Raw genomic sequence first — 56,144 nt, forward strand, 5'->3', positions numbered from 1 at the left:
GCCGGGGCTTTCTTCTCAAGTACCGTCACTCTCCTAGCAGTTACTCTAGAAGACGTTCTTCCTTGGCAACAGAGCTTTACGATCCGAAAACCTTCATCACTCACGCGGCGTTGCTCCGTCAGGCTTTCGCCCATTGCGGAAGATTCCCTACTGCTGCCTCCCGTAGGAGTCTGGGCCGTGTCTCAGTCCCAGTGTGGCCGTTCACCCTCTCAGGTCGGCTACGCATCGTCGCCTTGGTGGGCCGTTACCCCACCAACTAGCTAATGCGCCGCAGGCCCATCCCCAAGTGACAGATTGCTCCGTCTTTCATTATTCCACAATGCTGTGAAATAAATTATCCGGTATTAGCTACCGTTTCCGGTAGTTATCCCAGTCTTGAGGGCAGGTTGCCTACGTGTTACTCACCCGTCCGCCGCTAACCATCAGGAGTGCAAGCACTCCATCAAGTCCGCTCGACTTGCATGTATTAGGCACGCCGCCAGCGTTCGTCCTGAGCCAGGATCAAACTCTCCAATAAGGATCGGAAGGAATCTCATACCCGAAGGTGATGAGGTGTTCCATCCTATGTTTGACTTGCTCATTTCTTAACTGACGAGAATTTGTTCAATTCTCTATTTCAACGTCCCACCAAAGTGGTTCGTTTTACTCACTCGTTGTTCAGTTTTCAAAGATCAATCTGTGTTTCTTGTTTGTCATCCGCATCTCAGCGGCGACTTTTATAATATATCATACTTCCTATCAACTTTGCAAGTACTTTTTTTAAAAAGTTTTTTGAAGTTGGTTTTGAAGTTTGATGGCCGCCGGTTGGCGGCATCACCTTTGAAAAGGAAGCGAAAATTAATTTACCATATACTTAGCCGGTTAGTCAACACTTTTTTGTAAAATTAATGTTTGATTTGCGGAAACTTCCCGTTACGTGCATATTTGGAGAGTTCCTTCTGCGGTGCAAACCGGGCATACATGCGGAACACCGTTTTATATCGGTTAGCAATAGCCTGCCTGATGTTTTGGTCCAATCGTTGGTCGCTCAAATCCAGCAGCATCTCATCCAGTTCTTTTCGCAGTACATAATCAAGCTCTTTGCACTCTTTTTCATTGAATAGCATTCCCAGCATGATAGGACCTCCTTGTATAGTTAAGTGAACATGTAACGTCACTTCAATCGGATTAAAGCTGCTCTTGCCTATGTATTGGTGATTAACCGTATTGGCGGGATCTCTAAACCGAATGAATGCTGTCTGCACATTATGATGAACGTCCTGTCCACGCAGCTCTCTCTTTACTCTGCTAAGCTGCTTTATTAGGTATGCACAATTTCAGGGAAAATTATGACATCAGCCACAACGTAATTGTACTTTCGATCACTGCCGCAATGAGCAGCAGCACGACAACCCATAAGGATGCAGTACCCAGCTTGCGCCAAAACCCGCGCCACTCCGCGCCTATCCCGCTTCTGCGCTCCCCTGTTGCCACAATACTTCTCAATACCAGCCCGCCAAAAGCCAGGCCATACCCGCAGGCAATCACAATGACCGGTATCTCAATGATCCCATGTGGCAGCAGCCCTTTCACAATCAGATCAAACAGACTCTCTCCGCTCTCCCCCACAACCTTCAGCAAGAAACCTATCACCATGCCATTAATGACCAGGAAGAAGAACGGTATTACGCCGAGCAGCAAGCCTGAGAACATGACCAGCACGCTCTTAATGCTGTTGTTAAGAAAGATAAAGACAAAGAAATTCCATTCGGGATGATCGGAGGAACCGAGCTGCTGGCTAATCTCCCCTAATCCTTGAAGCTGACCTAGAAGGAATTGCTCGAACCCCTCTGAACTTGCTCCCGCCACGATTCCGGCGATAAATAAGACCGCTGCCAAGAGCAATGCCTTCCGGATCGATCTTAAATCTCTGAGAAAAATGCTAAAACGTAACATTCGCTACCTCCTAAATTGGTATAACTCGCAAGTACGAGCATATGTTGAAAGTAAACAAGCTATTGCACACTGAAGGGAGAGGGGCGCACGTATTATGAATTCTTTTTATGTATTCAACGGCAGAAAGATTAAGCGGTTTTTCTTCGTCCTTGCCGCGGCGATCTTTGCAATCGGCGTTATTTATGTGGAGAGTGACAACATCTCGGTCTTCTCCGAGAACAACCCGTCAGCGATTTACAGCGTGTCTACGGATAAGAAACAGATCGCTTTAACGTTTGACATCAGCTGGGGCGAAAAACGCGCAGAGCCTATTTTACAGGCCTTAAAAGACAATGGAGTTCAAAAAGCAACCTTCTTCCTGTCTGCGCCATGGAGCAAAACACATCCCGATATCGTGAATGCCATTAAGGAAAGCGGATATGAAATCGGGAGCCACGGCTTCAAGCACGATAATTACAGCACGCTCACCGATGAGGAAATACGCAAGCAGATTTCTTCGGCACATACTATTTTAACCGCAATGACCGGACAAGAACCCAAATTAATACGAATGCCTAACGGGGATTTTGACAAAAGAGTGCTCGGCATAGCCCAGAGCCTTAACTACACGGTGATCCAGTGGGATACCGACTCCAGGGACTGGAAGAATATCGGCGTCGACAAAATTGTGGACCGCGTCGTCTCCAAAGCACATCCGGGAGACATCGTGCTGATGCATGCCAGCGACTCCGTGAAGCAAACACATGAAGCTCTCCCTCTCATCATCAAGGAACTGCGTAATAAAGGCTACGAGTTCGTTACGGTAACAGATCTGCTTCAACAGGGCAGCGCCCAAGGCACCGAGGTTCGTGATCACGCTTCATTGCAGAAGAGCATCGAGGATGCAGGCGGACTTTAAACGCTCGAGAGGAACCCTGTAATTGAATCCTGTAATTGAATAATGTTTAACAAAAAAAGAGCTAAGGTGTTAGCTCTTTTTTTCGTCTTGTGTAACTTTATGAAGCGTCAGAATTTGGTATGCATTACAGATTAGCAATGGTACCACCATAAAGATCGTGGCGTTGCTGACTCCAATTTGCAGTACACCGATAATCTCCACAATGGAAATCGCCATCATGAAGAAGAGGGTCGGAATCCATGCATTAGCATTCGTGCTCTTCACTTTGAGATAAGCAACAACAACGGCAATAACCAAAATGGAAATACCTAAAATCAAATCCTGCTGCAGGCTAGTGGATCCGCCGACAAAGGTACGGAAGAACATTAGCTCCAGCAATGCTAGAACAGCCAACACAATCTGAATGTACTGCCAAGTCTTTCGGCGGAATATGCCTATCCCCATATAATTTAAAGTCAGGTACGCAAAAAAGCCCATCTGGGAGTATACGCTCACCAGTGCCCCGGAGCCCAACAAAATCAGCGGGTATATCAATAAATCGGCCATTCCCGTAAATTCGATCGCGCCATTAAACAACTGCAGGATCAAACCTACAATTAATGCCGCCACTGCCCCGACGAGCAGCGTTTTCAAAAACAATTTAGACCACTTTCGTAAGCTCAACTAACTTCCACCCCCACAGATCATTATTTTACCAACGTTCACAATAAAAAACCATTCTGAATCCGACATATTTCTGCAAATCCATCACATACTATGCGAAGAACCGTAAGAAAAACATCGATCGAGCGTACTTCACCAGAGGACCTACCTATAATGCTGCGGATGTTTTTCTTGCGATTATCGAATTTGTTCGGCTTCGCTTATAAATTCAAAGATCTTAAAAAGGAGGACAACGGTAATGAAGTGGCCGTTATTTCGTTTATGTATTATCGTCTTCGTTGCTGCCGTGGTGCTTACCGCTTGTGGTGCAGAACAAAGCTCGTCCCCGCAGCTCGGATATAAAGAAATCAAGTCCATGGTGGTCGACATTCTGAAAACCGACGAAGGTAAAAAAGCGGTAGAGGAAGCGCTGGGCGGTGGATCTGGCGGTTCCTCCGGAAGCGGCGGATCCATGGGGATGCGGATGATGTCCGCCCAGTCCGGGGATCAAATTCGCATGGCCGTTAAGGATACACTGGTATCGGAGGAATATAAGAAGGAAATTGAGAAGATTATGACCGATCCGCAATTCGCGGGTGATTTTGCCAAAGCCATCAATTCCGAGAGCAAGCAGCTGCATATGCAGCTCATCAAAGACCCAACCTATCAAAAAGCGATTCAAGATATGTTAAAATCTCCGGACGTGATGAAATCGTTTCTTGAACTGACCAATACCCCGGATTATCGCAAACAGTCCATGACCGTGATGCAGGAAGCTATGCAGAACCCGCTGTTCCGCATGGAGGTGCTGGAACTGCTTAAAACGGTTGTAAAAGACGAACTTCAGCCTAAAGTGGAGAAGAAAAAAGAAGGACAAGGACAAGAAGAGCAAGGCGGCGGCGGTGGTGAAGGTGGCGGTGAAGGCGGCGGTGAAGGAGAAGAAGGCGGCGGTGAAGGCGGCGGCAGTTAAGCAGCACTTCCCCATCTCTCCCATAAACATTAACAGGCTCCCTAACTAGGGAGCCTGTTTCATTATATGCTTATTGACCATCTAGATGGATTCCTCAAGCTTGCCTGCAATCCTTGCGGCGATTTCATCGTAGATCCCTGCGCTCTCGGTACCTGCCTTATACACCGACGGGGAGAAGTCCGGCTCTGAAGGGTGGTTATCCGGCGCTCCCAACGGAAGCTGCGCGAGCAGCTCGGTATGAAGCGTTTCTGCAAGCTTCCCTCCGCCTCCACGACCAAATACATAATCCTTCTCCCCGCCATGGGAGCAGACATAATAAGACATGTTCTCGACGACGCCTAAGATTTCATGATCGGTCTGCAGGGCCATGGCACCCGCTCTGGCAGCTACAAACGCCGCCGTAGCATGCGGGGTGGTTACGATGATCTCTTTGCTCTGCGGAATCATCTGATGCACGTCCAGCGCCACGTCCCCTGTCCCTGGCGGCAGGTCCAGCAGCATGTAGTCCAAATCCCCCCAAGCGACATCCGTGAAAAATTGACGCAGCATTTTGCCAAGCATCGGTCCGCGCCAAATCACCGGACTATTCTCGCGGATGAAGAAGCCCATGGACATCACCTTGACACCAAAACGCTCAACCGGATGGATGACACCCTCCTCGGTTACGGACGGCCCCTCTTCAATGCCCATCATATCCGGTACGCTGAAGCCATAAATATCGGCATCAATCAAGCCTACCTTCTTGCCTTGCCGAGCCAAAGCTGCAGCTAAATTCACCGTAACGGTGGATTTACCCACGCCGCCTTTGCCGCTTGCAATCGCAATGAAATGAACGCCGGATTGCTCGCTAAGAAGCATATTCTGCTCCATGCCGGCGGCATGTCCTTTTGTCAGCTTCTCGCGATCGTTATCTTCCTCCCGGGCTGCTCCGCTAACGGCATTGTCCAGAGGGCGCATGCGGATATGTATATCCTCTGCCCCCATAGCTTCAAGAATTTCTCTGATCTGCGCCTCCAAGGAAGCGCGTACATCTTCACTGCTGTAAGTCACGGATAATCGGACCGTGCGTTCCTTCACAACAATATCTCGAATACGCTGGAGCTCCATTAAGCTCTTCCCGGTTTCGGGATCGCGTAAAGGCTGGAGTATCTCCTGTACCGTTTCTCTAGTCAGCATATAAGCACCTCTGCTCTATGTAATGGAATAGACAATGTTTCGATATTCCTGTCCATTATACCATTACTCTGCAGCTTGTGACGACTCGCTGGCGGACTCTCCGGACGTATATCGCAAAATGCCATTATACACAGAGGCTGCGACCTTTCTCTGGTATTTCTCATCACGCAGCAATTCGGATTCCTCCGGATGGGACAAGAAACCGACCTCTACCAAGGCAGAAGGCATGCGCAGGGCTTGAAGCAAAAATATCTTATCATCCGTTTTGGCCAAACGCTGCGTATTCTCCAGGTTATGCCGTATTTCTGCCTGAATCAATTCAGCGAGTTTTTGACTTTCCCCGTTATTTGGAGGGAAAAAGGTCTGCGCCCCTCTCCACCGATTGGACGGAATGCTGTTCAGATGCATGCTGATAAACAGATCCGCCTTACTCTCCTCGATCATCCGAACGCGTTGCTTGAGGTCTTCCGTTTTACGCTTGGAATACCCCTTTGTGCTTTCTGCAGCCAGGTCATAGTCTCCTTCTCTTGTCATAATGACGAGTGCGCCTGCCTGCTGTAAATAATCACGCAAATACAAGGTGATGGCCAGGTTTACATCCTTCTCGATGACGCCTTGTCGGCTTACCGCCCCGCCATCTGGCCCGCCATGTCCTGCATCAAGGGCAATGACTTTGCCGGCAAGCGGCAAACTCCAGGTATTCGACGTTTTGGCAGAGGGGATTTCGTATGTTACAACGACAATGAGCAGTGCCAGCAGCGCAGCTCCAATCAGGGTTTGCTTGACTCTCTTTAGCGATATCCATACCGTAACCTTGTCCGATCTCCGCCTGGACATAACAAAACCACCTCGTCCCATGAGTTGTTCTACTCCATCATATGGGACAAGGTGGCTATTTATGCCTTGGTTAGACCGTAATCTGCTCTTTCATGCCTTCGATTAACACTTGCGCGACTTCAGGGCGCGTAAATTCCGGTGGCGGGCACTGTCCTTCGCGAAGCAAGCCACGAACCTTCGTTCCCGACAAGGTCAGATGAGCCTCCTTAGGATGAGGGCATGTTTTGCTTGAAGCCATGTTTCCGCAAGTGGTGCAGAAGAAGCTGTGCTCAAAGAACAGCGGGGTAATACCCAACTCTTCTGCAGTGAAATTCTTGAAAATTTCCTGAGCCTCATACGTGCCGTAATAGTCACCGACTCCTGCGTGATCCCGGCCAACGATAAAATGGGTACAGCCATAGTTTTTACGGACCATTGCATGGAATATAGCTTCTCTAGGCCCCGCATAACGCATGGCAGCCGGAAATACGCCCAGGAAGGTGCGATCCGCTGGATAGTAGTTCTCCAGCAAGGTCAGATAGCTCTTCATTCGCACATTGGCAGGAACGTCATCCGATTTGGTCTCTCCTACAAGCGGATTGAGGAATAGTGCGTCTACGATTTCCATGGCACTCTTCTGAATGTATTCATGTGCACGGTGAACCGGATTACGTGTCTGAAAGCCTACAACTGTATTCCAGCCCTTCGCTTTGAACTGTTCCCGGGTCTCTGCCGGATCAAAATAAAACTCGCCAAACCGTTCCGGCTGCGGACGATTCAGCACTTGGATCGGCCCGCCTACATAGATTGAAGGACGTTCGAAAAGTTTCTTCACGCCGGGATGCTCCGGATCATCCGTCTTAAATACTTGAACAGCCTCAGCTTGCTGATCCACCTGATAGACGCTCTCTACATCGATAACGCCGTAGACGACCCCATCTTCTTCGCCTACAAGGGCCGCCTTCTCGCCGACGGCAAGTTTAGCCGCTGTATCCTCATCAACAGCCAGGGTAACCGGTATGCTCCAGACCGTACCGTCCGCTAAACGCATAGAGGAAACCACAGACTTGTAATCCTGCTCGTTCAAAAATCCTTGCAGTGGCGAAAATGCCCCGACCCCGATCAAATCCAGATCCGAGATGCTCCAAGCGTTTACGGGGATCTTATGAAGAGTGTCGACCTGTTTCAATAAATCTTCACGCTCTGCTCCTTGGGCTACCCGCTGTACCAGCGTACCGCCATGAGGGAGTATGGCTGTCATGAATAATTCCTCCTTCTTATGCTGTAACTGTACGATCCTAAGTACATCATGATTCGTTTATTTATGAAGTCCGCATTCCGTCTTCTCATGACCTGACCAGCGTCCAGCACGTGGGTCTTCTCCTGGCATGACCTGTCGTGTGCAATATTCGCAGCCAATGCTCGGATAATTCTGATCATGCAGCGGGTTGTAGATGATCTCATTAGTTCGGATATAGTTCCACACATCCTCGCTAGTCCATGCCGCGATCGGATTGAACTTCACCAAACCGAACTTGGTATCATATTCAATCTTCTTCGAATTCGCCCGGGTAGGGGCTTGATCTCTTCGTATCCCTGTAATCCAAGCCTCATACTGAGACAGAATCCGGGTCAATGGCTCTACCTTTCGGATGTTGCAGCACTCATTCGGGCTGACGCTCCATAATGATTCACCATACTGTGCCGCTTGCTCTTCCGGCGTAATGAGCGGAGAGACCCGCACGAATTCCAGGCCATAACGTTCGGCCATACGATCCCGCGTTTCGTACGTTTCCTTGAAGTGAAAATCGGTATCCAGATAAAAAATATCCGTCGACGGGCTAATCTTTTGAATCATGTCCACCAATACCACATCTTCTGCTCCAAAGCTGCAAGCAAACGTTATATTGGGAAATGTCTTGATCGCATATGCGATGACTTCCTCAGCCGATGCATGCTCAAGCTCTTCTGCTTGCACTCGAATCAAATCCTCTTTCTCCAGCAAATTCATGATTGGATGCCTCCCCCGATATTAATCCCGATAATCCTACTGAAATAATATGAATTAAATACAGTATAAAACATTCCTAATAAATGTCAACATCAAATCGTTACCATGATAAACGAAAAAACCCTTCCTGCATAAGCAGAAAGGGTCTTCTTTCTCTTCGATTTCCAAACATTTTGACAAATACCAATCTTAGTCTGTTGTTGCCACCGATACCTCTTTAGCTCTAGTACCAGCACTGGCACTCTTCCCTTCCGAGTCGTCGGATTTGGGAGCGGATGCCTGATTCGTCGTTCGCAGCGGAATCTCCTTTAAGAAGAACACAAGCAGCAGCGCGACTACGAGGACTAACGTACCTGTGAGGAACACCATGGACAATGTATCTCCAAGTGCATCGCGGATACTGTCGATCATTTGCGCGAACAAAGGCTGTACATCGGCAGGAAGACTTGCCTGCGTTTGTTCGATCAGCGGTTTATTCATCAGTGTCTGCGGATTAGCGAAGGACAACATCTGCTGTGCCAGCTGTGGATCCACCGTGCTAAAATCCGGTGCATTCGTCGACTGAAGTGCTTCCTTCAAATTCTTCGTCAGATTATTCGACATAACCGTTCCCATAACCGCGATCCCGATTGTGCCGCCGAGATTACGGAACAACTGGGATGATGCCGTTGCTACACCGAGTTCATTGTGGGGTACCGCATTCTGCGTAGCCAGCGAGAATACCGGCATACCCAAACCAAGACCGATACCAAAAATAATGGTACTAACTACCGTAAGCCAAATGTTGTCCATGAACACCATAATGCCCATACCGACCATCATAATGGGAACTCCAAGAAGTGCGTACCGTTTGTACTTACCGCTTTTAGCGATGAGTTGACCTGCTATAGCACTCGTACCCATCATGAAAATCGACATCGGGATGGTTACATAACCGGCATAGGTTGGTGAGATGCCAAGCACACCTTGAACATAGAAGGAAATATAAATCATGGCACCCATCAGACCAAAGTTCATAAAAAATCCAATCAGATTAGAAACCGTAACGACACTATTTTTGAACAAACTAAGTGGCAATACCGGCTCCTTCGCCTTCATCTCTACCAAGATAAAGATAAAAGCCGATACGACTGAAGCTGCGATGAGACCAATAATCTGCGGTGATCCCCAAGCATATTCCGTACCAGCCCAAGAAAAGGCCAGCAGTAAAGGAACGATGGACGTTGTAAGGAATAAGGAACCCAAATAGTCAATGGACTGGCCAGGCTTGCGTTCAACCTTCGGAAACAACGTCCAAATCATGATAAAGGCTACTACACCCAGCGGCAGGAAGATCCAGAATAACCAACGCCATTCGATGTTATCGACCAGATATCCGCCAAGTGTAGGGCCAAGTACACTGGAAAAACCGAATACCGCGGTCATCAGACCCATCCATTTGCCACGTTCGCGCGGTGGAAATAAGTCCCCGACCGACATAAATGCGGTTGATTGAATAATACCGGCACCTATACCTTGAATACCGCGATAAATAATGAATTGATACACGTCTGTTGATGTACCCGTCAGGAAAGCCCCTAACATAAAAAATAATATACCTATCAAAATAAACGGCTTACGCCCGAACATGTCGGACAGCTTACCTACCAATATCGTTGCGATCGTTGATGTTAACAAATAAATATTGATGGTCCATGTATAATAATCCATGCCATCAAGAATGGCGATAATCCGCGGCATTGCGGTGCTCGTTATCGTCTGGTTAATGGCTGCGAAGAACATCGCAGCCATGATCGCAATCATAATTGAAACTTTACGTTTAAGCGTTAAATGCTCCATGCTCCACCTCTACCCGTTGTTGTGATTGTCTTTATCTATGTTTGACAGCATCAAGGAGAAGATTCTTCTCAAATGCTGAATGTCTTCCTCAGAGAGAAAATTGAAAAACCCCTGAATCATTTCCTTCTGATCCTTCTTCACTTTCCTAATTACATCTAGACCCGGTTCCAAGAGTGTGATGTTGACAACTCTCCGGTCATCCTCTGCACGCTCTTTTTGCAAGTATCCTTCCGCAACCAATTTATCCGTTAGACCGGTTATAGCCGGCGGTGTTAAAGACAAAGCTTCGGCAAGCTCCGATACCTTCAGTGGCCCTCGCAGCTTTAATACATACAGCACCTGAAATTGTGGAAAGCTTAAGTTGTACTTCCCGGCGCTCGACTTGTTCCATTCCTGATGAATGTTCTTCAGCAGTGCCCGGAACATCGACGACACCTTGAAAATCTCTTCATTGCGATCCAACCATATCCCCCCCTTCTCTGGTCCGAAAATTACTTATTTAATTAATGATTAAATATTAATTATTTAAGTACTTAATTAATTCGCAATTAATAATATATCTCTATTTACATATCAAGTCAAGTGATTAACGATGTAAGATCATCCCTATCTACATCCATCTATTCGCAGGTTGTGCACATCATGTGAACAACCGGTTCTAGATTTGGCCAACGAAATCGGAGTGAATTGTCCATCCTGTGAATATCTTTGTGGACAACCGCTTTCTCTAAACATAAAAAAGCCCTTGACCATAATGGCCAAGGGCTTGGTAAGTCGCAAATATTAACGTTTGGAGAACTGAGGCGCGCGACGAGCTGCTTTAAGACCGTATTTCTTACGCTCTTTCATACGAGGGTCGCGAGTCAGGAATCCAGCTCTTTTCAGAGAAGGACGGAATTCTGGATCTGCTTTCAGAAGAGCACGGGAGATACCGTGACGGATTGCTCCAGCTTGACCGGAGATGCCGCCACCGTGAGCGATGACAAGCACGTCATATTTGCCCAGTGTTTCTGTCAGATTCAAAGGTTGTTTAACGATCAGCTTGAGTGTTTCCAAACCGAAGTATTCATTAATATCACGTTTATTGATGACAATGCGTCCTTCACCCGGTACGAGGCGTACACGTGCTACCGAGTGTTTACGACGACCTGTCCCATAGTATTGTACTTGTGCCATGAAACTGTCCTCCTTTATAATTAACCGCGAAGTTCGTAAGCTTCTGGTTTTTGTGCTTCATGTGGATGTGCAGTGCCTGCATATGCTTTCAGTCTCAGCTTCATTTTCTCGCCCATGCGAGTTTTAGGAAGCATGCCGTGAACCGCGCTTTCGATTACACGCTCTGGGTATTTCGCAATCAGGTCTTGAGCTGTAGTTACTTTCAATCCACCTGGATGCAGGGAGTGACGATAGTATTTTTTGTTCTCCATCTTTTTGCCAGTGAGGTGGATTTTCTCGGCGTTGATAACAACCACGAAATCCCCTGTGTCAACATGTGGAGTGAATTGAGGCTTATGTTTGCCGCGGATCAGAGCCGCAACTTCACTTGCCAAACGGCCAAGCGTCTTGCCTTCGGCATCAACGATGTACCATTTGCGCTCAACTTCATTTGGCTTCGCCATATAGGTGGTACGCATGTATAGTTCCTCCTTGTATTCGTCCGAAAATCATCATTAATTTTCATTATTTATCTTCATTCATGTTTAAAGCATTGTCATGGTGTTGCAGTCTTGCATTCGGCATTTTCTTAACCGGGGCTGTGGGAGAGCCGTTAAGAAAACACAACTTATATAATACAGGATTACGCCCACTTCCGCAAGTGTTTTTTGGTTTTCCACCTTACACCATGCGTGTAATTCAAACAAGTGGCCCATCACATCCAGAAGTGATTTCTTCTTCTTTATGTGATCGCCTTATCCGTGGTCTGATATCGACGGGCATTGGGTTAGTCCTTTCCGGCGATATCATACTCCACTTCCCATAACATCAGGCCCTTGCCCATGGCTGTCGGGCCGGCTGCTGCCCGGTTTTTGGCTTCCAATATGACCAACATGTCATCCGGATGGCGCTTGCCTTCTCCTACCTCAATCAACGTCCCCATAATGATCCGAACCATATGCTGCAGAAACCCGTTCCCGGATACGTACGTATGAATGACTCCTTGATCTCTCGTGCCGGGACGGCACATAGACGTATCCTTCTCGATCCAGGCATCAAAAATAGTACGAACGTGAGACGGCTTCGTTGACTTCCGTGACGCAAACGTTGTATAGTCATGCGTTCCGATCAGATGAGAAAGTCCCTGCTCCATGGCTGCGATATCCAGTTTCCCATGATGATGGATCTGGTACCGCCGATTGAATAGATCCGGATATTGGTTAGCATTGATGGTAAAACGATAGGTTTTGCGTTTCGCTGCGTGCCGGGAATGGAATTCCATGGGTACCTCCATCGCATCCGAAACCACGATATCTTCCGGCAGCCAGGTGTTTAATGCCATACACCAACGCTCAACGGGAATTGGAGAAGCTGTGTAGAAATTGAATACTTGGGCACGAGCATGCACCCCAGCATCTGTCCGGCCTGAAGCCGTAATCTTGAGCTGTTCACCAGACAAACGGCGGATCGCTTCCTCCAAATAGTCCTGAATCGTGTGGCCACCGGGCTGGGTCTGAAAGCCGTTATAATCGGTACCATCGTAACTGACCTTCATCAGAAGATTACGCATTGCTGACCTCCTGAGTATAGCGGAAGTTTCTTTCGCTTATAGAATGTCATCAGCTTCGCTGATAACTTATACATTCTACATCCATCAAAAAAAGAGCCCCATAGGAGCTCCTTTTCATCATGTTAAGCCGAACCCTTCGAGTCAGCCACATGACTAGAAGGTCCCCGTTATTGTTGCCCATGGAGTAGTCGAGACGAGTCGAACCAGATGATCGACTATATCTCGCACCACTTCCCGTTCATGGCTCCAAGAATAAACATCTACAGAGCCGGGCATACATAACTACAGTCACTTCAATGGAACAAAGCTATATTACGCGCGATCTACCAGTTCCAAGTAAACCATTGGAGCTGCGTCACCACGACGAGGTCCCAGTTTCAGGATACGAGTGTATCCGCCTGGACGCTCTACGTAGCGAGGAGCGATTTCGGAGAACAATTTTTGGATTGCATCTTGTTCACCGTCTACTGTTTCACGACGCACGAATGCAGCTACTTGACGACGAGCGTGAAGATCACCTTTTTTTGCTTTTGTGATCAACTTCTCAGCGATCGAACGAACTTCTTTCGCTTTGGCTTCAGTCGTTTGAATGCGCTCATATAAGAAAAGGTCGGTTACCAGGTCACGGAACAACGCTTTACGCGCACTGGAATCGCGGCCCAACTTTTGGTATGCCATGTGTTTTTCCCTCCTTTGCTAAGCTAAGCCGAATCTATGCTATTCTTCCGTACGAAGTCCCAGGCCCAACTCCTCAAGCTTCTCTTGTACTTCCTCCAAGGATTTGCGTCCGAGGTTCCGGACTTTCATCATATCCTCTTCGGTTTTCGTGGTCAGCTCTTGTACCGTATTAATACCGGCACGTTTCAAGCAGTTGTAGGAACGAACGGAAAGATCCAGCTCTTCGATCGTCATTTCAAGCACTTTTTCTTTCTTGTCTTCTTCTTTCTCAACCATGATCTCAGCATCCTTCGCTTCGTCGGTCAGACCTACGAAGAGGAACAGATGCTCAGTCAAGATTTTCGCGCCGAGACTAACAGCTTCTTCCGGGCGGATGCTGCCATCCGTCCAAATTTCAAGCGTCAGTTTATCGTAGTTGGTTACTTGACCAACACGCGTATTTTCCACACCGTAGTTAACACGGCTAATCGGAGTATAGATCGAATCGACGGGAATGACGCCGATAGGCTGGTCATCGCGTTTGTTCCGATCCGCCTGGACATAGCCACGACCGCGACTGGCAAAAATACGCATATGAAGTCTTGCACCAGGGCCGAGCGTTGCAATATGAAGATCTGGGTTCAGAATCTCCACATCACTATCCGCACGGATGTCACCAGCAGTAACAACCCCTTCACCCTCCGCATCAATCTCGAACACTTTCTCTTCATCGGAATGAATTTTCAGAGACAAAGCTTTCAGGTTCAGGATGACCTCGGTCACGTCTTCCATGACACCCGGAATCGTGGAAAATTCATGCAGCACGCCATCGATTTGAATCGATGTGACTGCAGCTCCCGGTAGTGAGGATAACAAGATGCGGCGAAGCGAGTTCCCCAGCGTCGTGCCATACCCTCTCTCCAGAGGCTCAACTACGAATTTCCCATAGGTTCCATCTTCATTGACATCAACGGTCTCAATTTTCGGCTTTTCGATTTCAATCACGCAAGTACCCCTCCTTCAAACGTCGCTCCTATATGAAACTGTCATCTTATCCAGTAATCCATGTAGTAGTATGCCTAAACAACCATTATTAGCAGATTGCAACGGATTTATACCACATTAACAGGATGACTTCATTATACGCGACGACGTTTTGGTGGGCGGCATCCGTTATGTGGAATTGGTGTAACGTCTTTGATCAGGTTGACTTCGAGACCTGCTGCTTGCAGAGAACGAATTGCTGCTTCACGACCAGCACCAGGACCTTTAACCATTACTTCCACCGCTTTCATACCGTGTTCCATAGCCGCTTTGGCAGCTGTTTCAGCAGCCATTTGCGCAGCGAACGGGGTCGACTTACGGGAACCTTTAAATCCAAGGCCGCCGGAGCTTGCCCAAGAAATCGCGTTTCCGTGAGGATCCGTAATCGTTACGATTGTATTGTTGAATGTGGAGCGGATATGAGCCACGCCACTTTCAATATTTTTGCGGTCACGACGTTTAGTACGTACGACTTTTTTTGGTTTAGCCATTGTCTATTATCCCCCTTTCTTATTTCTTCTTGTTCGCTACGGTACGACGAGGACCTTTACGTGTACGAGCATTCGTTTTAGTACGTTGACCACGAACAGGCAATCCACGACGGTGACGAATACCGCGGTAGCAGCCGATCTCCGTGAGACGTTTAATATTTAAGGAAATTTCACGACGCAGGTCACCTTCTACCTTAACCATACCATCGATCGTTTCGCGCAATTTGCTGACTTCATCTTCTGTCAAATCACGGACACGAGTGTCTGCATTGATTCCAGTTTCTTTCAGTACTTTCTGGGAAGTCGTTTTACCGATTCCGAAAATGTAAGTCAAGGCGATCTCAACGCGTTTGTCACGTGGCAAATCCACACCAGCTATACGAGCCATTTTACGCTACACCCCCTTCTTTAACCTTGTTTTTGTTTGTGTTTCGGATTTTCACAGATAACCATTACGTTCCCTTTGCGGCGAATGACTTTGCATTTTTCGCAAATAGGCTTTACAGAAGGTCTTACCTTCATGCTAATTACCTCCTCCAAGTTTTACGTTGTAAAACCAGCTTCGAAACTAAAGTAGTTTGTTACCGCTGCTGAGTTTTACGTCAGTAAAACCGCTTCGCAGCTTTCCTTAATTCCCCAGGGGAACCTTGAATCTATTTACGGTACGTGATACGACCTTTGGTTAAATCATACGGCGAGAGTTGAACAACCACTTTGTCTCCTGTAAGGATACGGATAAAGTGCATCCGCAGCTTTCCGGAAACATGAGCGAGAATTTGATGACCATTCTCCAGCTCGACTTTAAAGGTAGCATTCGGCAACGGCTCAATGACCGTTCCTTCGACTTCAATGACATCTTCTTTAGCCACAGTTAGTCTCCTTTCTGATCTGCCTTGGATTTATCGGATACAAACCGGTCCAGTGCGAAACGCAGTTTACCGTTTGTAACCCGACCGCTTTCTTGCAAACTGTTTACCACTTCACTGCTAATGTAGGATTGAGGTTCAAGATGAAGAACATTCTTCTTCTTGGCCCCGTCAAACTTGCGTTTGTCCCCATCCGCGATCCACACGAACCTGCTGTCCTCAATCGAAACGATAACGGCATACTGTCCGGCATCTCTGCCTTTTAGTATCTTAACAATCTGACCGGGCTGAAGCGTGATTTCATTATTCATGTTATCACCCTATTCCGGCAGCTTCGTTAAAATTTCCATGCCATCCGGCGTGACTGCTACCGTATGCTCGAAGTGAGCACATAGTGAGCCGTCTACCGTTACAACCGTCCAGTTGTCTTCCAGCGTCTTGACGTTCCGCTTACCCGCATTGACCATCGGCTCAATCGCGAGCACCATGCCCGGTTTGAGTCTTGGTCCGCGGTCAGGGATGCCATAGTTCGGAATTTGCGGATCCTCATGCAGATCGGTACCCACACCATGACCAACGTATTCCCGGACGACAGAGAAACCTGCATCCTCGATATGACGCTGTATGGCATGAGAGATTGTAAACAAGCGGACATCGGGTTTGATTAGCGCAAGTCCAGCATAGAGCGATCCTTCCGTTACGTCCAGCAGACGCTGGGCCTCTTCGGAAATCTCTCCTACAGCGTAGGTCCATGCCGAGTCACCATGGTAACCCTGGTACTGTGCACCGATATCAAACGTAACGATATCGCCCTCGATTAATTTGCGTTTGCCTGGAAATCCATGCACCAATTCTTCGTTGACTGATGCGCAAATGCTGGAAGGAAATCCGTTGTAGCCTTTAAAAGATGGCACAGCGCCTTGGCTTCGAATGAACTTGTCGGCCATAAGGTCAAGTTCCCCGGTCGTAATGCCCGGTTCTACATGAGCGGCAAGGAGTTTGTGGCATTCCGCCACGATCCTTCCTGCTTCTCTCATCAAGCTCAGTTCCGTTTCGGATTTACAAATGATCATTATACTTAACCTCTCAGTATAGACGCAATTTGTGTTGAAACCGCGTCGATTTCCTGATCACCATCGATTTGACGCAAAAGACCTTTGTTCTCATAAAACGTGAGGAGTGGTGCTGTTTTGTTGATATATTCGTCTAAACGAATGCCGACGCTCTCTTCGTTATCATCGGAGCGCTGGTACAATTCGCCGCCGCATTTATCACAAATGCCTTCCTGTTTAGGAGGATTAAAGATCACATGATAAGTCGAACCACAGTTTTTGCAAATCCGGCGGCCGGTAAGGCGAGCCAGAAGCTTTTCCCGATCAACTTTCAGGTTGATGACGTGATCGAGACCAGTATTCAAGCGGGCGAGAATGTCATCCAGCGCTTCCGCTTGCGAAAGGGTTCTTGGAAAACCGTCCAATAAAAAACCTTTTTCGCAATCGGACTGCTGCAGACGCTCTTCCACAATACCAATCGTTACGTCATCCGGTACCAGCAGACCCTGATCCATGAATTCCTTCGCTTTAATCCCGATGGGAGTTCCTTGTTTGATCGCGAGACGAAATGCATCGCCCGTTGAAATATGAGGAATACCGAATTCATTCACGATGTTTTCTGCTTGCGTCCCTTTTCCTGCCCCAGGAGGACCCATGAATAAGATGTTCACCTTACGTCACTCCCTCCCCTTGATTGACTAGCAAGAACAACACAATAGGCGCCGGGAAGCGATACAGACCACTCGCCGGAACCTATCGCCTATTTATTGATAAAACCTTTGTAATGACGTTTGATCAGTTGGCTTTCGATCTGCTTCATCGTATCCAGTGCAACACCGACCACGATCAAGAGGGACGTACCACCAATCTGAACCGTACGCGGAAGACCTGCAAGTGATCCAAAGAACACCGGAAGTACGGAGATCACGGCCAGGAACAGAGCTCCTGTCATGGTCAGACGGGTCATAACCCGGGTCAGATACTTCTCGGTAGCTTTACCAGGACGAATGCCCGGTACATAGCCGCCGTTCTTCTTCATATTATCAGCCATTTGGTTCGGATTCATCTGCACGAAAGTGTAGAAGAACGTGAAACCAATGATCATGAGTACATACAGTACCATTCCAAGCGGGCTGTCATAAGCCAGATTCGCCGTAACCCATTTCGCCCAATTCTGGTGTCCCCAGAAGCTAGCGAGGATAACCGGGAACTGCAGCAGTGACATCGCAAAGATTACCGGAATAACGCCTGCTCCGTTAATCTTGAGTGGAATGTGTGTATTCTGTCCGCCGTACATTTTGTTTCCTACAACACGCTTCGCGTATTGAACCGGAATTTTACGGATACCTTGCTGAATGAATACAACACCGGTAATGATCAGAACCAAAATCAGTAGGATGATGACACCCTTCAGAATGTTCATGAACACTTGACCATCCTGAATGAAGTTCGATTCGATCGTAGTCCGAATGTGCATCGGGATACCAGCAGCGATACCTGCAAAGATAATGATCGAAATACCGTTACCGATTCCGCGTTCCGTAATCTGTTCGCCGAGCCACATCAGGAATGATGTACCTGCGGTAAGCACGATCGCAATAACAACAAAATCGATAAACGTTGCTCCAGGAACCATATCCATGCCATACATACGGTTAAACCCGATGGACATTGCGAATGCCTGGATCAAACCCAATATTACCGTACCATAACGAGTAATTTGAGCCAACTGTTTCTTCCCGTGTTCCCCTTGTTTGTTCCATTCCGCAAACTTTGGAATGACGTCCATCGACAACAACTGTACGATAATGGACGCAGTAATATATGGAAATATCGAAAGGGCGAAGATCGAAAACTGCGATAGTGCGCCCCCCGAGAACGTGTTAAGAAGACCGAACAACTCATTGCCTGCCTGATTCGTCTGGGTAAAAACATCTTTGTTAACACCGGGAACCGGAACAAAGGATCCAATACGGAAGATGATCAGAACGAATAAGGTGAACAAAATACGCTTGCGAAGGTCATCCACACGCCATATATTTTTCAGGGTCTTAAACATTAGATCACCTCGGTTTTACCGCCGGCAGCCTCGATCTTCTCTACCGCAGATTGAGAAAACTTATTAGCTTTTACAGTCAAAGAAACGGTAACTTCACCGTTGCCAAGAATTTTGATTCCGCTCTTTGTATTGTTAACAATACCGCTCTCAACCAAAACTTCTGGAGTCACTTCAGTACCTGCTGCAAAGCTGTTAAGTTCTTCGATGTTCACAATCGCGTACTCTTTCCGAGTTGGGTTTACGAAACCGCGCTTCGGAAGACGACGATACAATGGGTTCTGTCCACCTTCGAAGCCTGGACGTACACCACCGCCGGAACGAGAGTTTTGTCCTTTGTGACCGCGACCCGACGTTTTACCCGTACCGCTACTAGTACCGCGTCCAACGCGCTTGCGCTCTTTGCGGGATCCAGGTGCTGGGCTCAGCTCATGTAACTTCATCGTTCGTTGCACCTCCTTAATATGTCCGGGAATAAACTGCCCGGGATTAACCTTCGATTTCTTTAACAGAAACCAGGTGATTTACTTTCTTAATCATTCCGCGAATTGCAGCATTGTCGCTTTGAACCACGGAATGGTTGATTTTGCGAAGTCCGAGTGTTTTCACGGTTGCACGCTGATCCTCTGGACGACCAATCACGCTGCGTACGAGGGTGATTTCAAGTTTAGCCATGAGATTCCCTCCTTAACCCAACAGCTCTTCGACGGATTTGCCGCGAAGCTTGGCAACATCTTCAACACGCTTCAGGCGGGACAACCCTTCCAAAGTCGCATTGACCATGTTCATGGAGTTCGAAGAACCTAGAGATTTTGTCAAAATGTCGCCTACGCCAGCCAGTTCAAGTACTGCACGAACCGGTCCGCCAGCGATAACCCCAGTACCTTCAGATGCCGGCTTCAACAATACTCGGCCTGCTCCGAAGTGACCTGTTACGAGGTGAGGAATAGTTGTTCCAACAAGTGGAATGTGAATCAGGTTTTTCTTAGCATCTTCAATACCTTTGCGGATTGCATCCGGTACTTCGCCTGCTTTACCGATACCTGCTCCTACCCAACCTTTGCCATCACCGACAACTACCAGTGCACTAAAGCTAAAGCGACGTCCGCCTTTTACAACTTTAGCAACGCGGTTAATGTTTACTACTCTTTCAGTCAGTTCTAAAGTGTTAGGATCTACACGCAAGTCGTTTACCTCCTTTTGAAAATATCTTAGAATTCAAGGCCTGCCTCGCGAGCTGCCTCTGCAAGTGCTTGAATACGTCCATGATACAAGTATCCACCACGATCGAATACGATCACTTTGTAACCTTTGTCTGCAGCACGTTTTGCAACGAGTTCGCCGACTTTACGAGCGGATTCAACGCTTCCGCCGTTCTTGATGTCGTTAGCCAGTTCTTTATCCAGCGTAGAAGCTGATGCCAAAGTCACGCCAGCCACGTCGTCGATCAATTGAGCATAGATGTGTTTCGAAGAACGGAACACGTTCAGACGTGGACGTTCTGCTGTGCCTTGGATTTTCTTGCGGACACGCAGGTGTCTTTTCAGACGAGCTTTGTTCTTGTCTTGTTTCGTGATCATGCTTCCATTTCCTCCCTTCAGTTTTGCCTTAAGAGCTTCACTTTTAGACGCATCGGGTAAGTATGGGAGAAGAAGTAAGTTATCCACCAGGTAAATCCCCGGTCAGCTAACTTATTTCTTCTTACCAGCTTTACCTTCTTTACGGATAATGCGTTCACCTTCGTATTTAATACCTTTACCTTTGTATGGCTCAGGCTCACGTACGGAACGAATCTTAGCAGCGTATGCACCTACGCGCTCTTTATCGATACCACGAACCGTGATTTTTGTGTTTGCCGGTACGTCGAACTCGATACCTGGCTCCGGTGTAATTTCAACTGGGTGGGAGTAACCCACGTTCAGAACGATTTTATCTCCGGATTTGCTTGCACGGTATCCGACACCTACCAACTCAAGGTTTTTCGAGAATCCTTCAGTTACACCGTTGACCATATTCGAGACAACGCTGCGGGTCGTGCCGTGAAGAGAGCGATGTGTTTTGTTGTCGGAAGGACGAACAACATTGATCTCGTTGTTTTCTACTGTAATTTGCATGTCTTTATGCAGTTCACGAGTCAAGGTACCTTTAGGTCCTTTAACAGTGATTACAGTGTTATCCAGTGTGACTTCCACACCGTTTGGAATAGCAATTGGTTTACGACCAATACGGGACATTCATTACACCTCCTATCTTGTGACGTTGATTACCATACGTAGCAGAGAACTTCTCCGCCAGCTTTGGATTGACGAGCTTCTTTGTCGGTCATAACTCCCTTAGACGTGGAGATGATCGCAATACCCAAACCACCAAGTACGCGAGGTACTTCGTTGCTCTTCGTGTAAACGCGAAGACCTGGTTTGCTGATTCTTTTCAGACCTGTGATTACACGTTCGTTGTTGGAACCATATTTCAGGAATACACGAATGATCCCTTGTTTATTGTCTTCCACAAACTCTGCATCACGGATGAAGCCTTCACGCTTCAAAATGTCAGCGATTTGTTTTTTAATCGTCGAAGCAGGCATTTCTACTGTTTCGTGGCGAACCGTGTTCGCGTTACGAATACGAGTTAGCATATCTGCAATTGGATCGGACATAGTCATGTAGGATAAACCTCCTTCCCGTTTATAAACTTCTTACCAGCTTGCTTTTTTCACGCCAGGAATCTGGCCTTTATAAGCTAATTCACGGAAACAAATTCTGCAAATTTTAAACTTCTGCAGTACCGAATGTGGGCGACCACAACGTTCACAACGGGTATATGCCCGTACTTTGTATTTCGGTGTACGTTGTTGTTTAACTTTCATCGAAGTTTTTGCCACTTAGCCTGACACCTCCTAAATAGTTTCGGAGAAAAGGACAACCGTCTTATTTCGCGAAAGGCATGCCCAGTTGAGCAAGCAGTTCACGGGATTCTTCGTCGGTTTTAGCAGTCGTTACGATAACGATGTCCATACCGCGAACTTTATCCACTTTGTCATACTCAATTTCAGGGAAAATGAGTTGCTCTTTCAGACCGAGCGTATAGTTACCGCGTCCGTCAAATGCTTTGGTGGACACGCCTTGAAAGTCACGTACACGTGGAAGTGTAACGTTGAACAGCTTGTCGAGGAAGTAGTACATACGCTCACCGCGCAGTGTTACCTTCACACCGATAGGCATGTTCTCACGCAGTTTGAATCCCGCGATGGATTTCTTCGCACGGGTGATAACCGGTTTTTGACCAGCAATCAGCTGCATGTCGTTCACAGCGGAATCAAGCACCTTCGAGTTAGCTACAGCGTCACCTACACCCATGTTGATGACAACCTTCTCGATTTTTGGTACCTGCATTACTGTCTTATAGCTAAACTTCTGCATCAGAGCAGGAGTTACTTCGTTCAAAAAACGTTCTTTCATTCTTGCTGCCATGATTCAAGGACCTCCTTTCTAAACCGTCTTATTTATCGATAACTTCTCCGGATCTTTTTGCTACGCGAACTTTTTTACCGTTGTCCAGTACTTTGTAACCGATACGGGTTACTTTTCCGCTCTTCGGATCAACGTGCATAACGTTCGATACATGGATCGGAGCTTCCTTCTCGATGATACCGCCTTGTGGGTTCATTTGGTTTGGCTTCTGGTGCTTCTTGATCATGTTCACACCTTCAACCAAAACACGATTTTCACGAGGGTACGCTGCGATGACACGGCCTTTTTTGCCTTTGTCTTTACCGCTGATGACGATAACTGTATCATCTTTTTTCACGTGCAGTTTGTTGCTATGGGATTCCAGAACTTTTTTCACTTTAGGCATTCGTTACACCTCCTATGACTAGCCAGTTCAACTATTTATCGGGTTCCCGAAAAGTTACGTCACTTTTCGGGGTGTTATTAGATTACTTCCGGAGCCAAGGAAACGATTTTCATGTAGTCTCTTTCGCGAAGTTCGCGAGCAACTGGTCCGAAAATACGAGTTCCGCGTGGGCTTCTGTCGTCCTTAACAACAACAGCTGCATTCTCGTCAAATGAGATGTAAGATCCGTCTTTACGACGTACAGAACGTTTCGTACGAACGACTACCGCTCTTACTACATCACCCTTTTTGACAACGCCGCCTGGTGTTGCTTGTTTGACGGAACATACGATCAAATCACCGATTTGAGCTGTACGACGACCAGTACCACCCAATACGCGGATACACATCAGTTCCTTCGCACCGGAGTTGTCAGCCACAGCTAAACGTGTAAATGGTTGAATCATTTAAATTTCCTCCTTCCATCAAAAACTGATCATATCTTAGATGATAACCGCTTTTTCAACCACTTCTACCAATCTCCAGCGCTTGTCTTTGGAGAGTGGACGAGTTTCCATGATTTTAACGGTATCTCCGATTTGAGCTTGATTGTTCTCATCATGCGCTTTAAATTTTTTCGTGTATTTAATGCGTTTGTGATACAAGTCATGCTTCTTATAAGTTTCAACAGCTACAACAATGGTTTTATCCATTTTATCGCTGACAACTTTACCAATTTGCACTTTACGAGCATTGCGTTCTTCGCTCATTTGTTAGCCTCCTTCCTGAATACAGAACGTCGAGTTTCTGCTTCATTAACTAATCCCAAGTTCTCTTTCACGGATAACGGTTTTAGCACGAGCTATTTCTTTGCGAACGTCACGGATCCGAGTCGGGTTGTCAAGCTGGCCTGTGGCCAATTGAAAACGGAGGTTAAAGAGTTCCTCTTTAAATCCGGCGATTTTTTGCTCGATTTCTGCAGTGGTTAAGTTGCGCAGTTCATTAGCTTTCATTTGCTTCACCACCCACTTCTTCTCGTTTCACAAACTTCGTTTTAACAGGCAGCTTGTGAGCGGCGAGACGCATCGCTTCGCGGGCGATTTCCTCGGACACGCCTCCAAGTTCAAACATGATCTTGCCTGGTTTTACAACGGCAACCCATTTCTCAACGTTACCTTTACCGCTACCCATCCGCACTTCGAGAGGCTTTTGAGTAATCGGCTTATCTGGGAAAATCTTAATCCATACTTTACCGCCACGACGAATGTAACGAGTCATCGCGATACGAGCAGCCTCGATCTGACGGTTCGTGATCCAGCCTGGTTCTGTTGCTTGCAGACCGAATTCGCCGAAGTTCAGTTCAGTACCGCCTTTAGCTTGACCTCTCATATGGCCGCGCTGTTGTTTGCGGTGTTTTACACGTTTTGGTACCAACATGATTAGTTGCCTCCTTCCTGAGCAGCTTGTTTCTTAGCCGTAGGAAGAACCTCTCCACGATAGATCCATACTTTCACGCCGATACGGCCGTAAGTCGTATGCGCTTCTGCTGTACCATAGTCGATGTCTGCACGAAGCGTATGAAGTGGAACAGTTCCTTCACTGTAGCCTTCCGTACGAGCAATCTCGGCTCCGCCAAGACGTCCGCTGACCGATGTTTTAATCCCTTTTGCTCCAGAGCGCATAGTTCTTTGAATCGCTTGTTTCAGTGCACGACGGAAAGATACACGACGTTCCAGCTGTTGTGCAATGCTTTCAGCAACAAGAATAGCGTCCAGTTCAGGGTTTTTGATTTCAGAAATGTTGATGTGAACTTTTTTACCGCCGGCAATTTTAGTCACTTGTCCGCGCAGTACTTCTACTTCGGAACCACCTTTACCGATAACCATACCTGGCTTCGCAGTGTGGATCGTCACGTTCACACGATTAGCCGCTCTCTCGATTTCGATACGGGATACAGCGGAGTCTTTCAATTTATTTTTCAGGTATTCACGGATTTTCACGTCTTCCAGCAAAAGATCACCGAAGTCTTTGCCTGCATACCATTTGGATTCCCAATCACGGATAATACCGATACGGAGTCCTACTGGATTTACCTTTTGGCCCACACGTTTTCCCTCCTTATTTTTCAGCTACCACCAAAGTAATGTGGCTGGTGCGTTTATTGATCCGGCTTGCACGTCCCATCGCACGCGGGCGGAAACGTTTCATAGTCGGTCCCTGGTTGACATAAGCTTGCGTCACAACCAATTTAGTTACATCCAAAGAGTAGTTATGCTCAGCGTTAGCGATAGCCGAGTTCAAAAGCTTCTCAACAACCGGAGATGCAGCTTTCGGAGTGTGACGAAGAATTGCGATCGCTTCGCCGACTTGCTTACCGCGGATCAAGTCAACAACGAGTTGAGCTTTACGAGGAGCAATACGAATCGATCTAGCATGTGCTTTTGCTTCCATATGTTTAACCTCCTCTCAAACAAAGAGCTTCATTAATTATCTTCTTGTTTTTTTATCATCTTCATGACCTTTGTAAGTACGAGTTGGAGCGAACTCACCCAACTTGTGTCCTACCATGTCCTCTGTTACATATACAGGTACATGTTTACGGCCATCGTATACTCCGAACGTGTGACCGATAAATTGCGGGAAAATAGTGGAGCGGCGGGACCAGGTTTTGATCACAGCCTTTTTGCTTGCGGCGTTCATGTCCTCCACTTTTTTGAGCAGATATCCGTCAATAAAAGGTCCTTTTTTCAAACTACGGCTCATATTGAAATCCTCCCTTCACCAAATTGTCTCGTTACCTTCGAGCCTGTCACGAAGTTATGCACAATCGCGCATTACTTCGTGCGGCGGCGAACGATATATTTGTCAGAAGCTTTACCTTTTTTACGTGTTTTGTAACCAAGGGTTGGTTTACCCCATGGAGACATAGGCGATTTACGTCCGATTGGAGCGCGGCCTTCACCACCACCGTGAGGGTGATCGTTAGGGTTCATGACGACACCACGTACTTCAGGACGTTGTCCAAGCCAGCGGCTACGACCAGCTTTACCGATTTTGATCAACTCATGGTCTTGGTTACCCACAGAACCGATAGTTGCACGGCAAACTTTCAGGATGCGACGAACTTCACCGGAAGAAAGACGAACAGTTACGTACTTATCTTCTTTACCGAGAAGTTGAGCTTCTGTACCAGCAGCACGAACCAATTGTCCGCCTTTACCTGGTTTCAACTCGATGTTGTGGATAACGGTACCTACCGGAATGTTTTCCAGTGGAAGTGAGTTACCGATCTTGATGTCAGCACCTACTCCAGATACTACTTGGTCTCCAACTTTCAGACCTTTAGGAGCGATGATATAACGTTTTTCACCATCTACATAGTGAATCAGAGCGATGTTGGAAGTACGGTTCGGGTCGTATTCGATTGTAGCAACGCGACCTGGAATGCCGTCTTTATTCCGTTTGAAGTCGATGATACGGTATTTACGCTTGTGTCCGCCGCCATGGTGACGAACCGTAATTTTACCTTGGTTGTTACGGCCAGCTGTTTTGCTCAGCGGAGCCAACAACGATTTCTCCGGCTGATTCGTGGTGATTTCTTCGAAAGTCGACACGGACATGTTGCGTCGAGCCGGGGATGTCGGTTTATACTTTTTAATAGGCACTGAATTTTCCCTCCTTACTTAAGAAATTCTTATTCAACCGATTCAAAGAACTCGAGCGGTTTGCTGTCTGGAGCCAAAGTCACGATTGCCTTTTTCCATTCGGTTGTGTAACCGGAATAACGGCCATAACGCTTTGGTTTAGCAGGAACACGCATCGTATTCACGTTCGATACTTTAACTTTAAAAATAGATTCGACAGCTTGCTTGATCTCGGTCTTGTTAGCACGGATATCCACTTCAAAAGCATATTTCAGCTCTGCCATGTAGTCAGCCGTACGTTCCGTGATCACCGGGCGCTTGATTATATCGCGTGGGTCTTTCATTACGCGAGCACCTCCTCTACCTTCTGAACTGCTTCCTTCGTAATGATCAGTTGATCGTACGACAGTACGTCAAGAACATTAATGCCGTCAGCCGCTACGAATTTCACACCAGGAATATTACGAGCGGAAAGGGCTACATTATCATCATAGCTTGGAGCAACGATCAGAGCTTTACGGCCTACTTTCAGGTTGCTAAGAATGTTAGCAAACTCTTTCGTTTTCGGCGCATTCAGCGTCAATTGATCCAATACGATAATCGCGTTGTCAATCACTTTGGAAGACAATGCGGATTTGATAGCCAAACGACGAACTTTCTTAGGAAGTTTAAATGTGTAGCTGCGCGGAGTTGGTCCAAATACCACACCGCCGCCTTTCCATTGTGGAGAACGGATCGAACCTTGACGAGCACGGCCAGTACCTTTTTGTTTCCAAGGCTTACGTCCGCCGCCGCGTACTTCAGAACGTCCTTTTACTTTGTGGGTACCACGACGAAGCGAAGCGCGCTGCAACAATACTGCACTGTGCAATACGTGTGCGTTCGGCTCGATGCCGAATACAGCTTCATTCAATTCTACTTCGCCAACTTGGCTACCGCTGACATTATAAAGTGCTACTTTAGGCATTGTTTGTTCCTCCTTTCTTTAGGCGATTATTTCTTCACCGTTTCTTTGATTTGAACGAAACCTTTTTTAGGTCCAGGAATGGAACCTTTTACAAGGATTACGTTACGCTCTGCATCGACTTTAACAACTTCGAGCTTTTGAATCGTAACTGTCTCATTGCCCATGTGACCTGGCAGGCGTTTTCCTTTAGGAACACGGTTTGCCTGGATCGAACCCATGGAACCTGGTCTACGGTGATAACGGGAACCGTGAGACATTGGTCCGCGGCTTTGGCCCCAACGCTTGATTACACCTTGGAAACCTTTACCTTTGGAAATACCCGTTACGTCAACAAATTCGCCTTCTGCGAAGACATCAGCCTTCAGCTCTTGTCCAACCTCGACACTCGCGAGGTCAACACCGCGAATTTCGCGAACGTAGCGCTTAGGCGCAGTGTTTGCTTTTTTCGCATGGCCTGCTTCTGGTTTGTTAGATCTGTTCTCTTTCTTATCAGAGAAACCGACTTGAATCGCTTCGTATCCGTCGTTTTCCAGATCTTTCTTTTGAAGAACAACACAAGGACCTGCTTCGATAACCGTTACAGGAATTACAACACCCTCAGGGGTAAACACTTGAGTCATTCCGAGCTTTCTACCTAAGATACCTTTCATGTTGACACCTCTTTTCTCTTCTCTAATTCATTATGCAATGCTTACAGTTTGATTTCGATATCTACACCGGACGGCAGGTCCAAGCGCATCAAGGCATCCACAGTTTGTGGAGTCGGGTTCACGATGTCGATCAAGCGTTTATGTGTACGCATTTCGAACTGTTCCCGAGAATCCTTATACTTGTGCACCGCACGGAGAATGGTAATTACTTGTTTCTCAGTTGGCAGCGGGATCGGACCGGATACACCAGCACCCGAACGTTTTGCTGTCTCAACAATTTTCTCAGCGGATTGATCAAGAACTCTGTGGTCGTATGCTTTCAAGCGAATACGAATTTTTTGCTTTGCCATTTTATTCCCTCCTTCTATCGCCCAATTTGGTATCGGACATACTCCGCGAAAATTTTCCAACCACCCACCTCATGGCAAAGGGGCCGGGTGTGTCGGTAACCTCTCACATCATCGCAACGTCGCAGAACAACATTCACTATTATATATAAAAGATAGGCGTATTGCAAGCACTAATTCATAATTAATATGTATTTGCATCATTAACCGAAAGTTGCAGGACTTGGTTAATAGACTTCATCGCTCACGCATATCATATTGTATGTGATCTCTTCTATATAATAGATAGTTTCGAATCTAAACCGCTAATATCCTTCGGATCTTGTAATCAGGTTACTCGAACCGATCTCAAATAGGAAAAGAGCCTGATCCAAAGGACCAGACTCTTTTATCAGGACATCACATTGTTACTCGTTACAATACACTGTTGCTATATTCAAGGCTGTTCGTAAGCCTTAATTATTTAATGATGCTTGCAACGGAACCAGCACCTACGGTACGGCCGCCTTCACGAATGGAGAACTTAGTTCCTTCTTCAATCGCGATTGGGTTGATCAGGCTCACCGTTACAGTGATGTTATCACCAGGCATAACCATTTCAGAACCCTCTGGCAAGTTGATCACGCCAGTTACGTCCGTAGTACGGAAGTAGAACTGTGGACGGTAGCCAGTGAAGAAAGGCTTATGACGTCCGCCTTCTTCTTTGCTCAGTACGTATACTTGAGCTGTGAACTCTGTGTGTGGTTTAACGGAAGCAGGCTTAGCAAGTACTTGACCGCGCTCGATTTGAGTACGCTCAACACCACGAAGCAATGCACCGATGTTGTCACCAGCTTGTGCGGAATCCAGCAATTTACGGAACATCTCAACGCCCGTAACAACGGATTTCTTAGTTTCTTCAGCGATACCAACGATTTCGATCTCGTCACCAACTTTGATCGTACCACGCTCTACACGACCTGTAGCAACGGTACCACGACCAGTGATGGAGAATACGTCCTCGACAGGCATCAAGAAAGGCTTGTCAGTGTCGCGCTCAGGCAATGGGATGTACTCGTCGATTGTTTTGAACATTTCAACGATTTTTTGTGCCCATTCGCCATCTGGGTTTTGCAGAGCTTCACGAGCGGAACCACGAGTGATCGGAGTGTCGTCGCCTGGGAAGTCATACTCGCTCAGCAGGTCGCGAACTTCCATCTCAACCAATTCCAAGAGCTCTTCGTCTTCAACCATGTCGCATTTGTTCAAGAATACAACGATGTAAGGAACGCCTACTTGGCGGGACAACAGGATGTGCTCACGAGTTTGCGGCATTGGGCCGTCAGCTGCGGATACAACCAGGATTGCTCCGTCCATTTGAGCAGCACCAGTGATCATGTTTTTAACATAGTCAGCGTGACCTGGGCAGTCAACGTGTGCATAGTGACGAGTATCAGTTTCGTATTCAACGTGGGAAGTCGAAATTGTGATACCGCGCTCGCGCTCTTCTGGAGCCTTGTCGATTTGGTCGAAAGACATTGCAGCACCACCGTAAGTTTTGGACAATACAGATGTGATTGCAGCTGTCAAAGTTGTTTTACCATGGTCAACGTGACCGATAGTACCGATGTTAACATGGGGTTTCGTACGTTCGTATTTAGCCTTTGCCATTTGAACAATTCCTCCTTAAGGGGATATATATGTTAGGCCGGAAGAGGAGTTAACGGGATGTTGGTCCCGCCTCCTATCCAGCAGGTAAAACGTTATTACTCTCCGCCTTTGATCTTGGACACAATTTCATCGGAGATATTCTTAGGAACTTCTTCGTAGTGGGAGAGTTCCATGGAGAACACACCGCGTCCTTGTGTACCGGAGCGAAGGGTAGTGGAGTAACCGAACATTTCGGAAAGAGGTACTTTCGCACGGATAATTTGAGTACCACCACGGGAGTCCATACCTTCGATACGTCCACGGCGGGAGTTCAGCATACCCATTACGTCGCCCATGTATTCCTCAGGCACGGTAACTTCAACTTTCATGATTGGCTCAAGCAGGACAGGCTTACACTTGTCTTTAGCTGCTTTCAGAGCCATGGAACCGGCGATTTTAAACGCCATTTCATTGGAGTCAACATCATGGTAAGAACCGTCAACGATTGTTGCTTTAACGTCAACAAGCGGGAAGCCGGCGAGTACACCGTTCTTCATTTGCTCTTCAATACCTTGTTGTGCTGGACCAATGTATTCTCTTGGTACCGAACCACCGACAACTTTGCTGTCGAATTGGTTACCGCTACCTGGTTCCAGAGGTTCGAACTCAACCCATACGTGACCGTATTGTCCACGACCACCGGACTGACGAACGAATTTACCTTCAACGCGAGCTGGTGCACGGAATGTTTCGCGGTAAGCTACTTGTGGTTTACCCACGTTAGTTTCTACCTTGAACTCACGACGCATACGGTCGATGATGATGTCCAAGTGAAGCTCACCCATACCTGCCAGGATCGTTTGGCCTGTTTCTTCATCAGTATGTGCACGAAGAGTTGGATCCTCTTCCGTCAACTTACCGAGAGCCACACCCATTTTATCTTGGTCAGCTTTTGTCTTAGGTTCTACTGCGATTTCGATAACCGGATCAGGGAAGTTCATGGACTCCAAGATAACCGGGTTTTTCTCATCACATAGTGTATCACCTGTACCCGTATCTTTCAAACCTACGGCAGCTGCGATATCTCCGGCGAATACTTCGGAAATTTCTTGGCGGCTGTTCGCATGCATTTGAAGGATACGACCGATGCGCTCACGCTTACCTTTAGTTGCATTCAGTACGTAAGAGCCGGATTGCAGTACACCGGAGTATACGCGGAAGAATGTCAGCTTACCAACATAAGGGTCCGTAGCGATTTTGAATGCCAAAGCCGAGAACGGCTCTTCATCGGAAGAATGACGGATAGCTTCAGTTCCATCTTCAAGGGTACCCTTGATGTCTGGAACGTCAGTTGGAGCCGGCAAATAATCGATTACGGCATCAAGCATCAGCTGAACGCCTTTGTTACGGTAAGAAGATCCACAGATAACCGGGAAGATCTTAACTTCGACAACACCTTTACGCAGAGCGGCTTTCAACTCAGCGATGGTGATTTCTTCACCTTCAAGATATTTCATTGTCAAGTCTTCGTCAAGTTCTGCTACCTTCTCAACAAGCTCGTTGCGAAGCTCTTCCACTTGATCCTTGAATTCTGCTGGAATTTCGGTTTCTTCGATATTTTGACCGAGGTCATCCTTATACATATAAGCTTTTTCCTCGATAATATCGATGATGCCAATGAAATCATTCTCTGCACCGATCGGAAGCTGAATCGCTACCGCATTCGCTTGCAGACGCTCTCTCATATCTTTAACTACGTTCAAGTAGTCGGCACCGATAATATCCATTTTGTTTACGTATGCGATCCGCGGAACTCCATAACGGTCTGCTTGTCTCCAAACAGTCTCCGACTGAGGTTCAACGCCCTCTTTCGCACTGAATACACCTACTGCCCCATCCAATACACGAAGGGAACGTTCAACTTCTACTGTGAAGTCAACGTGCCCCGGGGTGTCGATAATATTAACGCGATGACCCTTCCAAGAAGCGGTAGTCGCAGCGGATGTAATCGTGATACCGCGCTCCTGCTCCTGCTCCATCCAGTCCATTGTAGCTGCACCCTCGTGGACTTCCCCGATTTTGTGCGTACGGCCTGTATAGAACAAAATCCGCTCTGTAGTGGTCGTTTTACCAGCGTCAATATGCGCCATGATCCCGATATTACGTGTATTTTTCAAGGAGAACTCTCTTGTCGCCATGCGAATAGTCTCCCTTCAAAATTAGAAGTATTAATTAGTTGCTGAATCCTACCAACGGTAGTGAGCAAACGCTTTGTTCGCTTCAGCCATTTTGTGTGTATCTTCGCGTTTCTTAACGGAAGCGCCTGTGTTGTTGGAAGCATCGATGATCTCAGCCGCCAAACGCTCTTCCATGGTTTTCTCGCCGCGGTTGCGGGAGTAGTTTACGAGCCAACGTAATCCAAGGGATGTACGTCTCTCTGGTTTAACTTCGATCGGAACCTGGTAGTTAGCACCGCCGACACGACGAGCTTTAACTTCCAATACTGGCATGATGTTCTTGATAGCTGCTTCAAACACTTCCATCGGATCATTACCAGTACGTTCCTTGATGATGTTGAACGAATTGTAAAGGATGCTTTGAGCAACACCTCTTTTACCATCCAACATGATGCGGTTGATCAGACGAGTTACCAGCTTGCTGTTATACACTGGATCTGGCAGCACGTCTCTTTTAGTTACTGGACCTTTGCGTGGCATGGATATCCCCCTTTCTTCAGTCATGAGTCATGTTACGAAAACATGAGCATCAATTAGCTTTTTGCTTTAGGACGCTTCGTGCCGTATTTGGAACGAGCTTGCATCCGGTTGTTTACACCAGCGGTATCAAGTGCGCCGCGAACGATATGGTAACGTACACCCGGAAGGTCTTTTACCCGTCCACCGCGAACCAATACAACACTGTGCTCTTGCAAGTTATGTCCGATACCCGGAATGTAAGCCGTCACCTCAATGCGGTTCGTCAAGCGAACACGAGCATATTTACGAAGTGCGGAGTTCGGTTTTTTCGGCGTCATTGTGCCTACACGAGTGCATACACCGCGTTTTTGCGGAGCGCTCAAGTCGGTCTCCTCACGTTTCAAAGCGTTAAAACCTTTTTGAAGAGCTGGAGATTTCGATTTGTAAACTTTAGCTTGACGGCCCTTGCGAACCAGTTGGTTAATTGTTGGCATGCTAGCCACCCCCTTCCCGTATTTATCATTCGATTACAAACCTCGTTTAAGTCCACAGACCCAGGCGGTTCATAAAAGAACAAATGAAAAGTTTTTGCCGAGAGAAGTAACGTCTTCTCCAACAAAAACGATTTCTCAAATCATGATTTCAAGACAGCTACCATAGCTGCACCAACTTCAATACCGCATGCTTCTCCAAGCTCTATCATCGTGGGTACATAGTTGATATGCACGCCATTCTTATCACACTCGGATACGACTTTTGAAATCAAACGTTGGTCGCAATCTTCAGCCACATAAACCTCTGTAGCCAAACCGGATTCAACGGCCTTCATCGTTTGTTTGGTGCCAATCTTGATGTGTGCATCCTGTAATCCTTTATCATTAGACATAAGTCATTCCTCCAAAAGAACAGGGAACAAAGAAACTATTCACGCACCTTTGCTATATTAGCATCTGCCCTAATCGATGTCAAGCTATTAAATCAGGAAAAAAGAAACTTTGGGACGAGGAGGTCTTCCGCATCTTAAGATACGGAAATCTCCTCATCACCTGACTGTTTCTTAATCTATAGAAGCTGTTTCGAGTTCCTGACTTTCGTCATTCACATCGTTTTGTCCCTCGAACTTCACGCTGCGATAACGGTTCATACCGGTACCTGCAGGGATCAGTTTACCAATGATAACATTCTCTTTCAGACCAAGCAGCTGATCGACTTTACCTTTAATGGCAGCGTCAGTCAACACGCGAGTCGTCTCCTGGAAGGAGGCTGCTGACAAGAACGAATCCGTTTCGAGAGATGCTTTTGTAATCCCGAGGAGAACTGGTTTAGCAACCGCTGGTTCTTTCCCGGAGAGAATAGCGTCTTTATTAGCTGTCTCGTATTCATGCATATCCACGAAGGAGCCTGGCAGCAGGGTCGTATCTCCCGCATCAACGATACGGAATTTACGCAGCATCTGTCTGATCATAACTTCAACGTGTTTATCATTAATTTCTACGCCTTGGTTACGGTATACGCGTTGAACTTCCTGAAGGATGTAGTTCTGCACGCCACGGATACCTTTGATACGAAGCATTTCCTTCGGATCAATGGAACCATCGGTCAGTTCATCCCCGGCTTCAATTTGCTTGCCTTCGCTTACGCGCAGACGGGAGCCATAGGTAACAGCGTAAACCTTAGTCTCAGCTTCACCTTGTACTTCGATTTCACGACGGTCCTTCGTTTCGCGGATCTCTTTAACCACACCGTCGATCTCACTAATGGTCGCTTGACCTTTAGGATTACGGGCTTCAAAGAGCTCCTGGATACGCGGAAGACCTTGTGTAATATCATCGCCGGCAACGCCGCCTGTGTGGAACGTACGCATCGTGAGCTGTGTTCCCGGTTCGCCGATGGATTGAGCTGCGATAATACCAACCGCTTCACCAATCTCAACATGCTTACCAGTAGCCAGGTTACGGCCGTAACATTTTTTGCAGACGCCATAACGCGCACGGCAGCTCAAGATGGAACGAATTTGAAGCTTCTCAACGCCAGCTGCTACGATTTCCTCAGCTTTGTCGGAGTCAATCAATTCGTTACGGTTCACGATGATCTCTTTCGTTTCCGGATGACGGACAGTTTCAAATGCATAACGTCCCTCAATACGGTCGTAGAGATCCTCGATAACTTCTTTACCGTCCTGAATACGGCTAACGGTAAAGCCTTTATCCGTGCTGCACTCATCTTCGCGAACGATAACATCCTGGGCTACGTCAACAAGTCGACGAGTCAAGTAACCGGAGTCAGCGGTACGAAGCGCCGTATCGGCAAGACCTTTACGCGCACCGTGCGTGGACAGGAAGTACTCGAGTACCGTCAGTCCTTCACGGAAGTTCGATTTGATTGGGAGTTCGATGATACGACCCGACGGGTTCGCCATCAGACCCCGCATACCGCCGAGCTGGGTGATCTGCGATTTGTTACCCCGTGCTTTGGAATCTACCATGAGCATGATGGAGTTAAAGCGGTCCATCGATTTCATGAGTACATCCGTGATATCGTCCTTGGTCTTGGACCAGATATCGATAACACGATCATAACGTTCTTCATTCGTAATCAAGCCGCGGCGATATTGGTTCGTTACCACTTTAACCTTCTCGTCGGACTCTTTCAAAATTTCATTTTTCTCGTCAGGGACGATAACGTCGGATACCGCAACCGTTACGCCTGCTCGAGTGGAGTAGGTGAAACCGAGCTGCTTGATTTTATCCAAAATCACAGAGGTTTCCGTTGTATGGTACGTTTCGAAGCAGCGTGCAATGATGGAACCCAGATATTCCTTACCAACAGCACCGCTGATTGGCAGTTCCTGAATCACTTTTTGAATATCTGCACCCTTCTCGTATACGAAATACTTCTCAGGCGTGCCTTGCAGCAGGTTCGTACGAGTCGCTTCATTGATGTACGGGAAGCTGGCAGGGAAAATCTCGTTAAAGATAATCCGGCCGATCGTCGTAATCAAAATCGCATCCTGCTGTTTTTCCGTGAAGCTGGTTTTACCAAGAGCTTTCACCGGAATCGCTACGCGTGCATGCAGACCAGCTGCTTCACGCTGATAAGCGGAAACCGCTTCGTTCACACTGCCCAGAATCATGCCGGTACCTTTTTCTTCCTTGTTATCCATAGTCAGATAGAAGGAACCCAGTACCATATCCTGAGAAGGTGTAACAACCGGTTTACCGTCTTTCGGGTTCAAAATGTTACCCGATGCCAGCATCAAAAGACGTGCTTCAGCTTGAGCTTCAGCTGACAAAGGAACGTGAACCGCCATTTGGTCACCGTCAAAGTCAGCGTTATACGCTGTACATACGAGCGGGTGAAGACGGATCGCATGGCCCTCAACCAGAATCGGTTCAAATGCTTGAATACCGAGTCTGTGAAGCGTCGGTGCACGGTTCAGAAGAACCGGATGCTCTTTAATAACCTCTTCGAGCACATCCCATACTTCTGGACTTACACGTTCTACTTTGCGCTTCGCACTCTTAATATTATGTGCAAGGCCTTTGTTGACCAGTTCTTTCATAACAAACGGCTTGAAGAGCTCAAGCGCCATTTTCTTAGGCAGACCGCATTGATACATTTTCAGGTAAGGACCTACAACGATAACGGAACGACCGGAATAGTCAACCCGTTTACCGAGCAAGTTCTGACGGAAACGTCCTTGTTTACCTTTCAGCATGTGGCTGAGGGATTTAAGCGGACGGTTACCAGGACCTGTGACCGGACGACCGCGGCGGCCGTTATCGATCAGTGCATCGACAGCTTCCTGCAGCATGCGCTTCTCGTTCTGAACGATAATATCCGGCGCGCCGAGATCCAGCAGTCTTTTCAGACGGTTGTTCCGGTTAATAACACGACGGTACAGATCGTTCAAGTCGGAGGTCGCAAAGCGTCCACCATCAAGTTGAACCATCGGGCGAAGCTCCGGCGGAATGACCGGCAGCACATCCATGATCATCCACTCCGGATTGTTGCCGGAGTTACGGAACGCCTCAATTACTTCCAGGCGTTTGATGGCCCGGTTGCGGCGCTGACCCTGTGCAGTGCGCAATTCTTCCTTAAGGAACTCAAGCTCTTTGTCAATGTCGATGTCTTGAAGAAGTTTCTTAACCGCTTCAGCACCCATGCCTGCTTGGAATCCGTAACCGTACTTCTCACGGTAGCTGCGATATTCCTTCTCGGACAACAGTTGCTTCTTCTCCAGCGGTGTATCTCCCGGATCGGTTACAACATAAGATGCGAAGTAAATGATCTCCTCCAGAGATCGTGGGGACATATCCAGAGCCAGACCCATACGGCTTGGAATGCCTTTGAAATACCAAATATGCGATACAGGAGCCGCAAGTTCGATATGACCCATCCGTTCACGACGGACTTTAGCGCGTGTTACTTCAACGCCACAGCGATCGCAGACTACTCCTTTATAACGGACACGCTTATACTTACCGCAATGACATTCCCAGTCCTTCTGCGGACCAAAAATCCGCTCACAGAACAAGCCTTCTTTCTCCGGCTTCAATGTACGGTAGTTAATCGTTTCCGGCTTCTTCACCTCTCCGCGAGACCAAGAGCGAATTTTTTCCGGTGAAGCAAGACCGATTTTCATGTACTCAAAATTGTTAACGTCCAACAAGGAGCAACCCTCCTCAACCTAGTCCTATTTATGTGCTATACGACCATAACACCACCGCCGACTTATAAGCCGACGGGGGTGAATGATTGACCGTTATTCCACTCCGACTTCAGTGCCTTCCAAGTTAAGGCTCAGTTTATCACCTTGAGCATCGTCTTCGTCATCGAGTTCTTTCATCTCGATTTCCTCTTCATTCTCGCTCAGGATTTTGACATCCATACCGAGAGACTGAAGCTCTTTAATCAATACCTTGAACGATTCAGGAACACCCGGTTCCGGAACATTCTCACCTTTGACGATGGATTCGTAGGTTTTCACCCGGCCGACCACGTCATCCGACTTGACGGTAAGAATTTCTTGCAGCGTATAAGCAGCACCGTAAGCTTCAAGTGCCCACACTTCCATCTCACCGAAGCGCTGTCCACCGAACTGAGCTTTACCACCCAGCGGCTGCTGCGTAACGAGAGAGTATGGTCCCGTAGAACGGGCGTGAATTTTATCATCAACCATGTGCGCGAGCTTGATCATGTGCATGACGCCGACGGTAACTTCACGTTCAAAACGTTCACCCGTCCGTCCGTCGTACAATACGGTCTTACCATTGCGCTGCATGCCTGCTTCTTCCATCGTATCAAACACGTCATACTCACTTGCACCGTCAAATACCGGTGAAGCTACGTGAATGCCGAGCTGGAGCGCAGCCATACCCAAGTGAACCTCGAGCACCTGACCGATGTTCATCCGTGATGGAACCCCTAGAGGGTTCAACACAACTTGAACCGGCGTGCCATCTGGCAGGAACGGCATATCTTCTTCAGGCAAAATACGGGCAACGACACCTTTGTTACCGTGACGTCCGGCCATTTTGTCACCTTCGGAGATTTTACGTTTCTGTGCGATGTAAACACGAACCAGTTGGTTAACGCCCGGCGGCAATTCGTCGCCGTTCTCACGTGTAAACACCTTCACATCTACGATGATTCCGTCACTACCGTGAGGAACGCGCAGCGAGGTATCGCGCACTTCGCGAGCCTTCTCACCGAAGATCGCATGCAGGAGACGCTCTTCAGCCGTCAGCTCGGTTACACCCTTAGGCGTTACCTTACCTACGAGAATATCTCCGGCGCTGATTTCGGCACCGATGCGGATAATTCCGCGCTCGTCAAGGTTCTTCAGTGCTTCTTCACCTACGTTAGGAATATCACGCGTAATTTCTTCCGGTCCGAGCTTCGTGTCACGAGCTTCGGATTCGTACTCCTCGATATGAATCGAAGTGTACACATCCTCTTTGACCAGTTTCTCGGAGAGAAGAATCGCATCCTCGTAGTTGTAACCTTCCCAAGTCATGAACGCAACAACGACGTTGCGGCCCAGTGCCAATTCGCCCATCTCCGTGGATGGACCGTCTGCGAGAATGTCACCTTTTTTGATGACATCGCCGCGTTTAACGATTGGACGCTGATTGATGCATGTTCCTTGGTTCGAACGCATAAATTTGTGTAATTTATGTTTAATAAGATCGCCTTTGACTTCTTGTCCGTCGACATTTTCCACACGGCGGACCCAGATTTCATTAGCGGATGAACGTTCAATAATCCCGTCATGTTTGGATACAATACATACACCGGAGTCTTTCGCAGACTTGTGTTCCATTCCGGTTCCGACGAGCGGAGCTTTAGGAATAAGAAGCGGAACAGCCTGCCGCTGCATGTTGGATCCCATCAGCGCGCGGTTGGAGTCATCGTTCTCAAGGAACGGAATGAGCGCCGTCGCTACCGACACAACCTGCTTAGGTGATACGTCCATGTAGTCTACACGGTCGCTCGGCATAGGAAGGATGTTATCGGACTGCTTGTTATAACGGACGATAACCATTTCGTCAGCGAAGGTACCATCTTCGTTGAGCTCGGCGTTCGCCTGGGCAACGATGTAGTTATCCTCTTCGTCTGCAGTCAGGTAATCGATTTGGTCCGTTACTTTACCGGTCTTCGGATCCACCCAACGATACGGAGCTTCAATGAAGCCATATTCGTTGATGCGCGCAAACGTCGACAAGGAGTTGATCAGACCGATGTTCGGTCCCTCCGGCGTCTCGATCGGACACATACGGCCATAGTGACTGTGGTGAACGTCCCGCACTTCAAAGCCCGCACGCTCACGAGTCAAACCGCCGGGTCCGAGAGCAGACAGACGACGTTTATGCGTCAGTTCCGCAAGCGGGTTGGTCTGATCCATGAACTGGGACAGCTGGGAGCTTCCGAAGAACTCTTTAATCGATGCGATAACCGGACGTATGTTGATAAGCGCCTGCGGCGTAATCACGTTTGCATCCTGAATCGACATTCTTTCGCGAACGACACGTTCCATCCGGGACAAACCGATACGGAACTGATTTTGAAGCAATTCGCCTACGGAACGCAGACGACGGTTACCCAGGTGGTCAATATCATCCGTATTGCCAATCCCATGCAGCAGGTTGATGAAATAGCTGATGGAAGAAATGATATCTGCCTGTGTAATATGCTTCACCGATTTATCAATGTTTGCGTTCGCGATGACCTTCACGACTTTGGCATCCTCAATCGGAGAGAATACATCGATCGTTTGCAGCGGGATATCCTCGCTGTCCATCACACCGCCGGTAACATGATAATTCTTGAAGCCTACGCTCTTCTCAAGGTAAGGCATGATCTCGTCCAAAAGACGGCGGTCTACGGTTTGACCAGCTTCTGCAATGATCTCACCCGTATCGATGTCTATCAAACTCTCTGCCAAACGCTGATTAAAGAGGCGGTTCTTAATATGAAGCTTCTTGTTGATCTTATAGCGACCAACGTTAGCCAAATCATAACGCTTCGGATCGAAGAAACGGGCAACGAGAAGGCTCTTCGCATTCTCCAGTGTTGGCGGCTCGCCCGGACGAAGACGTTCATAGATTTCGATGAGCGCTTTTTCCGTGGAGTCGGTGTTGTCTTTATCCAGCGTATTTTGAATATATTCATCATTGCCCAGAAGATCCAGAATCTCGGCATCTGTACCAAAACCAAGTGCACGTAAAAGTACCGTTACAGGGATTTTACGGGTACGGTCGATCCGGACATAGATAATGTCCTTCGCGTCCATCTCCAGTTCAAGCCAAGCGCCGCGGTTAGGGATAACTGTTGCAGTGTACGTCGTCTTACCGTTTTTATCCACTTTTGTGCTGAAATAGACGCTGGGAGAGCGAACCAACTGGCTGACAATAACCCGTTCGGCACCATTGATAATGAATGTTCCGGTTTCCGTCATTAACGGGAAGTCTCCCATGAACACTTCCTGCTCCTTGACCTCTCCGGTCTCCTTGTTAATGAGCCGGACTTTCACGCGGAGCGGCGCCGCATAAGTAACGTCGCGTTCTTTCGCGTCATCGACGGTGTATTTCGGTTCTCCAAGGCTGTAGTCAATGAACTCTAGCACCAAATTACCTGTGAAATCCTGAATCGGCGAGATGTCCTGGAACATTTCGCGGAGTCCTTCCTCCAAAAACCATTCATAAGATTTTTGTTGGATTTCAATCAGGTTCGGAACTTCGAGTACCTCGTTAATACGAGCATAACTTCGCCGAGTGCGTCGACCATATTGAACAAGATGTCCTGCCAACTTAAACTCACCCCTCATGTCTACTCACTTTAAAAATTTCATTGCGAACCTCTGTTTGTAACACTATAATGGAACATACAGAGGACACTCCCATAAATAGAGAAAAGCCCTTATCGAATACCTTTTCGAAAAAAGAGCAGCTTATCCATGGTTATGATAATCATCTCATATCCTGTAGATTTGCCCAAAATGTACATATTATACGTCAATATGATCGACTTTATGCATCTTTCCACACATTAAGTCTTGACATTTCAGCCAACTAAAGACAAAGAGACCATCCTAATACTGACATTTTATAATAATACCATACCAGCATACCCAAGTCAACAGCCTAGTCGAACTATTTTAAGAAGATTTCGTCGCTTTGAATATCCGGTATCCTTTATCCTTCGTTACTTCCTCGACCTGATGAAATAGACTCTCCAGCTTCGCTTTCGCTGAAGGCGCGCCTTGCTTCTTCTGAATCACAACCCACAGCTGCCCATCCTCACGCAGATGCTTCCACGCTTCTTCGAATATGGCATGAACCGTCTCTTTCCCGGCACGAATCGGCGGATTGGTGAGAACCACGTCGAATTGCTGACCCTGCACCGCAGCAAACAAATCGCTCTCCAAGATGGTCACATTGGATATACCATTACGTTTCGCATTCTCCTTGGCTAATTCGACAGCACGGCTATTAATGTCGATCATCGTCACATGGCCCTGCGCAGCCATTTTTGCCGCTGACAGACCGATCGGACCATATCCGCAGCCTACATCCAATACTTCAGCATGCTGGTTAAAGTTCATAGCTTCTATTAAAACCTTGCTGCCATAATCCACGCCGCTCTTAGAGAATACGCCCGCGTCACTGATAAAGTTGAAAGTCTGCCCCCGAAGCTCCGTCTTTAACTCCTTACGGTCATGAGCAATTTCCGGCTGATTCGAGTAATAATGTTGATTCGGCATCATTTCCTCCGTCTTGAATCAAAGTCTGCCCGCCTAAGATATTTCGCTCTTAAGCGCTCTTATCCCAGTATAACCTTTCTTGCGGAGAATCAGTACCTTGTGATCTCCCCGCCACAATAACAAACCCCTTGAACAAATATTCAAGGGGTTTGATTCTTGCTGACGTGAATCTCAAGAAGTTAATTACTTAACTTCTACGGATGCGCCTGCTTCTTCCAATTTAGCTTTAACAGCTTCTGCTTCTTCTTTAGCTACTTTTTCTTTCAATGGTTTTGGAGCGTTGTCAACCAGTTCTTTTGCTTCTTTCAAGCCAAGACCTGTGATTTCGCGAACCACTTTGATTACGTTGATTTTGGACGCGCCTGCGCTAGTCAGGATTACGTCAAATTCGGATTGCTCAGCAGCTTCAGCTGCACCAGCGCCACCTACAACAGCTACTGGAGCTGCAGCAGTTACACCAAATTCTTCTTCGATTGCTTTTACGAGATCGTTCAGTTCCAGAACGGACATACCTTTAATTGCTTCCAAGATTTGCTCTTTGCTCATTGGGTTGAACCTCCATTTATTATTAAGATTTTATAGTTGTTGTTACACAGCTTCAGCAAGACAAAGCTTACGCGCCTTGTTCTTCCTTCTCAGCAACAGCCTTAACTGCAAGCGCGAAGTTGCGCACTGGAGCTTGAAGCACGCTGAGGAGCATGGAGAGGAGACCTTCGCGGGACGGAAGTTCTGCCAGAGCTTTGATTTCGCTCTCTCCGATTACACGGCCTTCTACTACGCCGCCTTTCAATTTCAACGCGTCGTTTTTCTTAGCAAAATCGTTAAGGATTTTTGCTGGAGCGACAGCGTCATTGGTACCAAATGCAACAGCTGTTGGACCAGTCAAGACTTCGTCCAGATCAGTCAGCTCTGCTGCCGCAGTTGCACGGCGAAGCAGCGTGTTTTTCAGTACTTGGAACTCGACGCCAGCTTCACGAAGCTGTTTACGAAGTTCAGTTACTTGCGCAACGTTCAGTCCGCGATAGTCAGCAACTACTGTCGATACGCTCTCGCGCAGCTTAGCAGCAACGACATCAACCGCTTCTTGTTTCGCTTGAATCACTTTTGCGTTTGCCAATGATTACACCTCCTGGTTGTATTAGTAGCGTAAGAGCACCAAGCTCTCCGCTCTTCCTACGGGCACTAAAAAAGCCTCCGTAGAATCACGAAGGCCTGATGAATCATCATTTGGCCGGAGTAACCGGACAAATTGTTGACGTTCTATCATAACACCTCGGTAGGAAATTAAGCCTGCTTAGGGCACCTACTGTCTACGGTAAGCATATTCAACTTTAAGGGTCAGTCTCGAAGACTCACAACTGTTACATAATATCAAACCTCATTGACCAAAGTCAATGGTAATATTATCTGTAGACGGTTGTGTTCACGCGAGCGCTTGGTCCCATTGTCGAGGAAACAGCGATGCCTTTCAGGTATACACCTTTAGCAGCAGCTGGTTTCGCACGATTCAATGCATCGATGAGAGCTTTGAGGTTCTCATTCAATTGAGCTGCATCGAAAGACACTTTACCGATCGGCGCGTGAATTTGACCTGCTTTGTCCAGACGGTACTCGATTTTACCGGCTTTGATTTCTTGAACAGCCTTAGCAACATCGAATGTAACCGTACCAGCTTTAGGGTTAGGCATCAGGCCTTTACCACCGAGCAGACGGCCAAGTTTACCGACTTCACTCATCATATCAGGTGTAGCTACGCAGACATCGAACTCGAACCAGCCTTGTTGGATTTTGTTGATCATGTCTTGATCGCCAACAAAATCAGCGCCAGCAGCTTCTGCCTCTTTCGCTTTTTCACCTTTTGCAAATACCAGAACGCGTTGTGTTTTACCTGTGCCGTGAGGCAAGACAACAACACCACGAACAGCCTGGTCTTGTTTACGTGGGTCTACACCCAAACGTACAGCCGCTTCAACAGTTTCGTCGAATTTGGCAGTTGCAGCCTTCTTCACAAGCTCTACAGCTTCCAAAGGCTCATAAGTTGCTTCGCTGTCAATCAGCTTCGCAGCTTCAACGTATTTCTTACCGTGTTTAGCCATGTTTGTTTTCCTCCTTTGTGGTGTTAGCGGAAATTCCTCCCACATAATCCGAACCTAGTTCGGTTTCAATCAAAAGACAATTAGTCTTCGATTGTGATACCCATACTACGGGCAGTACCTTCTACCATCTTCATTGCAGCTTCAACAGATGCAGCGTTCAGGTCAGGCATTTTTGTTTCAGCGATTTGACGAACAGCGTCACGCTTAACAGTAGCAACTTTCTTCTTGTTAGGCTCGCCGGATCCTTTTTCGATCTTAGCAGCCACACGAAGCAGAACAGCAGCCGGTGGAGTTTTAGTGATGAACGTAAAGGAACGATCTTCAAACACCGAAATTTCAACCGGAATGATCAGACCAGCTTGATCAGCAGTACGTGCGTTGAACTCTTTACAGAATGCCATGATGTTGACACCCGCTTGACCCAATGCAGGACCTACTGGAGGAGCCGGATTCGCTTTACCTGCAGGAATTTGCAGTTTCACAATCTTGATAACTTTCTTAGCCATGGTTGACACCTCCTTGCATCAATAGTGGTAGCGGACGCTTTGACACGCCCTCCCACAAGAAACCTGAAGAATTAGATCTTCTCCACTTGAGTATAATCCAACTCCAGCGGGGTTTCCCGTCCAAACATGTTGACGTGAACCTTCAACTTGCTCTTTTCAGCCAAAATCTCTTCCACGGAGCCCACAAAATTCGCAAAAGGACCAACCTTGATACGAACGGATTCCTTGATGTCGAATTCGATCTTCGGTTTCGGCTCTTCCATGCCCATATGCTTCAGAATCTGTTCTACTTCTTCTGGAAGCAAAGGCGTCGGTTTAGAACCGGACCCTGTCGAACCAACAAAACCGGTCACTCCTGGTGTATTGCGGACAACATACCAAGAATCATCGGTCTGAATCATTTCGACCAAGACATATCCCGGGTAAACTTTACGCATGACGGTTTTTTTCTTGCCGTCTTTGTTTACGATTTCTTCTTCCATCGGAACAAGAACGCGGAATATTTTGTCCTCCATGCCCATGGACTCGACACGTTTTTCCAAATTGGCTTTGACTTTATTCTCATACCCAGAGTAGGTATGAACTACGTACCATCTTTTTTCCATATCAAGCCACCTGGGACCCTTCTAAATTATCGCTTCGATCACAGCGGAAATACCGATGTCTACAACCCAAAAATAAATCGTGACAAACACAATGGTGCCGAGAACAATTAAAGTATAGTTCGTCAGTTCTTTACGATTGGGCCAGCGAACTTTTTTAAGTTCCGCCCAGCTTTCAGAGAAAAAGGAAAACAGAGACTTGAAACCACGTTTCACGCCGACTACACCTCCAAAAGAAAACTATCTGGTTTCGCGATGAGGAGTTTGCTCGTTACAGAACTTGCAAAATTTCTTCATCTCCATGCGGTCGGGGTGATTTCGCTTGTTTTTGGTGGTTGTGTAGTTTCTTTGTTTGCAGCTTGTACAAGCCAAAGTGATAATTACCCGCATGATGTGCACCTCCCGAAGACGTCCTTCTTTATCAGAAGAATCGATATTGATCCTAGTAGAAACAACCTTGTTCTCATCGAAACCCGGTTATTTCTGCGAGATGAATAAAACCGTTGTTCCAAAAGCTGTAACAACGATCCATTCATAAAACACGCGAATTTAGGCCTACCTAAAACACTTTATCACAAGGATAGCGCCATTTCAAGCCTTTTTCTCTCTGATTGCGGGCTGCAATAAATGCCATTGCCAGCTAAACCAGGGAATGAGTCCCCGGAATATTGTAAACATCTCGCTGTAAAAAACTGTGGCGTTTCACAGTCTTTGTCCATCCTGCATAGCATTTAGTCTATATCCAGTATGTTCAATCTTCCAAGAGATGAAACACCAAATATTACACATTTTGCGTTTTGCGAAAATGGACATCTTGGAATTTCGTCCTATCATATCTGCCAGCTAAAAATAAATGGCGACAAAGTATAAAAAAGATCCTTCGCCGGCCATCCTGATTCAATAACGATCAGGCAATTAAAAAAAGGCTCTGATTGAGCCTTCTCAGATTGTCGAGAAACCCTGCACTTTTTTCAAAGTACAGGGTTTCTCCCTTTTTAAGTGGTCAATTCAAGAGGGGAAATGGGGGATTACCCCCTGTTTTCCAGGCGATCCAAGTGGATCGCCATCTTCTTCATATTCTGCACGGTTGCTGTCATCAGAGCTTGTTCCCTGACGTTTTGCAACCCGCGCAACCGGCAATAGCGAAACCCATGGAGCTCTTTGGCATCCGCGAAGCTTCGCTCAATCGTTTCTTTTCGTTTTCGGTATAAATACTTGCCGGATCGACTGAGCCGGTTGTTTCGCACCCATTCCTTGCTGTCTTCCCAGACATGGCGCGTGACGACCTTGCGGTGATTCCGTGAACGGGTACATTGCTCCAGCATCGGGCAAGTCTTGCAGTGCTTCGGATCGGAGGCATATTGCCGGTATCCTTCTCGATTCGTGGTGCGATACAACAATTCATGCTGGAGCGGACAAATATAACGGTTACGCTCGGCATCATAGGTAAACTTCCACTTCGGAAATAAGCCTTGGGTCGGATGAAATCTCCGGTGAGCAATCACTCCAAAGATCCCCCGTTCCTGCAATCCTTTGCAGATGGGGGTTGTTAAATAGCCTGAATCCAGGGCAACGGCTTCAACTTCAAAACCAAATCGCTCTCGTTGGCGATCCAAACGCGACAAATACGGTACAGAATCATGGACGTTTCCCGGCGTGACGTGGACATCGGTAATCAGATTGTACTTCAAATCAACGGTCCGGTGATCTAAATAAAAGAATCCTTCCGGTTTCCCGTCGCGAATCATATAACCGCTATCCGGGTCGGTTTTGCTCACCTTGATTTCTTTCTTCTCGACCACATCCTCTCTGGGTTTTAAAGCTTTTTTCCATGCGCCTTCCGGTCGGCTTCTACTGCGCCATTGAGTTCGTCCATGTAATCTCGTGTGTTTTGTAGAACCTGCTGCTTGGTGTACTGGTGTTTGTTCGCATTGGCCTTCACATGCGTGGAATCCGAAACCAGGACTCGTCCGCCGACCATGCGATGCTCGATTGCCTGCAGCACAATCTCATCGAAGATATCTTGAAAGATATTAGTGTCTTTGAAACGAGTCCGTCGGTTCCAGCTAATGGTGGTATGGTCCGGAACTTTGTCTGTCAATCCCAAACCAAGAAACCAACGGTATGCCAGATTCGTCTGAATCTCGCGTTCCAGTTGACGCTCTGAACGGATGCCGTAAAAATAACCGAGGAAAATCATCTTAAATAACACGACAGGATCGATGGCTGGTCGCCCATTATCAGCACAGTAAAGCGGACGGACCTTTTCGTCGATGAAAGAGAAATCGATATACTTGTCCACTTTACGGAGCAGATGATCTTGAGGAACCAATTCTTCAATCGAAACAAACTCGTAAGCCTGCTGTTTTTCTCGGTTAGAACGCAACATATTTAACACCCTTCCGAACGGTTTATTTACTAATATTATATAGTATTAACGCGGTGTCGTGTTGAACTAAATACACAAAAAATAGCTGTCGAGACTTTCTCGACAGCCTGAAAAGGCTCTGATTGAGCCTTCTGCTTCTTATCCGACACTTGCTATTAATTATCCCTGACTTCCAGATAACGTTCAAGCTTTCGCTTTACTCGCTGGAGTGCATTGTCAATCGATTTTACATGACGCCTTAAATCTACCGCAATCTCTTGATAGGATCGACCGTCCAAATAGAGCATCAGGACTTTCCGTTCCAGCTCGCTTAAGATCTCTGACATCTTGTCTTCCAGGCCGACAAATTCCTCTTGATTGATGATCAGTTCCTCCGGATCGCTTACCGCAGTACCGCAAATGACATCCAGCAGCGTACGGTCCGAATCCTCATCATAAATCGGCTTGTCCAATGAGACATACGAATTGAGCGGAATATGCTTCTGTCTCGTAGCGGTCTTAATTGCCGTAATGATCTGCCTGGTAATGCAGAGCTCGGCAAAGGCCTTGAACGAGGACAGCTTATCCCCTTTAAAATCACGAATTGCCTTGTACAGCCCGATCATGCCTTCCTGGACAATATCTTCCCGGTCAGCGCCAATCAGAAAATAGGAGCGGGCTTTAGCACGTACAAAATTCCGGTATTTATTGATCAAATACTCCAGCGCCCCGCTATCACCCTCGCGGACCGCCTCGACAATGTCTTCATCGCTTATCACATCATACCCTGACAACATGACTTCCTTGAGGTCCACACTCAATAGAATCCCTCCGGCCCGGAACGCACGGTAGCCCGTCACTCGCTTGAAATATATGACAAGTATATATGATGTCTACTAGACCGTCAACTACGTTCTACCTAAAATAGACCGATAATAACATTTAATGTAAACTTTTTCATAGATTCATATACCGTTTTCATTCTCCAAATGAGCCGACCTCTCGTCCCTATTGTGTAAAACAGTTCTACTCCCTTCGCCAGCGCTCGAACGCCTGTCTCACATCCGGCGGCAGCTTCCCGTCAAGTGTATTCCTGCTCTTGGTCTGCTCTTTCGTTATTTTTTGCTTCACTTCGCGCTCACTTTGCTCCACCTCGTTAAGCAATTCCCGGGCGGACAGCCGGAGTGCTCCCCGAGCAAAAATCACGTGCTGCTCAATTAAATCGCTGGTCGCCACATAAATTTTACGCCGACGGTGGCTAAACTCCCCGACTAGCCGTTCAATGCACTCATCGGCGGTTTCTTTCTCCTTCGTAAAAAACACCTGAACCTTGCCTTGCGTGTAGGATTTCCCCAGTCCAGGAACACGGTATGCGTCAAAAATCACCACGACTCTGAGGCCTGAGAACGCCTGGTAATCCGCTAATTTCTCCAGCAGCATGTCTCGCGCTTCATGCATGCTGCTATTGGCGAGCTTCGCAAGATATGGCCAGCCGCCGATCATATTATAACCGTCGACCAGCAGCACATCCCGCCAATCGGCCATCATTGCTAACCTTGAAGGCGGCGACGGCGAAGCACTTCGTACATAACGACACCTGCGGCTACCGAGGCATTAAGCGAGTTGATCTTTCCGGCCATCGGCAGTTTCACAAGCACATCGCATTTCTCACGGATCAGACGCCCCATCCCTTTATTCTCATTACCGATAACGATAGCAACCGGCCCGTCAAAAACCTCGGTGTCATACAATTCCTGAACGGCATCAACAACGGTCCCGACAACCCATACACCCATTTCCTTCAGCTGATCGATGGTTTGGCCCAGATTGGTCACCCTAGCTACGGGCACATACTCCACTGCGCCGGCGGATGTTTTGGATACCGTTGCCGTTACTTGGGCGGATCTGCGCTTAGGCAGTATGACGCCATGAGCACCCGTGCAGTCTGCCGTCCGGAGAATCGAGCCCAGATTGTGCGGATCCTCGATCTCGTCGAGAAGCAGCAAGAAAGGCGGTTCGCCTTTTTCCTCTGCAACTTTCAGCAAATCCTCCACTTCCACATAAGCATAGGGTGCCGCTTGGGCAACCACGCCTTGATGCTGAACTCCCGGAACCATCTGATCCAGCTTGCGTTTGTCCACATGCTGAATGACAATACCCAGTTTCTTCGCTTCCGCGATGATCGGCAGGGTCAGGTGCTTTTGCGCATTTTCGGCAATCCATATTTTGTTGATCGTACGTCCTGATTTGAGCGCTTCCGTTACGGAGTGCTTACCAGCTACTACTTCCTCTTCTTGCAACATGTAGTTCTCCTCCTGCATATCAGCCGGCGTCCCCTCGCGGAAACACCGGCTGTATCGTTTCAATGTGATGCGATATTGTCTAACGGTCTATTTAATAGACCCCTCAATATACTCGATGCTCTTCCCTATGAGCTCACGGAGCCGGTCCTGCTCACCCGTATAATATAAATACCCAACCAGCGTCTCAAATGCCGTTGCATGCCGGTATTCGAGGACGTCGGCATTTTTGGGGATGCTGCCAGATTTGGCGTTGCGTCCCTGACGCACAATATCGCGCTCTTCTTCCGTCAACTCCGGATCCAGATAAGCCAATATTCGGCTCTGTGCCTTCGCCGACACAAATCCTGTTGCCGAACGGTGCAGGTGATGGGGGCGGAGATTCGCTCTCGATATCAAAAACTGCCGCACCGCCACCTCATAAATGGCATCTCCGATATAGGCAAGCACGATGGGCGGGATTAACCGGGCCGGCTTCGACGGCGGAAAATCGAACCAGCCTACTGCGGGATCATGAAACTCAGGCCCGCTCATTTACGCCGCCAGCGCATACCCTGCGCCGTATCCTCAAGCACGATGCCTTCATCCGCCAGCTTGTCGCGGATTTCATCCGCTCGGGCCCAGTTTTTATTCTTCCGGGCTTCGACACGTTCGGCAATCAGAGCTTCAATCTCCTCATCCAGCAACTCATCCGTGCCTGTATTTACGATGCGCAGCACGCCGTTCATTTCGTTGAAAGCGCGCAGCACTTCATGCAGGTCCGCCGCAGGAATCGAGGCTTCCTTCAACAGCTGATTCGCCTCGCTGGCCCATTGGAACATGGCGGTGATGGCGTCCGGCGTGTTGAAATCATCCTGCATTTTCTGGTGAAATTCGACAAGGACGGCCGATATTTTATCCGCAACTTCCTGGCTTACGTTATCGTCCTTCGAACCGATCGCGGTACTCAATCGATGCTCGATATTAGCCGCCGCATTCGCCAGACGTTCCACGCTGTTCTGCGCCTGCTCCATCACCTCATCGCTATAATTCAGCGGGTTGCGGTAATGGGTGGACAACATGAAATAGCGGATAGCTTCTTTTGTATATTGTTCACGAAGTTCCTTAACCAATACACCATTGCCTAACGATTTCGACATTTTCTCGTTATTGATGCGGATATATCCATTGTGCATCCAATAGTTCGCCAGCGGTTTGCCTGTCAGTGCCTCCGACTGCGCAACTTCGCATTCATGGTGCGGGAACTGCAGGTCCTGGCCGCCGCCATGGATATCCAGCGTATCCCCGAGATAACGACGGGCCATGGCGGAGCACTCAATATGCCAGCCTGGACGGCCGTCGCCCCAAGGACTGCTCCAATAGATCTCTCCAGGCTTCGCGGCTTTCCATAGAACAAAGTCTTCCGGATTTTCTTTCCGCTTATCCACCTCAATCCGGATCCCGAATTGCAGCTCGTCGAGATTTTGCTGGGACAGCTTCCCGTAATCGTCAAACTTGCGGGTCCGGTAGAATACGTCTCCCCCGTTCTCATAAGCAAAGTCTCGGTCGATGAGTTCCTGGATGAATTCGATAATGCTCTCCATATTGTCCGTTACCCGTGGATTCAATGTCGCTCTTGGTATGCCAAGACCGTCCAGATCCTCGTAATAGGCGTTGATAAACTTATCCGCGACCTCCGGAACGGTCGTCCCGGTTTGCTCCGCTTTCCGGATCATTTTGTCATCCACATCCGTAAAGTTCACCACGTAATTCACATCATTACCCTGGTTCTCAAAGTAAGCTCGAACCACGTCGAAAAAGATCATCGGCCGAGCATTCCCGATATGGATATAATCGTACACGGTAGGACCGCACACGTAGATCTTTACCTTCCCGGGTTCCTGAGCAACAAACGTTTCTTTCATGCGGGTTAGCGTGTTATAGATTTGCAGTGCCATAGGGTATCATCTCAATCCTTTCATTCCATCGCTTATTGTTCCTTCACGGCTTACGGGCTTACTCTTCTTTGGCCGAAGACACAACGGCCTCGGATACCATGCGTTGAGGCTGGTTTCGTTTGCTCTCATGAAGCTCCGCCCGAAGCTGATCGATCTCCTTCTGCATCGAACGGAGCATATCAACAATCGGATCGGGCAGATTCGTGTGATCCAGCCGGTCGCGCACCCGCTCCCCGTTCTGTTTCACGATTTTCCCCGGATTGCCGACAACGGTGCTGTTTTGGGGAACAGGTCTTAATACGACTGCATTGGAACCAATGTTACAGTTATCCCCAATCGTAAAGGAACCTAGCACTTTCGCCCCCGAACCGATGACCACGTTGTTGCCGATGGTTGGGTGCCGCTTGCCTTTTTCCTTACCGGTTCCTCCAAGCGTAACCCCCTGGTAGATCACCACGTCATCCCCAATCTCACAGGTCTCTCCAATGACAACCCCCATCCCATGGTCAATGAACAGCCGCTGCCCGATACGGGCTCCCGGATGAATCTCGATCCCTGTCATAAACCGGCTGAACTGGGATATCAACCGGGCCAGCGTATACCATCGCCGCTTAAATAATGCATGAGCTACCCGGTGCGCCCATAATGCGTGAAGCCCCGAGTAGGTGAATACCACTTCAAAAAGTCCCCGGGCAGCCGGGTCATTCTCGAACACTGTCCGAATATCCGATTTCATCTGTTTAAACATGAACGCTCCCTCTTTCCCCTCTTCCAATCGCGCATGCAACTTGCTATCCATCGTTATTCCTGCAACTAAAAAACGCCCCTGCAGCTTATCGCTGCAGAGGCGCTAGACCGCGGTTCCACTCTGCTTAGAACCGGCACAAGTCTCCTCCCTTCGTCAGGGACGGATTCTACCGATTCTCTTCATGTCATTAACGGCAGACGACCGGCATGATCTAACGATTATGTTCGCTTCAACCATGCAGCTCACAGGTGCATTTCCGCTGCAGGCGACGGGACAACTCTCAGCCGGCAAATTCAAGTGGTCCTTGTCTTCTGCCGATTGTCCTCTCTGGAACGTGCCTGTTTTACGCGTACTTCTCCTGATCGTAGCTTTTATATGTTTAATATTTGTTGATCTAGTTGATGGCAACAACGACAACGCTCTATAGAACGCTGCGATTCCGGATTGTGCTTCCGATCGCTGTTGCCTTCCGATTTCTTTAACGATTATTACTTAGGTGGAAATCGGAATGCAAAGGCGAACGCTTCGCTTCTACAGCACAATTCCGGCCTCTCCGCTACTTTCGCCGTAAGAGTGACTGCTACCAAACCTTAACCTAGATCAAAGAATACTTCACTTATAGTTTGGTGTAATTATAACTGATGATATACGGGCTGACAAGGAACGTTTATCGAGGAAGCCGCCCGATTTATGCGCCTTTGATCTGAGAACGCAAACGGTCAAGCACGCGATCCCTGCCAAGCAGCCAGATCGTCTGGTTCAGGTCGCGGCCATGGGTTTGTCCCGTCAAGGCTACGCGGATCGGCATAAAGAGCTGTTTGCCCTTAAATCCGGTCTCCTTCTGAACTTCCTTGATCAGCGCCGCAATCTTCGGAGCGTTAAACTCATCACTCTGCTCGATCTTCGCAAGGAATGCCGACAATACGGCAGGGACCTGCTCGCCGCCCATGACTTCAATCCCTTCGGCATCCAGCTCCAGATGCGTACGGAAGAACACTTCCGACAGATCCACGATATCCGCAGCAGCCGTCAGCTGCTCCTGGTAGAGCGCTACGAGCGCGCGTGCCCACTCCTCTTGCTCGGCCGTAAGCTCGGACGGCAAGCGGCTAGCTTTTTGCAGATGCGGAATGGCTAAATCGGCAATCCGATCCGGATCCGCGTTCTTGATATACGTGTTGTTCAGGTGAGCCAGCTTGTTCGTATCGAATACCGCCGGACTCTTGGACAGACGATGCTCATCGAAGATCGAGATCAGCTGCTCTTGGGAGAACACTTCCTCTTCCCCTTCCGGAGACCAGCCAAGCAGCGAGATGAAGTTGAACAGCGCTTCTGGCAAATAGCCAAGCTGGTCATACTGCTCGATGAACTGGATGATCGATTCATTACGCTTGCTCAGCTTCTTATGATCCTCGCCCACGATCAGGGTCATATGTCCGAACTGAGGCGGCTCCCACCCGAAGGCTTCATAGATCATCAGCTGGCGCGGCGTATTGGAGATATGATCCTCTCCGCGGAGCACATGGCTGATCTTCATCAGATGATCGTCTAAGGCTACCGCGAAATTGTAGGTAGGAATGCCGTCTTTTTTGACGATAACGAAGTCGCCCGTCTCTTTGCTGTTAAACGAAATCGTACCCTTCACCATATCATCGAATGTGTAGATACGATCTTCCGGAACGCGGAAGCGGATGCTGGCCACACGGCCTTCAGCCTCAAACGCCTGCCGCTGCTCTTCCGTCAACTCCCGGTGCTTCCCGGAATAGCGCGGCGTCTCGCCGCGAGCCATCTGCTCTTCCCGCTCCTGCTCCAGCTCTTCTTCCGTGCAGTAGCAGCGGTAAGCAAGCCCGCGATCCAGAAGGTCCTGCCAATATTGTTTATAAATATCAAGACGCTCGGTCTGGCGGTAAGGCCCGTACTCGCCCCCGACATCCACGCTTTCATCCCAGTCCATGCCAAGCCACTTCAAGTATTTCAGCTGGCTTTGCTCTCCGCCTTCTACGTTGCGTTTTACATCCGTATCCTCGATGCGGATAATGAATTTCCCGTTGTTCTTGCGGGCGAATAAATAATTGAATAATGCCGTTCTGGCATTGCCGATATGTAAATGTCCCGTTGGACTCGGTGCATAGCGCACGCGGACTTCTCCGGTCATTGTAAACCCCTCCGCTTCCCTATTCTTTCAAGATTCCTAGCTCAAAATATCCCCTTATTGAACACATACTTCAAGATGATAGCACACCTTTTACGAGGCAGACAACCGATTGCGCGGCGATTCCTTCGCCCCTGCCGGTAAACCCGAGCTGCTCGGTAGTGGTCGCCTTCACGTTCACCTGATCCACCTCAGCATCCAGCGCTTTGGCGATCACTTCCGCCATCTGCGGAATATAGGTTGCCATCTTTGGCTTCTGCGCAATTATCGTGGAATCGATATTACCAAGTGTATACCCGCGTTCCTTGGCCATGACCCATACCTGCTCCAAAAGCTTCAGGCTGTCGGCGTCTTTAAAGGCAGGATCGTTATCGGGAAAGTGGCGCCCAATGTCGCCGAGCCCAAGCGCCCCCAGGATCGCGTCCGTTACGGCGTGCAGCAGCACGTCGGCGTCGGAGTGCCCGAGAAGCCCTTTCTCATAAGGAATCGTGACGCCTCCGATGATGCACGGCCTTCCTTCTACAAGCTGATGTACGTCAAACCCCTGTCCTACTCGAATCATTCCATGTCCTCTCCCTTACGTTTCTGTAAAAAAGCTGCATATTCCAGATCCTCCGGCGTGGTGATTTTAATATTGCTGTATTTCCCCTCCACCACGGTTACCGGATGTCCTGCCCGCTCCATCAGCATGGCATCGTCGGTGCCTGTAAATCCATCCTTCGCCGCTGCCTCATGGGCGGACAGCAGATCGGAAAGACGAAAAGCCTGTGGGGTCTGAACGGCCCACAGACTTTGACGGTCCGGGGTGCCTGTAATCTGCCCCTTACCGTTCACCTGTTTAATCGTATCCTTCACGGGAACCCCAAGTACCGAGGCGCCCTCGCGGATTGCCGCATCGCGGCAGGCTTCAATCTCCTCTTGCGTTACAAACGGCCTTACGCCGTCATGTATCATTACCCATTCTGAAGAAATTTGCTTGATGCCTTGGTATACGGACTGCTGCCTCTCGCTTCCCCCCGGGATTACAGCGGACACCTTGTCCAAACCGTATTCCTGTATCCAGGATTCGCAGCGATGGACATCCTCCATCCCCGTCACAAGCACAATTTCCTGCAGCCATGGTATCCGGCTGAATGCTTCAAGCGTATGAACGATAATGGGCTTTCCGTTCAGAGCCAGGTACTGCTTGCTCTCCCGGGTGCCCATCCTCGTTCCTTTTCCCGCCGCT

General features: G+C 48.0%; 70 protein-coding genes, 1 rRNA gene and 1 other annotated feature (2 of these 72 only partly in view). Of the genes, 2 read left to right on the top strand and 69 right to left on the bottom strand.

Annotated elements, in window-relative coordinates:
• The 3 genes from MKY82_RS30535 to MKY82_RS30545 all read right to left on the bottom strand — a co-directional run.
• Positions 1-517 (bottom strand): 16S ribosomal RNA (locus MKY82_RS30535); it reaches 1,039 nt to the left of the window's first position.
• A 367-nt stretch (positions 518-884) separates the two neighbouring features.
• Positions 885-1,115 (bottom strand): hypothetical protein, encoded by a 231-nt coding sequence (locus MKY82_RS30540; protein WP_009592811.1) that lies wholly within the window; start codon positions 1,113-1,115, stop codon positions 885-887.
• Between the two features lie 211 nt (positions 1,116-1,326).
• Positions 1,327-1,935: a stage II sporulation protein M gene (locus MKY82_RS30545; protein WP_194544692.1), complete on the bottom strand. Its 609-nt coding sequence runs from the start codon at positions 1,933-1,935 to the stop codon at positions 1,327-1,329.
• Positions 1,936-2,029: 94 nt separating this feature from the next.
• On the opposite strand from MKY82_RS30545, the gene pdaB reads away from it, so the two are divergent.
• On the top strand, positions 2,030-2,833 hold the full coding sequence (pdaB, locus tag MKY82_RS30550; RefSeq protein WP_071221000.1) for a polysaccharide deacetylase family sporulation protein PdaB: 804 nt from the start codon (positions 2,030-2,032) through the stop codon (positions 2,831-2,833).
• Positions 2,834-2,902: 69 nt separating this feature from the next.
• On the opposite strand, the gene MKY82_RS30555 is transcribed toward pdaB, so the two are convergent.
• Positions 2,903-3,496: a KinB-signaling pathway activation protein gene (locus MKY82_RS30555; RefSeq protein WP_076326206.1), complete on the bottom strand. Its 594-nt coding sequence runs from the start codon at positions 3,494-3,496 to the stop codon at positions 2,903-2,905.
• A gap of 238 nt (positions 3,497-3,734) precedes the next feature.
• Here MKY82_RS30555 and gerD point away from each other — a divergent pair, with 238 nt between their 5' ends.
• Positions 3,735-4,445, top strand: a complete 711-nt coding sequence (gene gerD, locus MKY82_RS30560) for a spore germination lipoprotein GerD (RefSeq protein ID WP_194544693.1) — start codon at positions 3,735-3,737, stop codon at positions 4,443-4,445.
• Positions 4,446-4,526: 81 nt separating this feature from the next.
• On the opposite strand, the gene MKY82_RS30565 is transcribed toward gerD, so the two are convergent.
• From MKY82_RS30565 to ispD, 65 genes are all read right to left on the bottom strand, one after another.
• Positions 4,527-5,621: an Mrp/NBP35 family ATP-binding protein gene (locus MKY82_RS30565; protein WP_194544694.1), complete on the bottom strand. Its 1,095-nt coding sequence runs from the start codon at positions 5,619-5,621 to the stop codon at positions 4,527-4,529.
• A gap of 63 nt (positions 5,622-5,684) precedes the next feature.
• Positions 5,685-6,458, bottom strand: a complete 774-nt coding sequence (gene cwlD / locus MKY82_RS30570; protein ID WP_194544695.1) for an N-acetylmuramoyl-L-alanine amidase CwlD — start codon at positions 6,456-6,458, stop codon at positions 5,685-5,687.
• A 70-nt stretch (positions 6,459-6,528) separates the two neighbouring features.
• Positions 6,529-7,698: a sulfate adenylyltransferase gene (gene sat, locus MKY82_RS30575; protein ID WP_339294960.1), complete on the bottom strand. Its 1,170-nt coding sequence runs from the start codon at positions 7,696-7,698 to the stop codon at positions 6,529-6,531.
• A 57-nt stretch (positions 7,699-7,755) separates the two neighbouring features.
• A complete protein-coding gene (locus MKY82_RS30580) occupies positions 7,756-8,448 on the bottom strand; it encodes a phosphoadenylyl-sulfate reductase (protein WP_339294961.1) in 693 nt (230 codons plus the stop codon).
• Positions 8,449-8,637: 189 nt separating this feature from the next.
• Positions 8,638-10,287 carry an MDR family MFS transporter gene (locus tag MKY82_RS30585; RefSeq protein WP_220683768.1) on the bottom strand — a complete coding sequence of 550 codons (1,650 nt, stop codon included), beginning with the start codon at positions 10,285-10,287 and terminating at the stop codon, positions 8,638-8,640.
• A 9-nt stretch (positions 10,288-10,296) separates the two neighbouring features.
• Entirely contained in the window at positions 10,297-10,749 is a 453-nt protein-coding gene (locus MKY82_RS30590; RefSeq protein ID WP_071221008.1) for a MarR family transcriptional regulator, read from the bottom strand.
• Positions 10,750-11,070: 321 nt separating this feature from the next.
• Entirely contained in the window at positions 11,071-11,463 is a 393-nt protein-coding gene (rpsI, locus tag MKY82_RS30595) for a 30S ribosomal protein S9 (protein ID WP_006212891.1), read from the bottom strand.
• Between the two features lie 20 nt (positions 11,464-11,483).
• Positions 11,484-11,921 carry a 50S ribosomal protein L13 gene (rplM, locus tag MKY82_RS30600; RefSeq protein WP_071221009.1) on the bottom strand — a complete coding sequence of 146 codons (438 nt, stop codon included), beginning with the start codon at positions 11,919-11,921 and terminating at the stop codon, positions 11,484-11,486.
• 308 nt (positions 11,922-12,229) lie between these two features.
• A complete protein-coding gene (gene truA, locus MKY82_RS30605) occupies positions 12,230-13,012 on the bottom strand; it encodes a tRNA pseudouridine(38-40) synthase TruA (RefSeq protein WP_194544699.1) in 783 nt (260 codons plus the stop codon).
• A gap of 312 nt (positions 13,013-13,324) precedes the next feature.
• Complete coding sequence (gene rplQ, locus MKY82_RS30610) at positions 13,325-13,690, bottom strand: 50S ribosomal protein L17 (RefSeq protein ID WP_194544700.1); 366 nt, start codon at positions 13,688-13,690, stop codon at positions 13,325-13,327.
• A 39-nt stretch (positions 13,691-13,729) separates the two neighbouring features.
• Complete coding sequence (locus tag MKY82_RS30615; protein ID WP_071221012.1) at positions 13,730-14,674, bottom strand: DNA-directed RNA polymerase subunit alpha; 945 nt, start codon at positions 14,672-14,674, stop codon at positions 13,730-13,732.
• A gap of 134 nt (positions 14,675-14,808) precedes the next feature.
• The gene (rpsK, locus tag MKY82_RS30620; protein WP_009589209.1) at positions 14,809-15,204 is read right to left on the bottom strand and encodes a 30S ribosomal protein S11; all 396 of its coding nucleotides are present in this window, start codon (positions 15,202-15,204) and stop codon (positions 14,809-14,811) included.
• 19 nt (positions 15,205-15,223) lie between these two features.
• Complete coding sequence (gene rpsM, locus MKY82_RS30625; protein WP_006212897.1) at positions 15,224-15,592, bottom strand: 30S ribosomal protein S13; 369 nt, start codon at positions 15,590-15,592, stop codon at positions 15,224-15,226.
• Between the two features lie 20 nt (positions 15,593-15,612).
• The gene (gene rpmJ / locus MKY82_RS30630; RefSeq protein ID WP_003333770.1) at positions 15,613-15,726 is read right to left on the bottom strand and encodes a 50S ribosomal protein L36; all 114 of its coding nucleotides are present in this window, start codon (positions 15,724-15,726) and stop codon (positions 15,613-15,615) included.
• Between the two features lie 131 nt (positions 15,727-15,857).
• Positions 15,858-16,073 carry a translation initiation factor IF-1 gene (infA, locus tag MKY82_RS30635; RefSeq protein WP_006212898.1) on the bottom strand — a complete coding sequence of 72 codons (216 nt, stop codon included), beginning with the start codon at positions 16,071-16,073 and terminating at the stop codon, positions 15,858-15,860.
• 2 nt (positions 16,074-16,075) lie between these two features.
• A complete protein-coding gene (locus MKY82_RS30640; protein ID WP_194544701.1) occupies positions 16,076-16,381 on the bottom strand; it encodes a KOW domain-containing RNA-binding protein in 306 nt (101 codons plus the stop codon).
• A gap of 9 nt (positions 16,382-16,390) precedes the next feature.
• On the bottom strand, positions 16,391-17,143 hold the full coding sequence (map, locus tag MKY82_RS30645; RefSeq protein ID WP_006212900.1) for a type I methionyl aminopeptidase: 753 nt from the start codon (positions 17,141-17,143) through the stop codon (positions 16,391-16,393).
• Positions 17,144-17,148: 5 nt separating this feature from the next.
• Positions 17,149-17,793 carry an adenylate kinase gene (locus MKY82_RS30650; RefSeq protein WP_194544702.1) on the bottom strand — a complete coding sequence of 215 codons (645 nt, stop codon included), beginning with the start codon at positions 17,791-17,793 and terminating at the stop codon, positions 17,149-17,151.
• Between the two features lie 89 nt (positions 17,794-17,882).
• Positions 17,883-19,181 carry a preprotein translocase subunit SecY gene (secY, locus tag MKY82_RS30655; protein ID WP_194544703.1) on the bottom strand — a complete coding sequence of 433 codons (1,299 nt, stop codon included), beginning with the start codon at positions 19,179-19,181 and terminating at the stop codon, positions 17,883-17,885.
• Complete coding sequence (gene rplO, locus MKY82_RS30660) at positions 19,181-19,621, bottom strand: 50S ribosomal protein L15 (RefSeq protein WP_006212903.1); 441 nt, start codon at positions 19,619-19,621, stop codon at positions 19,181-19,183. Before rplO ends, secY begins: the two co-directional genes overlap by 1 nt.
• A 46-nt stretch (positions 19,622-19,667) precedes the next feature.
• Complete coding sequence (gene rpmD, locus MKY82_RS30665; protein ID WP_006212904.1) at positions 19,668-19,853, bottom strand: 50S ribosomal protein L30; 186 nt, start codon at positions 19,851-19,853, stop codon at positions 19,668-19,670.
• A gap of 12 nt (positions 19,854-19,865) precedes the next feature.
• Entirely contained in the window at positions 19,866-20,363 is a 498-nt protein-coding gene (rpsE, locus tag MKY82_RS30670) for a 30S ribosomal protein S5 (protein ID WP_009589212.1), read from the bottom strand.
• 26 nt (positions 20,364-20,389) lie between these two features.
• Positions 20,390-20,758 (bottom strand): 50S ribosomal protein L18, encoded by a 369-nt coding sequence (rplR, locus tag MKY82_RS30675; protein ID WP_071221017.1) that lies wholly within the window; start codon positions 20,756-20,758, stop codon positions 20,390-20,392.
• A gap of 111 nt (positions 20,759-20,869) precedes the next feature.
• Positions 20,870-21,412, bottom strand: coding sequence for a 50S ribosomal protein L6 (rplF, locus tag MKY82_RS30680; protein WP_071221018.1), 543 nt, complete (start codon positions 21,410-21,412; stop codon positions 20,870-20,872).
• A 29-nt stretch (positions 21,413-21,441) separates the two neighbouring features.
• Positions 21,442-21,840 (bottom strand): 30S ribosomal protein S8, encoded by a 399-nt coding sequence (rpsH, locus tag MKY82_RS30685; RefSeq protein WP_006212908.1) that lies wholly within the window; start codon positions 21,838-21,840, stop codon positions 21,442-21,444.
• A gap of 33 nt (positions 21,841-21,873) precedes the next feature.
• On the bottom strand, positions 21,874-22,059 hold the full coding sequence (locus tag MKY82_RS30690) for a type Z 30S ribosomal protein S14 (protein ID WP_074961883.1): 186 nt from the start codon (positions 22,057-22,059) through the stop codon (positions 21,874-21,876).
• A gap of 46 nt (positions 22,060-22,105) precedes the next feature.
• On the bottom strand, positions 22,106-22,648 hold the full coding sequence (gene rplE, locus MKY82_RS30695; RefSeq protein ID WP_007132558.1) for a 50S ribosomal protein L5: 543 nt from the start codon (positions 22,646-22,648) through the stop codon (positions 22,106-22,108).
• Between the two features lie 28 nt (positions 22,649-22,676).
• Entirely contained in the window at positions 22,677-23,033 is a 357-nt protein-coding gene (rplX, locus tag MKY82_RS30700; RefSeq protein ID WP_006212910.1) for a 50S ribosomal protein L24, read from the bottom strand.
• A 77-nt stretch (positions 23,034-23,110) separates the two neighbouring features.
• The gene (gene rplN, locus MKY82_RS30705) at positions 23,111-23,479 is read right to left on the bottom strand and encodes a 50S ribosomal protein L14 (protein ID WP_006212911.1); all 369 of its coding nucleotides are present in this window, start codon (positions 23,477-23,479) and stop codon (positions 23,111-23,113) included.
• Between the two features lie 36 nt (positions 23,480-23,515).
• A complete protein-coding gene (gene rpsQ / locus MKY82_RS30710) occupies positions 23,516-23,782 on the bottom strand; it encodes a 30S ribosomal protein S17 (RefSeq protein ID WP_009589223.1) in 267 nt (88 codons plus the stop codon).
• A 45-nt stretch (positions 23,783-23,827) separates the two neighbouring features.
• Positions 23,828-24,025, bottom strand: a complete 198-nt coding sequence (gene rpmC, locus MKY82_RS30715) for a 50S ribosomal protein L29 (protein ID WP_007132561.1) — start codon at positions 24,023-24,025, stop codon at positions 23,828-23,830.
• A complete protein-coding gene (rplP, locus tag MKY82_RS30720) occupies positions 24,015-24,449 on the bottom strand; it encodes a 50S ribosomal protein L16 (RefSeq protein WP_009589221.1) in 435 nt (144 codons plus the stop codon). Before rplP ends, rpmC begins: the two co-directional genes overlap by 11 nt.
• A gap of 2 nt (positions 24,450-24,451) precedes the next feature.
• Positions 24,452-25,117 carry a 30S ribosomal protein S3 gene (gene rpsC, locus MKY82_RS30725; protein ID WP_006212915.1) on the bottom strand — a complete coding sequence of 222 codons (666 nt, stop codon included), beginning with the start codon at positions 25,115-25,117 and terminating at the stop codon, positions 24,452-24,454.
• Positions 25,118-25,130: 13 nt separating this feature from the next.
• Positions 25,131-25,463 (bottom strand): 50S ribosomal protein L22, encoded by a 333-nt coding sequence (gene rplV, locus MKY82_RS30730; RefSeq protein WP_015737624.1) that lies wholly within the window; start codon positions 25,461-25,463, stop codon positions 25,131-25,133.
• Positions 25,464-25,499: 36 nt separating this feature from the next.
• A complete protein-coding gene (gene rpsS / locus MKY82_RS30735) occupies positions 25,500-25,775 on the bottom strand; it encodes a 30S ribosomal protein S19 (RefSeq protein WP_006212917.1) in 276 nt (91 codons plus the stop codon).
• A 71-nt stretch (positions 25,776-25,846) separates the two neighbouring features.
• Entirely contained in the window at positions 25,847-26,677 is an 831-nt protein-coding gene (rplB, locus tag MKY82_RS30740) for a 50S ribosomal protein L2 (protein ID WP_076326223.1), read from the bottom strand.
• 29 nt (positions 26,678-26,706) lie between these two features.
• A complete protein-coding gene (gene rplW / locus MKY82_RS30745; RefSeq protein ID WP_006212919.1) occupies positions 26,707-27,000 on the bottom strand; it encodes a 50S ribosomal protein L23 in 294 nt (97 codons plus the stop codon).
• Positions 27,000-27,623 carry a 50S ribosomal protein L4 gene (rplD, locus tag MKY82_RS30750; protein WP_071221019.1) on the bottom strand — a complete coding sequence of 208 codons (624 nt, stop codon included), beginning with the start codon at positions 27,621-27,623 and terminating at the stop codon, positions 27,000-27,002. The genes rplW and rplD overlap by 1 nt, the downstream gene beginning before the upstream one ends.
• A gap of 26 nt (positions 27,624-27,649) precedes the next feature.
• Entirely contained in the window at positions 27,650-28,273 is a 624-nt protein-coding gene (gene rplC, locus MKY82_RS30755; protein ID WP_009589211.1) for a 50S ribosomal protein L3, read from the bottom strand.
• 41 nt (positions 28,274-28,314) lie between these two features.
• A complete protein-coding gene (gene rpsJ / locus MKY82_RS30760; RefSeq protein WP_009589214.1) occupies positions 28,315-28,623 on the bottom strand; it encodes a 30S ribosomal protein S10 in 309 nt (102 codons plus the stop codon).
• A gap of 456 nt (positions 28,624-29,079) precedes the next feature.
• Positions 29,080-30,270 (bottom strand): elongation factor Tu, encoded by a 1,191-nt coding sequence (tuf, locus tag MKY82_RS30765; RefSeq protein WP_220683765.1) that lies wholly within the window; start codon positions 30,268-30,270, stop codon positions 29,080-29,082.
• 95 nt (positions 30,271-30,365) lie between these two features.
• Entirely contained in the window at positions 30,366-32,447 is a 2,082-nt protein-coding gene (fusA, locus tag MKY82_RS30770) for an elongation factor G (protein WP_090914106.1), read from the bottom strand.
• A 48-nt stretch (positions 32,448-32,495) separates the two neighbouring features.
• Complete coding sequence (rpsG, locus tag MKY82_RS30775; protein WP_006212929.1) at positions 32,496-32,966, bottom strand: 30S ribosomal protein S7; 471 nt, start codon at positions 32,964-32,966, stop codon at positions 32,496-32,498.
• 53 nt (positions 32,967-33,019) lie between these two features.
• A complete protein-coding gene (gene rpsL, locus MKY82_RS30780; protein ID WP_006212930.1) occupies positions 33,020-33,439 on the bottom strand; it encodes a 30S ribosomal protein S12 in 420 nt (139 codons plus the stop codon).
• Between the two features lie 140 nt (positions 33,440-33,579).
• The gene (locus tag MKY82_RS30785) at positions 33,580-33,831 is read right to left on the bottom strand and encodes a ribosomal L7Ae/L30e/S12e/Gadd45 family protein (protein WP_015737626.1); all 252 of its coding nucleotides are present in this window, start codon (positions 33,829-33,831) and stop codon (positions 33,580-33,582) included.
• 171 nt (positions 33,832-34,002) lie between these two features.
• Complete coding sequence (rpoC, locus tag MKY82_RS30790; protein ID WP_194544705.1) at positions 34,003-37,617, bottom strand: DNA-directed RNA polymerase subunit beta'; 3,615 nt, start codon at positions 37,615-37,617, stop codon at positions 34,003-34,005.
• Between the two features lie 93 nt (positions 37,618-37,710).
• On the bottom strand, positions 37,711-41,256 hold the full coding sequence (rpoB, locus tag MKY82_RS30795; RefSeq protein WP_071221023.1) for a DNA-directed RNA polymerase subunit beta: 3,546 nt from the start codon (positions 41,254-41,256) through the stop codon (positions 37,711-37,713).
• Positions 41,257-41,604: 348 nt separating this feature from the next.
• Positions 41,605-42,210, bottom strand: coding sequence for a class I SAM-dependent methyltransferase (locus MKY82_RS30800; RefSeq protein WP_194544958.1), 606 nt, complete (start codon positions 42,208-42,210; stop codon positions 41,605-41,607).
• Positions 42,211-42,393: 183 nt separating this feature from the next.
• Positions 42,394-42,756, bottom strand: a complete 363-nt coding sequence (gene rplL, locus MKY82_RS30805; RefSeq protein ID WP_076326231.1) for a 50S ribosomal protein L7/L12 — start codon at positions 42,754-42,756, stop codon at positions 42,394-42,396.
• Between the two features lie 67 nt (positions 42,757-42,823).
• Positions 42,824-43,327: a 50S ribosomal protein L10 gene (gene rplJ, locus MKY82_RS30810; protein ID WP_009591975.1), complete on the bottom strand. Its 504-nt coding sequence runs from the start codon at positions 43,325-43,327 to the stop codon at positions 42,824-42,826.
• Between the two features lie 58 nt (positions 43,328-43,385).
• Positions 43,386-43,544: a sequence feature (ribosomal protein L10 leader region), on the bottom strand.
• Between the two features lie 69 nt (positions 43,545-43,613).
• Entirely contained in the window at positions 43,614-44,306 is a 693-nt protein-coding gene (rplA, locus tag MKY82_RS30815; protein ID WP_009591966.1) for a 50S ribosomal protein L1, read from the bottom strand.
• 80 nt (positions 44,307-44,386) lie between these two features.
• Positions 44,387-44,812: a 50S ribosomal protein L11 gene (gene rplK / locus MKY82_RS30820; RefSeq protein ID WP_076326233.1), complete on the bottom strand. Its 426-nt coding sequence runs from the start codon at positions 44,810-44,812 to the stop codon at positions 44,387-44,389.
• A gap of 71 nt (positions 44,813-44,883) precedes the next feature.
• A complete protein-coding gene (gene nusG / locus MKY82_RS30825; RefSeq protein WP_006212939.1) occupies positions 44,884-45,417 on the bottom strand; it encodes a transcription termination/antitermination protein NusG in 534 nt (177 codons plus the stop codon).
• A gap of 21 nt (positions 45,418-45,438) precedes the next feature.
• The gene (gene secE / locus MKY82_RS30830; RefSeq protein ID WP_006212940.1) at positions 45,439-45,630 is read right to left on the bottom strand and encodes a preprotein translocase subunit SecE; all 192 of its coding nucleotides are present in this window, start codon (positions 45,628-45,630) and stop codon (positions 45,439-45,441) included.
• 24 nt (positions 45,631-45,654) lie between these two features.
• Positions 45,655-45,804, bottom strand: coding sequence for a 50S ribosomal protein L33 (gene rpmG / locus MKY82_RS30835; RefSeq protein ID WP_006212941.1), 150 nt, complete (start codon positions 45,802-45,804; stop codon positions 45,655-45,657).
• A gap of 638 nt (positions 45,805-46,442) precedes the next feature.
• Positions 46,443-47,803 (bottom strand): IS1182 family transposase gene (locus tag MKY82_RS30840; RefSeq protein ID WP_339219424.1). Its coding sequence is split into 2 segments (ribosomal slippage): positions 46,443-47,236 and positions 47,236-47,803, totalling 1,362 coding nucleotides; the frame shifts between segments, so codons are not numbered across the junction.
• A gap of 155 nt (positions 47,804-47,958) precedes the next feature.
• Positions 47,959-48,603, bottom strand: a complete 645-nt coding sequence (sigH, locus tag MKY82_RS30845) for an RNA polymerase sporulation sigma factor SigH (RefSeq protein WP_194544959.1) — start codon at positions 48,601-48,603, stop codon at positions 47,959-47,961.
• A 205-nt stretch (positions 48,604-48,808) separates the two neighbouring features.
• Entirely contained in the window at positions 48,809-49,327 is a 519-nt protein-coding gene (locus MKY82_RS30850) for an NYN domain-containing protein (RefSeq protein ID WP_071221026.1), read from the bottom strand.
• Between the two features lie 5 nt (positions 49,328-49,332).
• Positions 49,333-50,085, bottom strand: coding sequence for a 23S rRNA (guanosine(2251)-2'-O)-methyltransferase RlmB (rlmB, locus tag MKY82_RS30855; protein WP_113061177.1), 753 nt, complete (start codon positions 50,083-50,085; stop codon positions 49,333-49,335).
• 87 nt (positions 50,086-50,172) lie between these two features.
• A complete protein-coding gene (locus MKY82_RS30860) occupies positions 50,173-50,616 on the bottom strand; it encodes a Mini-ribonuclease 3 (protein ID WP_339220160.1) in 444 nt (147 codons plus the stop codon).
• Positions 50,613-52,019 (bottom strand): cysteine--tRNA ligase, encoded by a 1,407-nt coding sequence (gene cysS, locus MKY82_RS30865; protein ID WP_220683762.1) that lies wholly within the window; start codon positions 52,017-52,019, stop codon positions 50,613-50,615. The genes MKY82_RS30860 and cysS overlap by 4 nt, the downstream gene beginning before the upstream one ends.
• 58 nt (positions 52,020-52,077) lie before the next feature.
• Entirely contained in the window at positions 52,078-52,767 is a 690-nt protein-coding gene (gene cysE, locus MKY82_RS30870; protein ID WP_339294962.1) for a serine O-acetyltransferase, read from the bottom strand.
• Between the two features lie 688 nt (positions 52,768-53,455).
• The gene (gene gltX, locus MKY82_RS30875; protein ID WP_339294963.1) at positions 53,456-54,919 is read right to left on the bottom strand and encodes a glutamate--tRNA ligase; all 1,464 of its coding nucleotides are present in this window, start codon (positions 54,917-54,919) and stop codon (positions 53,456-53,458) included.
• 70 nt (positions 54,920-54,989) lie between these two features.
• A complete protein-coding gene (gene ispF / locus MKY82_RS30880; RefSeq protein ID WP_339294964.1) occupies positions 54,990-55,478 on the bottom strand; it encodes a 2-C-methyl-D-erythritol 2,4-cyclodiphosphate synthase in 489 nt (162 codons plus the stop codon).
• On the bottom strand, positions 55,475-56,144 hold the 3' portion of the coding sequence (ispD, locus tag MKY82_RS30885; RefSeq protein ID WP_233355097.1) for a 2-C-methyl-D-erythritol 4-phosphate cytidylyltransferase. The gene runs 26 nt beyond the window's last position; the window shows 670 of its 696 coding nt (coding positions 27-696); its start codon lies beyond the right edge, outside the window; its stop codon occupies positions 55,475-55,477. Before ispD ends, ispF begins: the two co-directional genes overlap by 4 nt.

The sequence above is a fragment of the Paenibacillus sp. FSL W7-1279 genome (assembly GCF_037969845.1).
Classification (GTDB): Bacteria; Bacillota; Bacilli; order Paenibacillales; family Paenibacillaceae; genus Paenibacillus_AQ.

Excerpts from the sequence above, each read along its gene's own strand:
- MKY82_RS30540 (WP_009592811.1), bottom strand. The coding sequence starts at position 1,115 with ATGCTGGGAATGCTATTCAATGAAAAAGAGTGCAAAGAGCTTGATTAT.
- MKY82_RS30545 (WP_194544692.1), bottom strand. The coding sequence starts at position 1,935 with ATGTTACGTTTTAGCATTTTTCTCAGAGATTTAAGATCGATCCGGAAG.
- pdaB (WP_071221000.1), top strand. The coding sequence starts at position 2,030 with ATGAATTCTTTTTATGTATTCAACGGCAGAAAGATTAAGCGGTTTTTC.
- gerD (WP_194544693.1), top strand. The coding sequence starts at position 3,735 with ATGAAGTGGCCGTTATTTCGTTTATGTATTATCGTCTTCGTTGCTGCC.
- MKY82_RS30565 (WP_194544694.1), bottom strand. The coding sequence starts at position 5,621 with ATGCTGACTAGAGAAACGGTACAGGAGATACTCCAGCCTTTACGCGAT.
- cwlD (WP_194544695.1), bottom strand. The coding sequence starts at position 6,458 with ATGTCCAGGCGGAGATCGGACAAGGTTACGGTATGGATATCGCTAAAG.
- sat (WP_339294960.1), bottom strand. The coding sequence starts at position 7,698 with ATGACAGCCATACTCCCTCATGGCGGTACGCTGGTACAGCGGGTAGCC.
- MKY82_RS30580 (WP_339294961.1), bottom strand. The coding sequence starts at position 8,448 with ATGAATTTGCTGGAGAAAGAGGATTTGATTCGAGTGCAAGCAGAAGAG.
- MKY82_RS30585 (WP_220683768.1), bottom strand. The coding sequence starts at position 10,287 with ATGGAGCATTTAACGCTTAAACGTAAAGTTTCAATTATGATTGCGATC.
- rpsI (WP_006212891.1), bottom strand. The coding sequence starts at position 11,463 with ATGGCACAAGTACAATACTATGGGACAGGTCGTCGTAAACACTCGGTA.
- rplM (WP_071221009.1), bottom strand. The coding sequence starts at position 11,921 with ATGCGTACCACCTATATGGCGAAGCCAAATGAAGTTGAGCGCAAATGG.
- truA (WP_194544699.1), bottom strand. The coding sequence starts at position 13,012 with ATGCGTAATCTTCTGATGAAGGTCAGTTACGATGGTACCGATTATAAC.
- rplQ (WP_194544700.1), bottom strand. The coding sequence starts at position 13,690 with ATGGCATACCAAAAGTTGGGCCGCGATTCCAGTGCGCGTAAAGCGTTG.
- rpsK (WP_009589209.1), bottom strand. The coding sequence starts at position 15,204 with ATGGCTAAACCAAAAAAAGTCGTACGTACTAAACGTCGTGACCGCAAA.
- rpsM (WP_006212897.1), bottom strand. The coding sequence starts at position 15,592 with ATGGCTCGTATAGCTGGTGTGGATTTGCCACGTGACAAACGCGTTGAG.
- rpmJ (WP_003333770.1), bottom strand. The coding sequence starts at position 15,726 with ATGAAGGTAAGACCTTCTGTAAAGCCTATTTGCGAAAAATGCAAAGTC.
- MKY82_RS30640 (WP_194544701.1), bottom strand. The coding sequence starts at position 16,381 with ATGAATAATGAAATCACGCTTCAGCCCGGTCAGATTGTTAAGATACTA.
- map (WP_006212900.1), bottom strand. The coding sequence starts at position 17,143 with ATGATCATTTGTAAATCCGAAACGGAACTGAGCTTGATGAGAGAAGCA.
- secY (WP_194544703.1), bottom strand. The coding sequence starts at position 19,181 with ATGTTTAAGACCCTGAAAAATATATGGCGTGTGGATGACCTTCGCAAG.
- rplO (WP_006212903.1), bottom strand. The coding sequence starts at position 19,621 with ATGAAGTTACATGAGCTGAGCCCAGCACCTGGATCCCGCAAAGAGCGC.
- rpmD (WP_006212904.1), bottom strand. The coding sequence starts at position 19,853 with ATGGCTAAACTTGAAATCACCCTCGTACGCAGCGTGATTGGTCGTCCA.
- rplR (WP_071221017.1), bottom strand. The coding sequence starts at position 20,758 with ATGATCACGAAACAAGACAAGAACAAAGCTCGTCTGAAAAGACACCTG.
- rplF (WP_071221018.1), bottom strand. The coding sequence starts at position 21,412 with ATGTCCCGTATTGGTCGTAAACCAATTGCTATTCCAAACGGTGTGGAA.
- rpsH (WP_006212908.1), bottom strand. The coding sequence starts at position 21,840 with ATGACTATGTCCGATCCAATTGCAGATATGCTAACTCGTATTCGTAAC.
- rplE (WP_007132558.1), bottom strand. The coding sequence starts at position 22,648 with ATGGCAGCAAGAATGAAAGAACGTTTTTTGAACGAAGTAACTCCTGCT.
- rplX (WP_006212910.1), bottom strand. The coding sequence starts at position 23,033 with ATGCCTAAAGTGAAAAAAGTTCTGGAATCCCATAGCAACAAACTGCAC.
- rplN (WP_006212911.1), bottom strand. The coding sequence starts at position 23,479 with ATGATTCAACCATTTACACGTTTAGCTGTGGCTGACAACTCCGGTGCG.
- rpsQ (WP_009589223.1), bottom strand. The coding sequence starts at position 23,782 with ATGAGCGAAGAACGCAATGCTCGTAAAGTGCAAATTGGTAAAGTTGTC.
- rpmC (WP_007132561.1), bottom strand. The coding sequence starts at position 24,025 with ATGAAAGCTAATGAACTGCGCAACTTAACCACTGCAGAAATCGAGCAA.
- rplP (WP_009589221.1), bottom strand. The coding sequence starts at position 24,449 with ATGTTGGTACCAAAACGTGTAAAACACCGCAAACAACAGCGCGGCCAT.
- rplV (WP_015737624.1), bottom strand. The coding sequence starts at position 25,463 with ATGGAAGCAAAAGCACATGCTAGATCGATTCGTATTGCTCCTCGTAAA.
- rpsS (WP_006212917.1), bottom strand. The coding sequence starts at position 25,775 with ATGAGCCGTAGTTTGAAAAAAGGACCTTTTATTGACGGATATCTGCTC.
- rplW (WP_006212919.1), bottom strand. The coding sequence starts at position 27,000 with ATGAAAGACCCACGCGATATAATCAAGCGCCCGGTGATCACGGAACGT.
- rplD (WP_071221019.1), bottom strand. The coding sequence starts at position 27,623 with ATGCCTAAAGTAGCACTTTATAATGTCAGCGGTAGCCAAGTTGGCGAA.
- rplC (WP_009589211.1), bottom strand. The coding sequence starts at position 28,273 with ATGAAAGGTATCTTAGGTAGAAAGCTCGGAATGACTCAAGTGTTTACC.
- rpsJ (WP_009589214.1), bottom strand. The coding sequence starts at position 28,623 with ATGGCAAAGCAAAAAATTCGTATTCGCTTGAAAGCATACGACCACAGA.
- tuf (WP_220683765.1), bottom strand. The coding sequence starts at position 30,270 with ATGGCAAAGGCTAAATACGAACGTACGAAACCCCATGTTAACATCGGT.
- fusA (WP_090914106.1), bottom strand. The coding sequence starts at position 32,447 with ATGGCGACAAGAGAGTTCTCCTTGAAAAATACACGTAATATCGGGATC.
- rpsG (WP_006212929.1), bottom strand. The coding sequence starts at position 32,966 with ATGCCACGCAAAGGTCCAGTAACTAAAAGAGACGTGCTGCCAGATCCA.
- rpsL (WP_006212930.1), bottom strand. The coding sequence starts at position 33,439 with ATGCCAACAATTAACCAACTGGTTCGCAAGGGCCGTCAAGCTAAAGTT.
- MKY82_RS30785 (WP_015737626.1), bottom strand. The coding sequence starts at position 33,831 with ATGTCTAATGATAAAGGATTACAGGATGCACACATCAAGATTGGCACC.
- MKY82_RS30800 (WP_194544958.1), bottom strand. The coding sequence starts at position 42,210 with ATGCCGAATCAACATTATTACTCGAATCAGCCGGAAATTGCTCATGAC.
- rplL (WP_076326231.1), bottom strand. The coding sequence starts at position 42,756 with ATGAGCAAAGAGCAAATCTTGGAAGCAATTAAAGGTATGTCCGTTCTG.
- rplA (WP_009591966.1), bottom strand. The coding sequence starts at position 44,306 with ATGGCTAAACACGGTAAGAAATACGTTGAAGCTGCGAAGCTGATTGAC.
- rplK (WP_076326233.1), bottom strand. The coding sequence starts at position 44,812 with ATGGCTAAGAAAGTTATCAAGATTGTGAAACTGCAAATTCCTGCAGGT.
- nusG (WP_006212939.1), bottom strand. The coding sequence starts at position 45,417 with ATGGAAAAAAGATGGTACGTAGTTCATACCTACTCTGGGTATGAGAAT.
- rpmG (WP_006212941.1), bottom strand. The coding sequence starts at position 45,804 with ATGCGGGTAATTATCACTTTGGCTTGTACAAGCTGCAAACAAAGAAAC.
- MKY82_RS30850 (WP_071221026.1), bottom strand. The coding sequence starts at position 49,327 with ATGGCCGATTGGCGGGATGTGCTGCTGGTCGACGGTTATAATATGATC.
- rlmB (WP_113061177.1), bottom strand. The coding sequence starts at position 50,085 with ATGTTGCAAGAAGAGGAAGTAGTAGCTGGTAAGCACTCCGTAACGGAA.
- MKY82_RS30860 (WP_339220160.1), bottom strand. The coding sequence starts at position 50,616 with ATGAGCGGGCCTGAGTTTCATGATCCCGCAGTAGGCTGGTTCGATTTT.
- cysS (WP_220683762.1), bottom strand. The coding sequence starts at position 52,019 with ATGGCACTGCAAATCTATAACACGCTAACCCGCATGAAAGAAACGTTT.
- cysE (WP_339294962.1), bottom strand. The coding sequence starts at position 52,767 with ATGTTTAAACAGATGAAATCGGATATTCGGACAGTGTTCGAGAATGAC.
- gltX (WP_339294963.1), bottom strand. The coding sequence starts at position 54,919 with ATGACCGGAGAAGTCCGCGTGCGCTATGCACCGAGTCCAACGGGACAT.
- ispF (WP_339294964.1), bottom strand. The coding sequence starts at position 55,478 with ATGATTCGAGTAGGACAGGGGTTTGACGTACATCAGCTTGTAGAAGGA.